This window comes from Pseudochrobactrum lubricantis (assembly GCF_041929865.1).
Lineage (GTDB): Bacteria > Pseudomonadota > Alphaproteobacteria > Rhizobiales > Rhizobiaceae > Pseudochrobactrum > Pseudochrobactrum saccharolyticum.
On sequence record NZ_JBHEEE010000002.1, the window covers coordinates 367,646 to 425,316 of the forward strand.

47 protein-coding genes and 3 tRNA genes (1 of these 50 cut by a window edge) are annotated in these 57,671 nt (G+C 50.7%); 39 read left to right on the forward strand and 11 right to left on the reverse strand.

What is annotated here, in order from left to right; genetic code table 11:
- Positions 1-313 precede the first annotated feature (313 nt).
- Positions 314-1,486 carry a YcbK family protein gene (locus JNC80_RS06195; protein WP_376709803.1) on the reverse strand — a complete coding sequence of 391 codons (1,173 nt, stop codon included), beginning with the start codon at positions 1,484-1,486 and terminating at the stop codon, positions 314-316.
- A gap of 401 nt (positions 1,487-1,887) precedes the next feature.
- On the opposite strand from JNC80_RS06195, the gene JNC80_RS06200 reads away from it, so the two are divergent.
- From JNC80_RS06200 to JNC80_RS06210, 3 genes are all read left to right on the forward strand, one after another.
- Positions 1,888-2,232: a hypothetical protein gene (locus JNC80_RS06200; protein ID WP_022710906.1), complete on the forward strand. Its 345-nt coding sequence runs from the start codon at positions 1,888-1,890 to the stop codon at positions 2,230-2,232.
- Between the two features lie 178 nt (positions 2,233-2,410).
- Positions 2,411-3,604: an LL-diaminopimelate aminotransferase gene (locus tag JNC80_RS06205; protein ID WP_022710907.1), complete on the forward strand. Its 1,194-nt coding sequence runs from the start codon at positions 2,411-2,413 to the stop codon at positions 3,602-3,604.
- A 105-nt stretch (positions 3,605-3,709) separates the two neighbouring features.
- Positions 3,710-5,029: a homoserine dehydrogenase gene (locus tag JNC80_RS06210; protein WP_075656298.1), complete on the forward strand. Its 1,320-nt coding sequence runs from the start codon at positions 3,710-3,712 to the stop codon at positions 5,027-5,029.
- A gap of 22 nt (positions 5,030-5,051) precedes the next feature.
- On the opposite strand, the gene JNC80_RS06215 is transcribed toward JNC80_RS06210, so the two are convergent.
- A complete protein-coding gene (locus JNC80_RS06215; protein WP_376709804.1) occupies positions 5,052-5,297 on the reverse strand; it encodes a hypothetical protein in 246 nt (81 codons plus the stop codon).
- Positions 5,298-5,487: 190 nt separating this feature from the next.
- On the opposite strand from JNC80_RS06215, the gene JNC80_RS06220 reads away from it, so the two are divergent.
- The 3 genes from JNC80_RS06220 (at position 5,488) to recJ (ending at position 10,457) form a co-directional block, all read left to right on the forward strand.
- A complete protein-coding gene (locus JNC80_RS06220; RefSeq protein ID WP_376709805.1) occupies positions 5,488-7,017 on the forward strand; it encodes an ABC-F family ATP-binding cassette domain-containing protein in 1,530 nt (509 codons plus the stop codon).
- 288 nt (positions 7,018-7,305) lie between these two features.
- A complete protein-coding gene (gene glpX, locus JNC80_RS06225) occupies positions 7,306-8,295 on the forward strand; it encodes a class II fructose-bisphosphatase (protein WP_022710910.1) in 990 nt (329 codons plus the stop codon).
- 359 nt (positions 8,296-8,654) lie between these two features.
- Positions 8,655-10,457: a single-stranded-DNA-specific exonuclease RecJ gene (gene recJ / locus JNC80_RS06230; protein WP_376709898.1), complete on the forward strand. Its 1,803-nt coding sequence runs from the start codon at positions 8,655-8,657 to the stop codon at positions 10,455-10,457.
- Positions 10,458-10,487: 30 nt separating this feature from the next.
- On the opposite strand, the gene JNC80_RS06235 is transcribed toward recJ, so the two are convergent.
- Positions 10,488-10,928 carry a VOC family protein gene (locus JNC80_RS06235; protein WP_376709806.1) on the reverse strand — a complete coding sequence of 147 codons (441 nt, stop codon included), beginning with the start codon at positions 10,926-10,928 and terminating at the stop codon, positions 10,488-10,490.
- Between the two features lie 229 nt (positions 10,929-11,157).
- Between JNC80_RS06235 and JNC80_RS06240 the strand changes: the two genes are divergently transcribed.
- From JNC80_RS06240 to zigA, 6 genes are all read left to right on the forward strand, one after another.
- A complete protein-coding gene (locus JNC80_RS06240) occupies positions 11,158-11,739 on the forward strand; it encodes a cold-shock protein (protein ID WP_022710913.1) in 582 nt (193 codons plus the stop codon).
- An 89-nt stretch (positions 11,740-11,828) separates the two neighbouring features.
- Positions 11,829-12,311 (forward strand): DUF192 domain-containing protein, encoded by a 483-nt coding sequence (locus JNC80_RS06245; RefSeq protein ID WP_376709807.1) that lies wholly within the window; start codon positions 11,829-11,831, stop codon positions 12,309-12,311.
- Between the two features lie 53 nt (positions 12,312-12,364).
- Positions 12,365-13,144 carry an alpha/beta fold hydrolase gene (locus JNC80_RS06250; RefSeq protein WP_376709808.1) on the forward strand — a complete coding sequence of 260 codons (780 nt, stop codon included), beginning with the start codon at positions 12,365-12,367 and terminating at the stop codon, positions 13,142-13,144.
- 256 nt (positions 13,145-13,400) lie between these two features.
- Positions 13,401-14,225, forward strand: a complete 825-nt coding sequence (gene cysE / locus JNC80_RS06255; protein ID WP_022710916.1) for a serine O-acetyltransferase — start codon at positions 13,401-13,403, stop codon at positions 14,223-14,225.
- A gap of 168 nt (positions 14,226-14,393) precedes the next feature.
- A complete protein-coding gene (locus tag JNC80_RS06260; protein ID WP_022710917.1) occupies positions 14,394-14,600 on the forward strand; it encodes a DUF3126 family protein in 207 nt (68 codons plus the stop codon).
- Positions 14,601-14,855: 255 nt separating this feature from the next.
- The gene (gene zigA / locus JNC80_RS06265) at positions 14,856-16,061 is read left to right on the forward strand and encodes a zinc metallochaperone GTPase ZigA (RefSeq protein WP_376709809.1); all 1,206 of its coding nucleotides are present in this window, start codon (positions 14,856-14,858) and stop codon (positions 16,059-16,061) included.
- Positions 16,062-16,130: 69 nt separating this feature from the next.
- Here zigA and JNC80_RS06270 read toward each other — a convergent pair whose 3' ends face one another.
- Positions 16,131-16,592 carry an Lrp/AsnC ligand binding domain-containing protein gene (locus tag JNC80_RS06270; RefSeq protein WP_075656316.1) on the reverse strand — a complete coding sequence of 154 codons (462 nt, stop codon included), beginning with the start codon at positions 16,590-16,592 and terminating at the stop codon, positions 16,131-16,133.
- A 125-nt stretch (positions 16,593-16,717) separates the two neighbouring features.
- Here JNC80_RS06270 and putA point away from each other — a divergent pair, with 125 nt between their 5' ends.
- Positions 16,718-19,876, forward strand: a complete 3,159-nt coding sequence (gene putA / locus JNC80_RS06275; RefSeq protein WP_376709810.1) for a bifunctional proline dehydrogenase/L-glutamate gamma-semialdehyde dehydrogenase PutA — start codon at positions 16,718-16,720, stop codon at positions 19,874-19,876.
- Positions 19,877-20,764: 888 nt separating this feature from the next.
- Positions 20,765-22,936 (forward strand): anthranilate synthase, encoded by a 2,172-nt coding sequence (locus JNC80_RS06280; protein WP_376709899.1) that lies wholly within the window; start codon positions 20,765-20,767, stop codon positions 22,934-22,936.
- A gap of 112 nt (positions 22,937-23,048) precedes the next feature.
- Here the strand turns inward: JNC80_RS06280 and JNC80_RS06285 are convergent, their stop codons facing one another.
- Positions 23,049-23,957, reverse strand: coding sequence for a cation diffusion facilitator family transporter (locus tag JNC80_RS06285; protein ID WP_116087624.1), 909 nt, complete (start codon positions 23,955-23,957; stop codon positions 23,049-23,051).
- 657 nt (positions 23,958-24,614) lie between these two features.
- Between JNC80_RS06285 and JNC80_RS06290 the strand changes: the two genes are divergently transcribed.
- The 3 genes from JNC80_RS06290 (at position 24,615) to JNC80_RS06300 (ending at position 28,480) form a co-directional block, all read left to right on the forward strand.
- Positions 24,615-25,523 carry a cation diffusion facilitator family transporter gene (locus JNC80_RS06290; RefSeq protein ID WP_028233639.1) on the forward strand — a complete coding sequence of 303 codons (909 nt, stop codon included), beginning with the start codon at positions 24,615-24,617 and terminating at the stop codon, positions 25,521-25,523.
- Positions 25,524-25,979: 456 nt separating this feature from the next.
- On the forward strand, positions 25,980-27,686 hold the full coding sequence (gene leuA / locus JNC80_RS06295; RefSeq protein WP_376709811.1) for a 2-isopropylmalate synthase: 1,707 nt from the start codon (positions 25,980-25,982) through the stop codon (positions 27,684-27,686).
- Between the two features lie 134 nt (positions 27,687-27,820).
- Entirely contained in the window at positions 27,821-28,480 is a 660-nt protein-coding gene (locus JNC80_RS06300; protein WP_376709812.1) for a hypothetical protein, read from the forward strand.
- Here JNC80_RS06300 and JNC80_RS06305 read toward each other — a convergent pair.
- Positions 28,443-29,420, reverse strand: coding sequence for a metallophosphoesterase family protein (locus JNC80_RS06305; protein WP_306401212.1), 978 nt, complete (start codon positions 29,418-29,420; stop codon positions 28,443-28,445). The genes JNC80_RS06300 and JNC80_RS06305 overlap by 38 nt on opposite strands.
- Positions 29,421-29,582: 162 nt before the next feature.
- On the opposite strand from JNC80_RS06305, the gene JNC80_RS06310 reads away from it, so the two are divergent.
- Entirely contained in the window at positions 29,583-30,038 is a 456-nt protein-coding gene (locus tag JNC80_RS06310) for an NUDIX domain-containing protein (protein WP_376709813.1), read from the forward strand.
- A gap of 29 nt (positions 30,039-30,067) precedes the next feature.
- Entirely contained in the window at positions 30,068-30,598 is a 531-nt protein-coding gene (locus JNC80_RS06315; RefSeq protein WP_075656330.1) for a gamma carbonic anhydrase family protein, read from the forward strand.
- A gap of 108 nt (positions 30,599-30,706) precedes the next feature.
- On the opposite strand, the gene JNC80_RS06320 is transcribed toward JNC80_RS06315, so the two are convergent.
- The 3 genes from JNC80_RS06320 to JNC80_RS06330 all read right to left on the reverse strand — a co-directional run bounded on the left by JNC80_RS06320 (position 30,707) and on the right by JNC80_RS06330 (position 33,748).
- Complete coding sequence (locus JNC80_RS06320; protein WP_075656443.1) at positions 30,707-31,300, reverse strand: transglutaminase-like cysteine peptidase; 594 nt, start codon at positions 31,298-31,300, stop codon at positions 30,707-30,709.
- A 664-nt stretch (positions 31,301-31,964) separates the two neighbouring features.
- Positions 31,965-32,594 carry a PilZ domain-containing protein gene (locus JNC80_RS06325; RefSeq protein WP_376709814.1) on the reverse strand — a complete coding sequence of 210 codons (630 nt, stop codon included), beginning with the start codon at positions 32,592-32,594 and terminating at the stop codon, positions 31,965-31,967.
- Positions 32,595-32,785: 191 nt separating this feature from the next.
- The gene (locus JNC80_RS06330; RefSeq protein ID WP_376709816.1) at positions 32,786-33,748 is read right to left on the reverse strand and encodes a PAS domain-containing protein; all 963 of its coding nucleotides are present in this window, start codon (positions 33,746-33,748) and stop codon (positions 32,786-32,788) included.
- Positions 33,749-34,410: 662 nt separating this feature from the next.
- Between JNC80_RS06330 and JNC80_RS06335 the strand changes: the two genes are divergently transcribed.
- Both JNC80_RS06335 and JNC80_RS06340 read left to right on the forward strand, forming a co-directional pair.
- Complete coding sequence (locus JNC80_RS06335; protein ID WP_376709817.1) at positions 34,411-35,148, forward strand: rhomboid family intramembrane serine protease; 738 nt, start codon at positions 34,411-34,413, stop codon at positions 35,146-35,148.
- A gap of 186 nt (positions 35,149-35,334) precedes the next feature.
- Entirely contained in the window at positions 35,335-35,769 is a 435-nt protein-coding gene (locus tag JNC80_RS06340; protein ID WP_022710935.1) for a CBS domain-containing protein, read from the forward strand.
- Positions 35,770-35,981: 212 nt separating this feature from the next.
- Here the strand turns inward: JNC80_RS06340 and rlmB are convergent, their stop codons facing one another.
- Positions 35,982-36,872 carry a 23S rRNA (guanosine(2251)-2'-O)-methyltransferase RlmB gene (rlmB, locus tag JNC80_RS06345; RefSeq protein WP_225684899.1) on the reverse strand — a complete coding sequence of 297 codons (891 nt, stop codon included), beginning with the start codon at positions 36,870-36,872 and terminating at the stop codon, positions 35,982-35,984.
- A 280-nt stretch (positions 36,873-37,152) separates the two neighbouring features.
- On the opposite strand from rlmB, the gene JNC80_RS06350 reads away from it, so the two are divergent.
- The 12 genes from JNC80_RS06350 (at position 37,153) to rpoC (ending at position 51,500) form a co-directional block, all read left to right on the forward strand.
- Positions 37,153-37,237 (forward strand) — tRNA-Tyr (locus JNC80_RS06350).
- A 25-nt stretch (positions 37,238-37,262) separates the two neighbouring features.
- Positions 37,263-37,336: transfer RNA gene (locus JNC80_RS06355), tRNA-Gly, on the forward strand.
- 216 nt (positions 37,337-37,552) lie between these two features.
- The gene (gene tuf, locus JNC80_RS06360) at positions 37,553-38,728 is read left to right on the forward strand and encodes an elongation factor Tu (RefSeq protein ID WP_022710937.1); all 1,176 of its coding nucleotides are present in this window, start codon (positions 37,553-37,555) and stop codon (positions 38,726-38,728) included.
- A 65-nt stretch (positions 38,729-38,793) separates the two neighbouring features.
- A tRNA-Trp gene (locus JNC80_RS06365) sits at positions 38,794-38,869 on the forward strand.
- Positions 38,870-39,212: 343 nt separating this feature from the next.
- A complete protein-coding gene (secE, locus tag JNC80_RS06370; RefSeq protein ID WP_022709972.1) occupies positions 39,213-39,413 on the forward strand; it encodes a preprotein translocase subunit SecE in 201 nt (66 codons plus the stop codon).
- 50 nt (positions 39,414-39,463) lie between these two features.
- Entirely contained in the window at positions 39,464-39,994 is a 531-nt protein-coding gene (gene nusG, locus JNC80_RS06375; protein ID WP_116087609.1) for a transcription termination/antitermination protein NusG, read from the forward strand.
- Between the two features lie 175 nt (positions 39,995-40,169).
- Complete coding sequence (gene rplK, locus JNC80_RS06380) at positions 40,170-40,598, forward strand: 50S ribosomal protein L11 (RefSeq protein WP_022709970.1); 429 nt, start codon at positions 40,170-40,172, stop codon at positions 40,596-40,598.
- Positions 40,599-40,602: 4 nt separating this feature from the next.
- Positions 40,603-41,301: a 50S ribosomal protein L1 gene (gene rplA / locus JNC80_RS06385; protein WP_075657644.1), complete on the forward strand. Its 699-nt coding sequence runs from the start codon at positions 40,603-40,605 to the stop codon at positions 41,299-41,301.
- A 374-nt stretch (positions 41,302-41,675) separates the two neighbouring features.
- A complete protein-coding gene (gene rplJ, locus JNC80_RS06390) occupies positions 41,676-42,194 on the forward strand; it encodes a 50S ribosomal protein L10 (protein WP_022709968.1) in 519 nt (172 codons plus the stop codon).
- A gap of 51 nt (positions 42,195-42,245) precedes the next feature.
- Entirely contained in the window at positions 42,246-42,617 is a 372-nt protein-coding gene (rplL, locus tag JNC80_RS06395) for a 50S ribosomal protein L7/L12 (protein WP_075657645.1), read from the forward strand.
- Between the two features lie 298 nt (positions 42,618-42,915).
- Entirely contained in the window at positions 42,916-47,052 is a 4,137-nt protein-coding gene (gene rpoB / locus JNC80_RS06400; RefSeq protein WP_022709966.1) for a DNA-directed RNA polymerase subunit beta, read from the forward strand.
- Between the two features lie 245 nt (positions 47,053-47,297).
- Entirely contained in the window at positions 47,298-51,500 is a 4,203-nt protein-coding gene (rpoC, locus tag JNC80_RS06405; RefSeq protein ID WP_376709818.1) for a DNA-directed RNA polymerase subunit beta', read from the forward strand.
- Positions 51,501-51,626: 126 nt separating this feature from the next.
- On the opposite strand, the gene JNC80_RS06410 is transcribed toward rpoC, so the two are convergent.
- On the reverse strand, positions 51,627-51,935 hold the full coding sequence (locus tag JNC80_RS06410; protein WP_022709964.1) for a hypothetical protein: 309 nt from the start codon (positions 51,933-51,935) through the stop codon (positions 51,627-51,629).
- Positions 51,936-52,437: 502 nt separating this feature from the next.
- Here JNC80_RS06410 and rpsL point away from each other — a divergent pair.
- The 6 genes from rpsL to rplC all read left to right on the forward strand — a co-directional run.
- Positions 52,438-52,809 (forward strand): 30S ribosomal protein S12, encoded by a 372-nt coding sequence (rpsL, locus tag JNC80_RS06415; protein WP_022709963.1) that lies wholly within the window; start codon positions 52,438-52,440, stop codon positions 52,807-52,809.
- A gap of 69 nt (positions 52,810-52,878) precedes the next feature.
- Positions 52,879-53,349 (forward strand): 30S ribosomal protein S7, encoded by a 471-nt coding sequence (gene rpsG, locus JNC80_RS06420; RefSeq protein WP_022709962.1) that lies wholly within the window; start codon positions 52,879-52,881, stop codon positions 53,347-53,349.
- Positions 53,350-53,379: 30 nt separating this feature from the next.
- Positions 53,380-55,464, forward strand: a complete 2,085-nt coding sequence (gene fusA / locus JNC80_RS06425) for an elongation factor G (protein ID WP_022709961.1) — start codon at positions 53,380-53,382, stop codon at positions 55,462-55,464.
- Positions 55,465-55,528: 64 nt separating this feature from the next.
- Positions 55,529-56,704 (forward strand): elongation factor Tu, encoded by a 1,176-nt coding sequence (tuf, locus tag JNC80_RS06430; protein WP_022710937.1) that lies wholly within the window; start codon positions 55,529-55,531, stop codon positions 56,702-56,704.
- An 81-nt stretch (positions 56,705-56,785) separates the two neighbouring features.
- Positions 56,786-57,094, forward strand: a complete 309-nt coding sequence (gene rpsJ, locus JNC80_RS06435) for a 30S ribosomal protein S10 (protein ID WP_002964363.1) — start codon at positions 56,786-56,788, stop codon at positions 57,092-57,094.
- Between the two features lie 26 nt (positions 57,095-57,120).
- Positions 57,121-57,671, forward strand: the 5' portion of a protein-coding gene (gene rplC / locus JNC80_RS06440; RefSeq protein WP_022710938.1) for a 50S ribosomal protein L3. 178 nt of this gene lie beyond the right edge of the window; only the first 551 of its 729 coding nucleotides appear in the window; the start codon lies at positions 57,121-57,123; its stop codon lies beyond the right edge, outside the window.

Genomic DNA, 57,671 nt, shown 5'->3' on the forward strand with positions numbered 1-57,671 from the left:
GCTGGTGAACCGGCTTATAGCGGCATGATATTTATCGTGCAAGTGGGTAAAATAAGAAATTTGCAAAAAATGCAGATTTTTTTCATTTGGCAGTGCTCTGCCTGTGAATAAAGCCACGGAAGCGCTGCTTTTGTCGTGTGGAATTAAGTGTTTAGCGCTGAATGACGGGAGCTGAGGCGTGTTTGGGTGCCATTTTGCCCTGCAAATAAATGCAAATCTGCCGCACAAATCACCAGAGCGGTTCAGAAAATGAAGACAGGCCGGAATCAGATAGCTGATCCGGCCTGTAAAATGATTTGTCTGACAGTATTTTTTAGCCGCGACGGCAGCGCCAGTTCCAGTCGCGCTCCGGACCGACATCGATATGTACCGATTCTGTATGGCAATAGGTGCCGACACCGCCGCGACTTGGCCATGTGCGTACCTGACGGGCGATCTCCCATTTGGAAACGCCTGGAATCTGCAGATCAGCCGCTGAACACGACATATGCAATGAGCGTTTCGCACCTCTGACCGAACGGTTGTGCGCCGGACTGCGGTAGCCGGAGGTGATGACAACCGGTTTGCGGTAGTGGCTTTCAAGGCGTTTAATCATTGAGACCAGCTGCGGTTTCAGGCAGGAAACCTGCACTTTATCATGCTGGGTGCGCAGGCCGTTCGGCGCAAGACGCGCCATGCCGCCAGCGGAGGCGAGTGTTACCGGCGCGCTGAAATCGTCTTCATCAAGATCAATATCGCTTTCGTCGAACACTTTATTACTGTGACGAATCTCTACGCCGCCATTCGCACGCACACCCGGCAGCGTATAATTATAGTCGCTTGCTCTTTTAGGAGTGGCAGAGGCTGTAACCGTAGCTTCCTGTTTTCCGGTGCCGCGCACACTGTTTTTTCCCGGTGAGAAAAGACGGGCTGCCGCGCCTGCGCTCTGGCTTGTTCTGTCAATTGCAGGAGTTTGTGCGGTATTTGCGCTTCCATCCGGCTTGGCAGTTTCGGCCTGAGCAGCATTATTCTGCGGCTTTGTCTGGCTTGTCGCCGGTGTTGCTGCTTCTGCCTGCGGAATCGCTGCTAAAGCAGCAGTAGGCTTGTTTCGTGTGCCGAAAAGTGCAGCCAGAGTGCTCGGTTGTTCGGCAGGGGCTGCGGTTTCCGGTGTCTGTACAATCTGATTGGTTGCGGCGGCGGCTGTATCAGCCAAGGCAACCTGTACCGGTTTTTCCGTTTGTGCTTCTGCTGTCTGTTTTGCGGCTTCTGCCGTTATAGCAGAGGCCGGAGCAGCTTTTGTCGCAGCGGTTGCTGTATTTGACGCCGGAGTATCAGAAGCGGAATCGCCGGATTTATTTTCGGCCAGAGTCGTATCATTGGCGACGCTTTCCAGCAGGGATGTGCCGGAAGATGTGGTGCAGCCACTGATGCTTAAAGCGAGAATGATAGCTGAGCCGCAGAAAAGCTGAGCGTTTTTTTCTCGTATACGTTTTATCGTATCGAACAAAGCAGACCCTTCATTATGCTGCGACTTGTCTGAGTGCATCTGCGGAAACTGAACTCAAATCAAAGGTTTCCTGTGCAACTGCTGGCACAAAGGGCTGTAAAGAGGCTCCGTTTGTGCAAAATTCTGGCTATTATTAATATATGCGGAATGACTGTTTTCGTCGCAAAAATTGTTAATTCTTTATTAATTGGGGCGCAAGTTATGCCCTGTAACAATTCTTTTCAAAACAATAACAATTGTTACATTTCGTGTTCGCGGGCAGACTTGGCAGTATGACGTAAATAAGAGTGTTTTTCACGGCGGAAATGAAAGCTTCCTGTTGCGAAATGCGTCTATACGTTTATTGTCCGGTTATTCGGCCAGAGTTACGACCAGAATTCGATATGCAGGGAATTTCCTCTATGAGCGCACAACAGACACATCACTTCGCAACGCTGCGTAATGCAATGTTTGCCGTGGCTGCTGTGGCGCTCGCGGGTTGCACAAGCGGGCCTTCTGCCGGTGTGCCGCAGGAAGGTGCGCTGCGTACCGGAGCTTATCCGAATTTCGGGATTATGCCGCGCGGTGAAACCAAGCAGCTGACCTTTGAGGAAAAAGACCGGATTACCGGTAGCCTCAGCAGCGCCAAGGCGCGTCAGGGAAGCGCACCCGCAACCGGATCGAGCCGAGCGGAAATCGAAGCCCGCAAACGCCAGTTGCAGGCGGAAACCGATGCCACATTAAAGGCAATCGAAGCCACTGAGTAACAGGCTGATCTGACGACAGGCGTTTTGATACGCCATAAATTTATTCGCATTTTAGAATTTACAGATCGGAGTGCTGTTTTGGCACTCTGGATTCGGGTCGTACTGATCCGGACTTTTAACAGCCGTGCAGTTTTACAAGATTATGCTGCATCGCATTTTAATTAAACGGAAGAGAGATATGTCGGAACAATTCCATAAAATCCGTCGCCTGCCACCTTATGTCTTCGAACAGGTTAACCGCCTGAAGGCGAGTGCGCGAGCGGCGGGTGCCGACATTATTGATCTTGGCATGGGCAATCCTGATCTGCCGACACCGCAGGGCATTATTGATAAGCTCTGTGAGGCTGTGCAGGACCCGCGCACCCATCGCTATTCCTCATCCAAAGGGATTCCTGGCTTACGTAAAGCGCAGGCCAATTATTATGCGCGTCGTTTTGGTGTGAAGCTCAATCCGGATACACAGGTTGTTGCCACGCTTGGTTCCAAAGAAGGCTTCGCCAATATGGCGCAGGCAATTACTGCGCCGGGTGATGTTATTCTGTGTCCGGATCCGACCTATCCGATCCATACTTTCGGCTTTGTCATGTCCGGCGGTGTCATCCGCTCCATCAGTGCAAAACCGGATGACAGTTTCCTCGTCTCGCTGGAGCGCGGTGTTAAGCACTCGATCCCGAGCCCGATTGCGCTGATTCTGAGTTTTCCGTCCAACCCGACTGCGCAAGTGGCGACACTCGACTTCTATAAGGAAGTGGTGGCCTTTGCCCGTAAGCATAATATTATCATCCTGTCAGATCTGGCCTATTCGGAAATCTATTTCGATGAAAACAACCCACCGCCATCGGTGTTGCAGGTTGAGGGTGCAATGGATGTGGCGGTTGAATTTACCTCTATGTCCAAAACATTCTCGATGGCCGGCTGGCGTATGGGGTTTGCGGTTGGCAATGAAAGGCTGATTGCGGCGCTCACACGGGTCAAATCCTATCTCGATTACGGTGCTTTCACGCCGGTTCAGGTGGCTGCAACGGCAGCGCTGAACGGCGACGGCAGCGATATTGAATATGTGCGTAATGTTTATAAGACACGCCGCGATGTTCTGGTCGAGAGTTTTGGCCGTGCAGGTTGGGAAATTCCGTCTCCTGAGGCGACAATGTTTGCGTGGGTTCCGATCCCTGAACGCTACCGTGCCATGGGCTCGCTCGATTTTTCCAAACTATTGATCGAAAAAGCTGATGTAGCTGTTGCGCCCGGCCTCGGTTTCGGTGAACATGGGGATGAATTTGTGCGCATTGCTTTGGTGGAGAACGAACATCGTATTCGTCAGGCCGCGCGTAATATCAAACGCTTTCTGGGGAATGCTGACGGAGCTGCCTGATAAAAAGGCGGCTTCAGGGGAATGTCCTGAGCCAAGCGAATAAAGTGAGGCGGGAGCATACAGTTCCCGCCCGTTGAATTAAGTATATATTGCTGAGGCACAATAATGAGTAATGCATTGCGGATCGGTGTCGCCGGACTTGGCACCGTAGGAGCATCGGTTTTGCGCATTCTGCGCGATAAAGCCGAAATGATGACAAGGCAATGCGGACGCGAAATTGTAGTGACTGCGGTCAGCGCACGTGACCGTACGCGTGACCGTGGTGTTGATCTCAGCAATATTGAATGGTTCGATGATCCGGTCGCACTGGCAAAATCAGATAATATTGATGTTTTTGTTGAGCTGGTTGGCGGCTCGGAAGGTACTGCACGTGCTGCTGTTGAGGCTGCACTCAATTCCGGTCGTCATGTGGTGACTGCCAATAAAGCCTTGCTGGCCTATCATGGTGTGGAACTGGCTAAAATCGCGGAAGCCAAAGGCGTGTTGCTGAATTTTGAAGCAGCGGTTGCAGGCGGTATTCCGGTGATTAAGGCGATGCGTGAATCGCTGACCGGTAATACTGTGTCGCGCGTTTACGGTATTATGAACGGCACCTGTAACTATATCCTGACCCGTATGGGTGAGGAGGGGATTTCCTTCACCGAATGTCTGAAAGATGCACAGCGTCTTGGTTATGCAGAAGCTGATCCGACCTTTGATATTGAAGGCAATGACACGGCGCATAAGCTGGCACTGCTGACCAGTATTGCCTTTGGCACGCAGATTGCGGCTGATGATATTTATCTGGAAGGTATCAGCAATATTTCGCTCGCGGATATCCGTGCAGCGGAAGAGCTTGGTTATAAAATCAAGCTGCTGGGCGTAGCGCAGAAAACAGAAACCGGTGTGGAGCAGCGTGTGCATCCGACATTGGTGCCAACCTCTTCTGTTATTGCGCAGGTGCATGGCGTGACCAATGCGGTGGCGATCGAAACCGACCTTCTCGGCGAATTGCTGCTCTCAGGTCCGGGTGCCGGCGGCAATGCCACGGCCTCTGCTGTGATTGGTGATATTGCTGATATCGGTAAGAGCCGTCCGGGTTTCCAGCACGGGCCGGTCTTCGGTACGCCTGCAAAAGATCTGAAGCCGACAGCGCGCGCGAAAATGCGTTCTCATGCCGGTGGTTATTTCATTCGTCTGAATGTGCATGATCGCGCCGGTGTGTTTGCAACCATTGCCAAGCGCATGGCGGAAAATGATATTTCGCTGGAATCTATCGTACAGCGCGGCACGGGTGCCAATGTCGAAGAGGCTGTGATTAAGACAGTTGTTCTCGTAACCCATGCAACCACGGAATCAGCGGTTAAGCAGGCTTTGAAGGCGATTACCGAAGATGGTGATCTCTTCGACAAGCCGCAGATGATCCGCATTGAGCGTGCGGGGTAGGGCATAATTCCTTAAACTTGGATCAGTTTAAGGTAAAATTATGCTCGCATTTTAAAGTGTTAGAGCGAGTTTTGTGTGCCAAGTCTGGCACACGGCGCTCTAATAAAGACAAGAGTTGATAAAAACCGCCGGAATTTCCGGCGGTTTTTTGTTGCGGATAGCTCTTGTCAGCAAAAAATCTATTTGATAAATTTCTGAACAGCTCAACGCAGTTTAGGAAAGGAGGGCCGTAAGATGTTTTCTCTGCGACATCAGCATCATCACACATTCGGCCCTGATTACGCCCTGTCTCATTAATTTGTGCAGGGCCGATTAAGACTGTCAAATCTGTCTTTATCAGCCTTTTCTGAAAGGTGCAGTTCTGCTTGGAGTATGCTGCATCTGATTTGAGCCATCCCGTTACCAGTTCGCATCTATGCGATGTTCTGTACGGCTATGGCAAATTCTGAGCTGATCTTATGTCCTACCTTAATCTTCAAAATCTTTCTCTTACTCTGTCCGTTGAACTGTTTCGCAATTTAAGCCTCGTTGTCGGTGAGGGGGAACGTCTTGGTGTGGTTGCCGCCAACGGTCGCGGTAAATCCAGTCTGATGCGTATTATCAGCGGTGATCTGGAGCCAACGGATGGTCTGGTGACCCGTGCCCGTGGTCTGAAAACCGGCGTGGTGCCGCAATATGTGCCGCAGGACTGGCTGGATATTTCCTTATATAATGTGGTGCTGAGCGGGCTGGATGAAGATGCGCAGCTGAATGAAAGCTGGCGCGTTGATATTATTCTCGACGATCTGAGTGTGCCGCAGGATATGCGTGACCGTGCAATGCGGCAGTTGAGCGGAGGCTGGCAGCGCCTTGCTTTGCTGGCGCGAACGCAGATTGCCGAGCCCGATCTGTTGCTGCTGGACGAGCCGACCAACCATCTGGATCTGGAAAAAATCCACCTGCTGGAAGGCTGGTTGAATGATCTGCCGCGTTCAACAGCGGTGCTTATGTGTAGCCATGACCGTGCTTTTCTCGATGCTGTGACCAAGCGTACATTGTTTTTGCGGCCTGAAAATTCGCAAATCTATGCTCTGCCTTATAGCCGTGCCCGTGTCGCATTGGATGAGGCTGATGCTGCCGATGCGCGCCAATATCAAAAAGATATGAAAACCGCACAGCAATTGCGCAAACAGGCGGCCAAACTCAATAATATTGGTATCAATTCGGGCAGTGACCTGCTGGTGATAAAAACCAAACAGCTGAAGGACCGTGCGGAGAAGCTGGAAGATGCTGCCAAGCCTGCGCATCTGGAGCGGTCTGCCGGTGTTATCAGGCTGGCAGGGCAGAGCAGTCATGCCCGTGCACTGGTGGTGATTGATAATCTTGATGTGGTCACACCGGATAATCGCATTCTCTATAAAACTGGCCGTTTATGGATCAATCCCGGTGACCGTATCGTGCTGCTGGGTGCCAATGGTACCGGCAAAACACGGTTGCTGACCATGGTACGGAATGTGATTACGGGTGTTGAGCCGGAAAGTTCGGCACTTAAAGCCACGCCGTCACTGGTGCTGGGCTATAGCGATCAGGCATTGTCGGAACTCAATGACAAGCATACGCCGCTGGAAACCATCATTCGTCGTTTTGATATAGGCGATCAGAAAGCGCGTTCGCTGCTGGCAGGGGCGGGTATGAATATTGATATGCAGGGGAAGGCGGTTGCACGACTTTCCGGCGGACAAAAAGCTCGGCTTGCCATGCTGGTATTACGGCTGACACATCCGAATTTCTATATTCTCGATGAACCGACCAACCATCTGGATATTGAGGGGCAGGAGGCGCTGGAAGCGGAGCTGCTGAACAGCGATGCCGCCTGTCTGCTGGTGTCGCATGACCGTAGTTTCGTGCGCAATACCGGCAATCGTTTCTGGCAGATTGTGAAGAATAAGCTGGTTGAAGTGGAGTCACCGGAAGCATTCTTTGAAGAAGCCGGACAGCTTGCGGGCTGAATAGTCTGATATATAACAAAAGATACCGGCAGTGTAATTTTATGAAAAATACACTGCCGGTATCACTCGTTTTCAAATGTGATGGTTTTTCAACCGAGTATAATCGATTTACTTTTTCTCCCCGCGCTTTATCCCTTGCAGGGAGAGCCCGACTTTGCCAAAAGATGGCGACCATGTCTGACAATCCCCTGTCATCATAATCGGCTACAGCAGTTTTGTATCCGTTGCGCAGCGATACTATTCCGGATTGCAGGCATATCTTTCGATAACGAATTTAGGACTGTTTAAATGGCCAATTCTGCAGATCAGACCCCGCAGGGTCTCGACCGTATTCTGACACTCGAGCTGGTTCGCGTGACCGAGCGCGCCGCTGTGGCTGCTGCCCGTCTGCGTGGCCGCGGTGATGAAAAAGCTGCGGATCAGGTTGCTGTTGACGCCATGCGTAAAGAGCTGAACCGTCTGCCGATCTCCGGTACTGTTGTTATCGGTGAGGGTGAACGCGACGAAGCGCCGATGCTTTATATCGGTGAAGAAGTTGGTACCCGCAACGGTCCTGAAGTCGACATCGCGCTCGACCCGCTGGAAGGTACCACCATCTGCGCCAAGAACCTGCCAAACTCGCTGGCTGTTGTTGCAATTGCTGAAAAAGGCAATCTGCTTTACGCGCCGGACGTTTACATGCAGAAAATCGCTGTTGGTCCGGGCTATCCGCGCGGCGTTGTAGATATTGACGCTTCTGCGACTGAAAACCTGAATGCGCTGGCAAAAGCCAAAGGCGTTAAAGTCAACGAAATCACCGCCTGCATTATGGATCGTCCGCGTCACGCACGCCTGATCGAAGAAGTCCGCGCAACCGGTGCTGCAATCCGTCTGATCGGTGACGGTGACGTTGCCGGTGTTATGCACACCACCAATCCGGATGAAACCGGCATTGATATCTATCTCGGCATTGGCGGCGCGCCTGAAGGCGTTCTGGCAGCAGCAGCTCTGCGCTGCATCGGCGGCCAGATGCAGGGTCGTCTGCAGTTCAATTCTGATGACCAGATCGCCCGCGCTCTGAAAATGGGCGTTACAGACCCGAACAAAGTTTACCTGATGGAAGAAATGGCCAAAGGCGACGTGCTGTTTGCAGCCACCGGTGTAACCGACGGCAACATGCTCTCCGGTGTTAAATTTGCCCGCGACTACATCCAGACCCACACCATCGTCATGCGTGCTCAGTCCCAGACTGTGCGTGAGATTAAGGCGCGGCACCAAGACCTCTCCAAGTTCGCTTAATAAAAACCATCAGGATTGGTCTGCAAATGGCGATTTCTGTGCTTCCGGTGCTCACGTACTATCAGTACGCTCCGCTCCGGTTCTCGAAATCACCATTTTCGCCGCAACCTGATGATTTTTAAACTCGGCGCTAGTTTGCCTGCTAAGACAATAGCCCAAAGAGTGGCACCACAATTAAATTCTGCTATAAGGCGACATTGAAAAATGTCGCCTTTATTGTTTCGATCAAGCTCTGAAATGACAAAGAGCGACATTTTCTTATTTATGCGCATAATCTTGTCCGAAAAGTCATACAACTTTTCGGGATTATGCTGATATCGCCTTTGTTGTTTGTAAAAACAGGAGTTGCCCGCGTGGATATGAATGAGCGTTTGTTTCTCGGAATACGTTCTTCTGCAACGGGCATGAAATGGGTTGATCGTTTAGGTCTGCGGGAAGCCAATACCGCACTGGCCATCGCCCAGAATTACGGCATTCCCGATCTGGTGTCCCGCGTTATGGCCGGTCGTGGCGTTGGCCTTGAAGCCGCCGAAGAATTTCTCAATCCGAGCATCCGCTCCCTGATGCCTGATCCGCTGACCCTGACGGATATGAAACAGGCTGCTGTGCGTATTGCCGATGCTATTCAGCGCCGTGAGAATGTTGCAATCTTTGGTGATTATGACGTCGATGGTGCCTGTTCATCTGCGCTGTTATCCCGCTTTCTCAATGCCTATGACATCAGGAATGTCATTTATATTCCGGATCGCATTTTTGAAGGCTACGGCCCGAACCCCGATGCCATGCGCGAGCTGGTTGCCAAAGGTGCATCGCTGATTGTGACCGTCGACTGCGGCACTAACAGTGCCGTGTCGATTACCGCTGCGAAAGATGCCGGTGCCGATGTTGTGGTTCTGGATCACCATCAGCTTGGTGGTGCCTTGCCGGAAGATGCCGCTGCGATTGTTAACCCGAACCGTGAGGATGATATTTCAGGGCAGGGGCATCTCTGTGCTGCCGGTGTTGTCTTTATGACTTTGGTGCAATTGGCACGGGAATTGCGTGAGCGCGGTATCAAAGCGGCAAATGGTACGCCGGATTTGCTTAGGTTTCTCGATCTGGTGGGCTTGGCCACGGTTTGCGATGTGGTGCCGCTGATCGGTGTGAACCGCGCTTTTGTTGTCAAAGGTTTGCTTGCTGCCCGTAATCAGAGCAATGCAGGTTTAGCGGCTTTGGCGCGGGTGTCGCGTATCGGTGAGCCGCTCAATAGTTTCCATTTCGGCTTTCTTATCGGCCCCCGCATTAATGCAGGCGGGCGTATCGGCAATGCTGCTTTGGGTAGCCGTTTGCTGACACTGGATGATCCAGTTGAAGCCAATACCATTGCGGAAGAGCTAGACAGGTTGAATGCCGAGCGTCAGGCGATGGAAGCGGTGATGTTGCAGCAGGCGGAAGCGGAAGCCTTTGCTGAGCTTTCCGGTAAATCGGGGCCTGCGGTTCTGGTCACTGCGAATGAAGACTGGCATCCGGGTATTGTTGGTCTGCTGGCCTCCCGCCTGAAAGATAAGGCGAAACGCCCGACTTTTGCCATTGCCTTTAACGGTAATGGTGTGGGCACAGGATCGGGGCGCTCGATCAGCGGTTTTGATCTTGGCAAGCTGGTGCGCAAAGCCGTTGAACAGGGCTTGCTGGTCAAAGGCGGTGGTCACGCTATGGCGGCTGGTATCACGGTGGAGAAATCCAAACTCGGTGCTTTGCGCGCATTTTTTGAAGAGCAGGCTGCCGAGCAGGTGGATGAATTGCGCGCTGAGCAAAGTCTGGCGATTGATGGTGCGGTTTCAGCCACCGGTGCCACGGTTGCGCTGTATAATGCCCTGGAAAAAGCAGGGCCTTATGGTGCCGGTCATGTGCAGCCGCTGCTGGCACTGCCAAACCATACAATCGCTGATGTGCGTGTTGTCGGGCGCGATCATGTGAAAGTTGCCCTGAAAGGACTGGACGGCAAACGTGTCGACGGTATTGCCTTCCGTGCTGCTGACAGTGATCTTGGGCGCTTCCTGTTCGATCAGGCCGGACACATGGTGCATGTTGCCGGCCATTTATCGCTCAATCACTGGAATGGCTCTGTTTCAACACAGATCCGCATTGTGGATGCCGCGAAAGTTGATCTCTCGCGCCAATAAGAGGCAGCTTAACAGCTTGCTGAGATTAGTTTACCAGCTGCCGGTATTTTCCATAGATGCCCATGGCTCCTGCGGTGCCAGTCTTTCGCCTTTTTGCAGAATTTCAATGGAAATACCGTCCGGTGATTTCACAAAAGCCATGCGGCCGTCGCGTGGCGGACGGTTAATGACAACGCCTTTGTCTTTCAGATTTTGGCAGACGTCATAAATATTATCGACCTCATAGGCGAGATGGCCGAAATTGCGTCCGCCGCTATAGGTTTCCGTATCCCAGTTATAGGTCAGTTCCAGCTCCGGCGCGCGGGAGCTTTCTGCATTCGCCTGATCTTTCGACGCGCTGAGGAAGATCAAAGTGAAACGTCCCTGTTCACTTTCCGTGCGGCGAGTTTCCACCAGTCCGAATTTTCCAACAAAAAAATCCAGTGACTCATCAATGTCACGAATACGGATCATGGTGTGCAAATAGCGCATGTTTGCCTCCTGTTTTACCCTGTTTGATCCTGTCTGTTTTAGCAGGTGTCATATTTAAAACAGGGCAGATTTGAAATAGTTCACCGCTGTTTTAGCATGCCTGCTCATAAAGTCTGTGATCGAAACAGGAATATTGAAAGTTTGCTCTTGCCGGATACGGTTAAGGAAGTGTTATCTTGAAGATGAGAATCAACCTGATTTGCCCGGCAGATGAAAGGAGGAGCGTGCCATGACTGACAAGTCTTTGTCCCATGAGTTTATGGATGGTACCAACTCCGCTGAGGATGCAACCGATATTGTCGAGATTTCCGGCGTCATTAAATGGTTCGACGTCGCGAAGGGCTATGGTTTTGTTGTTCCCGATCAGGACGGCTACGGTGATATTCTTGTTCATGTGACGACATTGCGCCGTGACGGTTTTCAGACCGCACAGGAAGGTGCGCGTGTTGTTTGCGAAATTCGCCGTGGTGAACGCGGCTGGCAATGTTTCCGCGTTTTGTCTCTCGACCTTTCCGATGTTGCGCATCCTTCAACTCTGCCGCCTGCACGCACCCATGTTGTGGTTACGCCGTCGAGCGGGCTGGAGCGGGCAATTGTCAAATGGTTCAACCGTACCAAAGGTTTTGGCTTTCTAAGCCGCGGTGAGGGGACGGAAGATATTTTTGTTCATATGGAAACGCTGCGTCGCTTCGGTATGATGGAACTGCGTCCGGGACAGGTGGTTCTGGTGCGGTTCGGTCATGGTGATAAAGGGCTGATGGCGGCAGAAATTCATCCGGATATCGGTTCGCCTTTTACTAATCCGCATTAAAACCGGTCTCTGACCGGTTTTTTTATATTTGCTATAATGGTCTGCACGTATATTTTCTCTCAAATATGTTTTGAAGTATGGTTTGCCCGATGAAACAGTGGTTTGCTTATTTGGTATTTGTGGCCGCGCTTTTGGGTGGCACTTTTGCGGTATCAGCGCAGGAAGAGCCGATGCGCGTTCCTTTGGATGCGCAGGCTTTGAAAATACAGACCGCATCGGGCGAGAAAAGTTTCGGGCTGGAAATTGCCGATACGGATCAGAAACGCAGTGCGGGACTGATGTATCGTAAGGATTTTCCGGCTGACCGTGCGATGATCTTTGTTTTCGGTGAAGAGCGTCCGGTGATGATGTGGATGGCCAATACGCCGCTGCCACTGGATATGTTGTTTGTCCGTAATGACGGATCAATCGCGCGGGTTGCTGAAAATACGGTGCCTTTTTCAAAAGATATTGTTGCTTCCGGCGAGCCTGTGGCTTTTGTCATTGAAGTGAATGCAGGCATTGCCGCTAAACTTGGCATCAAGGCTGGTGATACAGTCAAGCACCGGATAATATGCGGGCAATGTCAGTGAATTTGAGTCCTGTTGCGCTAAACAGGGCGGAAAATAAATCTCGGAAGTGAACTATGGTCGTGAATGTGAATGAAGTCCGTTATTTTGAGCATGACGGATTAAAGCTGGCTTATCGTGATGAAGGACAAGGTGAGCCGGTTTTATTGATCCATGGTTTTGCATCTTCCGGTATGGTCAACTGGCTCAATCCGGGCTGGATTAAAACACTGACCGATGCCGGTTACCGCGCGATTGCAATTGATAATCGCGGCCATGGCCGTTCTGACAAGCCGCATGACCGTGAACTCTACTACCCGTCATTAATGGCGGCTGATGCTATTGCCCTGCTGGATCATCTGAATATCGATAAAGCCCATGTTATGGGGTATTCCATGGGCGCGCGCATCAGTGCTTTTGCGGCGCTGGAACACCCAAAACGCGTGCATAGTCTGGTCTTTGGGGGCTTAGGCATTGGTATGGTCACCGGTGCCGGTGACTGGGATCCGATCTATGATGCGCTGTTGTCGGAAGATGTGGACAGTATCACCCATCCGCGCGGTCTGATGTTCCGTAAATTTGCAGATCAGACAAAGAGCGACCGTTTTGCGCTTGCAGCCTGTGTTATCACCTCCAAAGAGCTTATTCCCGCACAGGCAATGGCGATGATTAGCCAGCCTGCACTGGTTGCTGTCGGCACGAAGGATGATATTGCCGGTGATGCGCAGGATCTGGCCGATCTGATGCCGCATGCAACGGCAGTTGATATTCCTGACCGCGATCATATGCTGGCGGTCGGAGATAAGGTTTACAAGCAGGCTGTGCTGGAGTTTCTGAAGGCGCATCCGATTGGCTGAGTGCTGCCGGACAGGTTTTCTATGAAAATGTGACGATCCGCTCAGGTAATTTTACCGCAATAGCAGCAGAGGGATTTTCATCTCTTGTAATGCGGTTTAAACTCGCCCAGATAAATGCCGGAAGCAGCAATGTGAAGGACTGGCGAAAATAATCGGAAATATTTGTTTCCGGTAAGATTTTCTAGCCATTTCAAAGCATTTGGCGGCTTCCGGTGATTGAAGAATAAGTGAATGCTGTAAAGCCAGGAGTGATGCAATGGCCGCACATGGTTCTGTTCCGGTGAGCAAGGTCGTCGATCATATGGATCCGATCTGGTATTCCGTGCGTGCTGAGGCCGAAGCTGCAGCCGTGAAAGAGCCGTTGCTGGCGGCGTTTCTGTATTCCACAGTGCTTAATCAAGGCAGTCTGGAAGATGTGGTTATGCATCGCATTTCTGAGCGTCTCGGTCATGCCGATGTGGCTGCTGATCTGCTGCGCCAGACTTTTGTAACGATGAGCAAAGCCTCGCCGGAATGGTCGCAGACTTTGCGCATTGATTTGCAGGCGGTTTATGACCGTGATCCGGCGGCAAACCGTTTTCTTGATCCTCTGCTTTATATGAAGGGCTTCCATGCCATCCAGACCCACCGCTTAGCGCATTGGCTGTGGAAAGAGGGACGCAAGGATTTCGCCTATTATCTGCAGAGCCGTTCTTCATCGATTTTCCAGACCGATATTCATCCGGCGGCGAAATTCGGCAGCGGTATTTTTCTCGATCATGCGACCGGTGTGGTTATCGGTGAAACTGCGGTGGTCGGCGATGATGTGTCGATCCTGCATGAGGTAACACTGGGTGGTACCGGTAAGGCTGGGGGTGATCGTCATCCGAAAATCGGCCGTGGGGTGCTGATCGGCGCGGGGGCAAAAATTCTTGGCAATATCACGATCGGTGAATGCTCAAAAATTGCTGCCGGTTCCGTGGTGGTTAAAGCCGTGCCGGATAATGTGACGGTCGCCGGTGTTCCGGCGAAAGTGATTGGCAGTTGCGATTGTGCTGAGCCTTCGCGCGCGATGGATCAGCTGATTAATGCTGCTGAATAAAAGCACGCCCTGAAAAGTGTAAGCGGTTTTCGGGTAAGGCGTGCGTAAGAATAAATGCACGCCCCGAAAAGTGTGAGCGGTTTTAGGATAAAGCGACATGTTGCCCCTTTACATATCGGGCACAGGGGCGCATGAGACAGCCCCGTAAAATGAAACAGGAGAATCCGTTTGAAACCCGAAGAAATCAAGAAACTGGACGCCTATTTCAAGCGGACTTTTGATAATCAGAACCTGACTGTTAAGGCGCGTCCGCGTAAGGATGACTCCTGCGAAGTCTATATGGATGATGAGTTTCTGGGCATCATCTATAAGGATGAAGATGAGGGCGAACTGTCCTACAACTTCTCCATGGCCATTCTGGAAATGGATCTGTAATTTTAGCAGCCCTGTTTGCTGAAGTTAAAAATCTTTTGAATTACAAATATTTATGGCGGCTTATGCATGAAGAGATTCATTCGCATCAGCCGCCGTTTTTATATGTAAGCCTTCAATCTGTGTAATCAGGTCGCAATAGCGTAAAATCTCTTGTGATGCGTTATATTATAACATATCAATGTCGCCTTTCCGATAATGACGGGCTGTGCGCTGAAGCGCGCATGACCCGTAACATGGTGATATTCAGGAGATGAAATGGAACAACGTTTACCTGTCACGGTTTTGTCCGGATTTTTGGGCGCCGGAAAAACCACTTTGCTCAACCATATTTTGAACAATCGTGAAGAGGTGCGTGTTGCCCTGATCGTGAATGATATGAGTGAAGTGAATATTGATGCGGCTTTGCTGCGTGATTGTGGCGCCAATCTGTCCCGCACACAGGAGCAGTTGGTTGAGCTGACCAATGGCTGTATCTGCTGCACTTTGCGCGATGATCTGTTGCAGGAGGTGACGCAGCTCGCAAAACAGGGGCGGTTTGATTATCTGCTGATTGAATCGACCGGTATTTCCGAGCCTTTACCGGTAGCCTCGACTTTTGAATTTCGTGATGAGGAAGGTTTCAGCCTTTCTGATGTGGCGCGGTTGGACACGATGGTAACTGTTGTCGACAGCGCTAATCTGCTGCGCGATTATGCATCGCAGGATTTTCTGAGCGATCGTGGCGAGACAGCCGGTGAGAGCGATGAGCGCGGTATTGTGGATTTGCTGGTGGAGCAGATCGAGTTTGCCGATGTCGTGGTGCTGAATAAGATCAGCGAAGTTTCGCCCGCACAAAGACAAGATATTTATAAAATTATCCGCGCACTCAATCCGGACTGCGATGTGGTTGATGCTGATTTCGGCAAAGTGCCTTTGGCGAAGATCATGAATACCGGCCGCTTTAGTTTTGAAAAGGCCGAGCAACATCCGTTATGGTTTAAAGAGCTCTATGGTTTTAAAGATCATGTGCCGGAGACAGAGGAATATGGCATCCGCTCTTTTGTCTATCGTGAGCGCCGTCCGTTTGATCCGGCTAAACTCCATGACTTCATCCAGCAAAGCTGGGCGGGGCTGATCCGCTCGAAGGGTTTTTTCTGGCTGGCCACCCGCCCGCGCTATGTGGGTGAGCTAAGTCAGGCGGGGGCATTATTGCGTACAGGAAAACGTGGTCTGTGGTGGGCATCTATCCCGAAACAATACTGGCCGGAAGATGAGGGCTGGCAGCAATCTATGCAGCCTTATCTTGATCCGTTCTGGGGCGACCGGCGGCAGGAACTGGTTTTTATCGGTACAGCTGCGATGGATGAGGGGGCAATACGGGCTGCTCTGGATAATTGTCTGGTTGAAGCCGATAATTTTGTGCCTGATGAATGGGCGTCGCTTTACGATCCGTTCGAGCCATGGGATCAGCGCGCAGCATAATTTATTATTTTAAAACAATATTATACGCCTTTGCGTGAAGAAATAGATTCACGCAAAGGCATGACGCTTTTAAATCCCGATTGCCGAGGTTTCTTTAACCTCCTCCATCACCGGATAGGTATGGGTTTCACGCACGCCCGGCAGCGAGAGCAGGGAGTCTGCCAGAAAGCGGCGATATTGCTCCATGTCCGCTACACGCGCTTTCACCAGATAATCAAAACCACCGGCCACCATATGGCATTCCATCACCACCGGATTGTTTTTTGTGGCCTCGGCAAAGGTTTCAAAAACCTCCGGTGTCGTGCGATCGAGCTTGATCTCAACAAAGACAAGCATGGAGCGGTTGAGCATTTTTGGTGAGAGCTTTGCCGTGTAGCCCAGCACATAACCATCGCGGGTTAAACGCTTGACCCGCTCGGCCGTTGCGGTCTGTGACAGGCTGATTTTCTCGGCCAGTTCGGCATTGGTCAGCTTGCCGTCCTCCTGCAATGCACGGAGAATCTTTTTGTCCATAGCGTCAATTTGCTTCATTTTAGCTAAAATTCCGATTTTTGCAGTGATATCCACCGAATAAGGCGCTTTAATTAGTGAGATAAACTATATGAGATAAAATATACAGTTAAAAACCCGTCGCAAGACTCTACAGGAGCCTTTTTATGACACTGCCCAATACAGCCCTTTCAAACGCCCCTCAGGTTGTTTCTGAAAAGGCTCAGAATACAACCCTGCCACTGCCGCCTTTTACCGCGCCTTATGCACCGGATGACCATGAACTGGTCAGTGCATTGCTGGCCAGCGTAACATTCGATGATGCCGCCAACCGCCGCATTGATGCGCGGGCTTCGGAATTCATCACCAATATCCGCAAGCAGTCCAAAGGGATTGGCGGTGTTGAAGACTTCCTGCGCGAATACGGTCTTTCCACCCGTGAAGGTCTGGCGCTGATGGTTCTGGCTGAAGCTTTGCTTCGCGTGCCGGACAGTGCGACACAGGACAAGCTGATCGAAGATAAGCTGAAACAGGGCAACTGGTCTGAGCATCGTGCGCAGGGTGATACATGGTTTGTATCCGCTTCCGCATGGGGGCTGGGTCTGGCAGCTAAAGTTATCCGTCCGGGCGAGACACCGGAAGGCGTTCTGTCTTCGCTGGTTAAGCGTATGGGCTTGCCGACAGTTCGCACAGCCACCAAACAGGCAATGCGCTTTCTCGGTTCGCATTTCGTGCTGGGTGAAAATATTCACGATGCATTGAAGCGCGCCAAAGTCGCTGAGAAAAAAGGCTATCGCCATTCTTTCGATATGCTCGGCGAAGGTGCCCGTACGGCAGAAGATGCCAAGCGTTATTATAAATCCTATTCCGATGCGATTGATGAAATCGGCAAAGCTGCAGGCAATGGCAAGCTGCCGGATCGTATGGGTATTTCGGTCAAACTTTCGGCGCTGCATCCGCGTTATCTGGCAACCCATCATGCGCAGGTGATGCGTGAACTGGTGCCGGATGTGCTGGCGCTGGCTCAGAAAGCCAAATCCTATGATCTGAACTTCACCATTGATGCGGAAGAAGCAGACCGTCTGGAGCTGTCGTTAGATCTGATCGACCGCGTTTTCGCTGATCCGTCACTGGCTGGCTGGGATGGTTTTGGCCTGGCTATTCAGGCCTATCAGAAGCGCGCTCTGCCGGTTATCCAGCATATTGTTTCCCTGTGCGAAAAGACCGGCCAGCGCATGATGGTGCGTCTGGTGAAGGGTGCTTACTGGGATACAGAAGTGAAGCGTACGCAGGAGCGCGGTCTGGAAGACTATCCGGTCTTCACCCGCAAAGCTGCAACCGATGCGTCTTATATTGCTTGCGCCCGCTATATGCTGGATCAGCGTAAGCATATTTTCCCGCAATTTGCCGGACATAACGCCCTGACAGTGGCGATGATTCTGGAAATGGCCGGAAATGATAAGAGCGGTTTCGAGTTCCAGCGCCTGCATGGCATGGGTGAAAGCCTGTTCAAACAGGTGACAGAAGCCGGTGAAAAGATTGCCTGCCGCGTTTATGCGCCTGTTGGCGGCTATCGCGACCTGCTGGCTTATCTGGTGCGCCGCCTGTTGGAAAATGGTGCGAACTCGTCGTTTGTTTCCGTTGTGGGCGATGAAAATGTGCCGGTTGCAAGCCTGCTGAAGCGTCCGGTTGAAATTTTGAATGATGGCAGAGGCATGCGGAATGCAAATATTCCGTATCCCGTTGATATGTATGGGCAGCGTCGTAACTCTGCCGGACTTGAATTTGGTGACAGACTAGTATTGGGGACTTTTATGGACGGGATCGTTAAGGCGCGGGCGAATGTTGATGCAGTGCCATTATTTGCCGGTTTTGCTAAAAAAGGCTCAGGTCAGCCTGTATTGTCGCCGGTAGACGGTTCTCAGGTGGGCACAGTTGCTGAAGCAACTGCTGAAGATGCTGCAAAAGCTGTTGAAGTTGCACGCAAAGGCTTTGCCGGCTGGTCGCGCATGGGCGTTGAAGACCGCGCGACAGCGCTGGAACGCGCCGGTGATCTTCTGGAGAAGAACCGCGACCGTTTCATCGATCTTTTGTCGCGCGAAGCCGGTAAGACAATGGATGACGGTATTGCCGAAATCCGTGAAGCCGTTGATTTCTGCCGTTACTATGCTGCGGAAGCCCGTCGTCATTTTGCCAATGAAACCATTATGCCTGGCCCTACAGGTGAAGATAACCGTCTGCGTTATCGCGGTCGCGGTGTGTTCGTTTGTATCAGCCCGTGGAACTTCCCGCTGGCAATCTTCCTTGGTCAGGTGACCGCTGCGCTTGCTGCCGGTAATGCGGTTGTCGCCAAACCTGCGGAACAGACCCCGCTGATCGCCTATGAAGCAATCAAGCTGCTTCACGAAGCCGGTGTACCGCAGGATGCAGTGATTTATCTGCCGGGTGACGGTTCCGTTGGTGCTGCTCTGACCTCACATGCCCGCATTGACGGTGTGTGCTTCACCGGTTCGACCGATACTGCATGGGCAATCAACCGTACATTGGCGGCCAAGAAGGGCCCTATTGTACCGCTGATCGCTGAAACCGGTGGTCTGAACGCTATGATCGTTGATGCGACTGCTCTGCCAGAGCAGGTTGCGGATGATGTTGTTATGTCGGCATTCCGCTCTGCGGGCCAGCGTTGTTCGGCTCTGCGTATTGTTTATCTTCAGGAAGATGTTGCTGACGGCATGCTGAAGATGATCGAAGGTGCAGCGCGTGAAATGCATCTCGGCAATCCGGCTCTGGAAACCACAGATATCGGCCCGATCATTGATCGTGAACAGCAGACCATGCTGAACGACTATGTTGAGCAGATGAAGGGCAAAGCCAAAGTGACCAAGGTTGGCGTGACACCGGAAGGTGAATTGCAGGCCGGTCATTTCTTTGCACCGCATATTATCGAACTGAAAGATGCATCAGAACTGACACGCGAAGTGTTTGGTCCGGTTCTCCATGTTGTACGCTGGAAGGCATCTGAACTTGATAATGTTCTCGATCAGGTTGCCAATTCGGGCTTCGGTCTGACCTTTGGTCTCCATAGCCGTATTGAAGCGGTTGTGGCTCGTGCGGTTGAGCGTCTGGATGTGGGTAATATCTATATCAACCGTAATACAATCGGTGCGGTTGTCGGTACGCAGCCATTCGGCGGTTCCGGCCTGTCCGGCACCGGTCCTAAGGCTGGTGGCCCGAACTATCTGCTGCGCTTTGCGCTGGAGCAGGTTGTGTCAGTTAACACCGCAGCAGCCGGTGGTAACGCTTCGCTGATCGCGATGGGCGAATAATATAGCCAACGCGATTGCCCTCAATCAGGGCAATATGTTGCGTTTTATCGAAAAAGAATCGCCTGCCGCATAAAATGTGGCGGGCGATTTTTTATTTTCTGTTTTGCACAGAATTTCGTTGACGGAAAATACAACCTGAGGTAGTTTTTATCTTGTACTGAAAAGCATACTTCACTTAGTTATTTTAGATCTGAGCATAATATTTTTTTGAAATTAATTGCTTTTGAAAAGCGGGACGGGCAAATCTTCCCCATATGATCGCCTGCCTGACAGTTCGCATATCGGACATTTTAACCCGGATCTTTTTGCTGATCCGGGTTTTCTTTTTGGAAGATTTTGATTGATGGCTTGATATAAGCTTCTGTTATTGTGCTGTTATATGAAAATGTGTTCTTTACCGGATGGGGTGGTTCTCAGAGGTTTGATGTGGTGAAAAGGGCGTAAGTGTTTGAGCATTTGCACGCGGTGGCTCATTGTGCAGACTCATATTGTGTGTTGAATGGGCTTGATCGGCGTTTATTCGAATGAAATTTAAAATGCAATTTTAAGATGTATGTATTTGTTCTGCGCAATAATATCTTTTCCGCAAAATGATAAAACAGAAGAGCTTGCAAGGTCTGAAAAACAGAGCTAAAAATAGCGCATGACTAATTTTACTTTTGCATCTCTTATTTGGTGGTGGGCTCGCTTCTAGCGGCCAACGCAGACATTTGCATAAGTGTCATTCAGGTCGCTCAGGGTTCACCGGGCGGCCGTTTTTATTTTCTGCCCTGAAATCCTGAAACGCCTGAGTATCTACTTAAAATCAAAGCAGAGATGCTTTGTTGAAAAACAGGTGCGAAACCGGCCGTTTGGCAGTATAGGGATCGCAGCAACAGGAGCAGAGCGATTATGGCAAAAACTGCCGATCAGGATCAGCACGATCATATCACGCAGGGCGGCATTACTGTCGCACGCCGCCGTCATCTGGTGGATTATAAAACGGCTATCGACAAGCGCATTGATGCGCTGGATACAAGACGCGGCGCTGTCTTTTCATCCAATTATGAATATCCGGGTCGTTACACACGCTGGGATACAGCAATTATTGATCCGCCGCTGGTGATTACCTCCAAAGGCCGCTCTATGCGCATTGAAGCGCTGAATGCCCGTGGTGAAATTCTGCTTGGCGGTATCCGCTCTGTGATCGGCGCTTTGCAAGAAGTGACGATTAATGATGAAACAGAGCAAAAAATTCAGCTGACGATTGCTGAGCCCACACGCCAATATATGGAAGAAGAACGCTCGCGTATGCCGTCGGTATTCACCGTGCTGCGTGAGATCGTTTCTCTGTTCTATTCCGAGGAAGACAGCAATCTCGGTCTTTACGGTGCTTTCGGCTATGATCTGGCCTTCCAGTTCGAGCCAATTACTTACAAGCTGAAACGTCCTGAAGATCAGCGTGATCTGGTCCTGTTTCTGCCGGATGAAATTCTTGTCGTTGACCATTATTCTGCAAGAGCCTGGGTGGATTCTTACGATTTCACTGTCGGCAATAAGAAAACAGACGGCTTGCCGCGCGAAACACCGTCTGATGTATTCAAAGCAGCTGAAAAATTGCAGGCAAAAGGCGATCACCAGAAGGGCGAATATGCTGCTCTGGTTGAACGCGCCAAAGAAAGCTTCAAATGCGGTGATCTTTTTGAAGTGGTGCCAGGGCAGATTTTCTATGAAAAATGCGAAAATCAGCCTTCAGCCATTTCCCGCAAGCTGAAAAGCATTAACCCGTCACCATATTCTTTCTTCATCAATCTGGGTGAGCAGGAATATCTGATTGGTGCTTCACCGGAAATGTTTGTGCGGGTGAATGGTCGTCGCATCGAAACCTGCCCGATCTCCGGCACCATTAAACGCGGTGAAGATGCGATTTCAGATTCCGAGCAGATTCTGAAACTGCTCAATTCCAAAAAAGATGAATCTGAACTGACAATGTGTTCTGATGTGGATCGCAACGATAAAAGCCGTGTTTGCGAGCCGGAATCGGTGCGTGTAATCGGTCGTCGCCAGATCGAGATGTATTCCCGCCTGATCCATACGGTTGACCATATTGAAGGTCGTCTGCGCGATGGTATGGATGCATTTGACGGTTTCCTCAGTCATGCATGGGCAGTCACTGTGACCGGTGCACCGAAGCTCTGGGCAATGCGTTTCATTGAAGAAAATGAACGCAGCCCGCGTGCATGGTATGGCGGTGCGGTTGGCATGATGCATTTCAACGGCGATATGAATACCGGTCTGACACTGCGCACTATCCGCATTAAAGATGGTGTGGCGCAGGTACGGGCAGGGGCGACTTTGCTCTATGATTCAAACCCGCAGGAAGAAGAAGCCGAAACCGAGCTGAAAGCATCGGCAATGCTGACAGCAATCCGTGAGGCGCATATCAAGCCGGAATTGCAGGAGAAGGCGCAGTCTATGAAAGCAGGAACCGGAATTTCTGTTCTGCTGGTCGATCACGAAGATTCCTTCGTGCATACGCTTGCCAATTATTTCCGCCAGACCGGCGCCAATGTGGCGACTGTGCGTTCGCCGGTGAGTGACAAAATCTTTGACCGCTTTAAACCGGATCTGGTGGTACTGTCACCGGGGCCTGGTACGCCGAAAGATTTCGATTGCACGAATACAATCCGCAAAGCGCGTGACCGTGATCTGCCGGTCTTTGGTGTATGTCTGGGCTTGCAGGCGCTGACGGAAGCCTATGGCGGCTCGCTGAAACAGCTGGAAATTCCGATGCATGGCAAGCCGTCACGGATTAAAATCCTGAAAAACGGTGTGGTCTTTGATGGTCTAGGGCAGGAAGTCACAGTTGGTCGTTATCATTCGCTTTATGCGGATAAAGCGACATTACCAGCGGATTTCATCATCACTGCTGAGACAGATGACGGCGTTATCATGGGCTTTGAACATGCAAAAGAGCCGGTGGCTGCGGTACAGTTTCATCCGGAGTCAATCATGACACTCGGCGGTAATGCCGGTATGCAGATGATTGAAAATGTGGTGTCAAAGCTCGTAAAGAAATAACCGCAAGTGATGTTTAAAAGAAAAGCCGCAGGTGAAAATCTGCGGCTTTTCTTGTTTTTACGTATGTCGTTATCGGATAACCAGCGCCCGCTTTTCCGTGATATGCTTTAGTTTAAATCCACGCTTCGTCGCCGGTGAAACTCACAGTAATCCAGCGTTGTGGACCTGCACCGCCGATTTCCTCACCGATCTCTTCGCGGATTGCATCCAGCGTTGCGATCGATGTTATCGGGAAGTTAGCGGGCAGAACGATGTGAATTTCAATGAAACGTGCGCGGCCGATCTTGGCTGCATAGCTGGCATATTTTTTGAAGCCATGTTTGGCCTTCATTCTATCCATGATCTTGCGCACCCGCAGGTCCATGCGCTCCGGTGTGACCAGCAAAATCTCGCGAAATGCACCCAGAACTGTTTTGAGCGGCACAAAGATAAGACCTGCCGACAGAAACAGCAAAATGGCGGGGTCTGTATAGACCGTCCATGGCTCAAAGGCCGTGCCCTGTAACAGCCATGCCAGACTGAAGGCGATCAGAAGAGCCAGTGTAATCAAAGCGGTCATCAGCCAGCTTTGCGTATCAAGCGTGATAAAGTTCGATTTGAGCCGTTTATTGATCTTGTGCTGATAGGCCATCATGACAAAACAGATGATACAGACAATGACGGCGTAGAGAATTGCCCAGTCAAAATTCAGTTCTGTGCCGCCTTGCAGCAAGGTGCTGACAGCGTTGATGAAAGCATAGAGACAGAACAATATCAGCACGATGCCGTTAAAAGCGAGAACCAGCGGTTCAATGTGCCAGAAACCATGCTGGAAGCGGCGCGTTCCTTCGCTGGTCAGGAGCCGCGCGACAAAAAGGGCAAGTATCGACATGACAGCATCGGTTGAGGAGAACATGCCGTCAAAAATGACTGCGCTGGAACCGGAGAGTATGCCGAAGACTATTCCGAAGAGGCCGATAAAGATTGTGACAAATATTGATCTTCGTAAAATCAGTTGTTCAAAACGTGCGAGACGTTGCATTTTAAAGGGTCTGCCTTTGTAGAAAGAACAACCATCTGTGAAACCGAAGGGCACAAGTATTTATGCCGTGAAAACGGTTTAGCTGGCTGCTTTTTTGTTTTTAGCACTTTTTCTGCGCTGATCCGGACAGATATTGTCTTATTACTGCTGTGCGTAATTTCGGATCGGGATGTTAAGCTGCGCATTTATGCATAGGCACTCTATATATTATTATTATGAAAATTAAAAGAGATGCCGTTTTTGACTGTTTGGCACGTCAGTTTCGGATGGTTGTCTGATTCGAATTTCTGGTTTTTGCTGGCCGGTATTTGCAAATGATTTGCAGTTAAACCATATGTAAGTCTATGAATTTGCTTATTTATTAAAAGTACAGCGCTGAGTGAAAACCAGTTGCAACTGGACGGCAGAAATTAGCGAAAAATGTCAGTTACGGTACTTTAGAGATTTGGAATTGGCACATTTTGCGCTAAGGGTGATTACATCTCAGCGAGTGCTGAATTGAATTTATTTCGATGAGGGCGGCTTTGGATGACTGTTAAGCAGTCTCTGCATAAGCTGCCGAATTTTATAAACTGCAAAATTGTAAATCTCCGGCTGTCCCGTCGTTTTTCAACAAAACGGCGCAATATCATGTTCGGAGAGATAAAAGGTTTGGGTATGGATGCTAATCTGAGAATTCGGCGGCTGGCTACATGGACTATTCCGGTATCCATCGGCGTGATGGCGCTTAAATATCTGGCCTATCTGCTTACCGGTTCTGTTGCGCTTTATTCCGATGCGCTGGAATCGATTGTCAATGTCATCGCTGCTGTCGGTGCATGGTGGGCAATTACAGTCAGTATTATGCCGGCAGACGGTAATCATCCTTACGGGCATCATAAAGCAGAATATCTTTCTGCTGTGGTTGAAGGTGTACTGATTGTTGTTGCGGCACTGCTGATTGTGCGTGAGGCGTGGAGTGCTCTGGAAACGCCGCGCACGCTGGATGAACCATGGCTTGGGCTGGGTATCAACCTGATTGCAGGCGTGATTAATATGCTCTGGGCAGGGCTGCTGATCCGTGTGGGACGCGCTGCCAAATCACCGGCTTTGCTGGCTGACGGCAAACATATTATGACGGATGTGGTGACGTCCGCAGGCGTGCTGGTCGGTCTGGTTGCAGCAATTATCACCGGCTGGTCAATTCTTGATCCGATTTTGGCGATTGTTGTGGCGTTGAATATTCTCTGGCAGGGCTGGCATGTTATCAATGCCTCCGTGCAGGGACTGATGGATGTGGGTGTTGAGCCTGTTGAGGAAATGCAGATCCGCGATATTATTTCCACCAATGCGGAAGGCGCACTTGAAGTGCATGACCTTAAAACCCGCATTGCAGGACGTGTGACTTTTATCGAATTTCATCTGGTTGTCGCAGCCGATATGACAGTCGGTGAATCGCATATTATCTGCGACCGGATCGAAGATGCGCTGCATGAAAAAATTGATAATTCACGGGTTGTGATTCATGTTGAGCCTGAGGATGAGGCAAAGCTTCCGCCGGGAACTGCAGCCGTTCCTTTTGCATAATGGAAATTTAATGCATTGATTTTTCATAATAAAAACGCTGTCCTGTCATTGTGCGGGGCAGCGTTTTTATTTTTCTCTGAATATGCTTGTAATTTTATTTCGTTTGCGGGGAAGTCTCTTGCAACTTGTTATCAAGGCGTATAGCATTTGTCCCATGAACAACGCGCATCATCATACCAGCTCTTTTGTGAGCTTCGGAGCAGATCAGGGCTTTGCAGCCGCTGAGTCTTGCGCGCGTCCACTCTCGCTTCTACTTCTACTCGGCCTTAGCGGCGATCGCCGGGCTCGTTGATTGGAGCGTCCGGCGGTCGTACAGAGCCGTCAGACTCATGCTCCGGTCAAAGAATCCGTTTCGATTGTGCCCGATTTTTCTGCATTTTCATTCTATAATTGAGCAGACAGGGCGTGTTTAAGGCGGCTGTATATTGCAGTTGCTGTGGCTGATGAGACTTTAAAATGACCAATATTATTTCCGCTTCCAAATCCCCTCGCAAAGGCATGCCGATTGCGGCTGAAAAATACACGCCGTTCAGAACCACTGTTTTGCAGGATCGCCAGTGGCCTTCAAAAATGATCGAAAAGGCACCGATCTGGTGTTCGGTTGATCTGCGTGACGGCAATCAGGCGCTGATTGACCCGATGGGGCATGACCGCAAGGCACGTATGTTCCAGTTGCTGATGGATATGGGCTTTCCGGAAATTGAAATCGGCTTTCCGTCAGCTTCCCAGACTGATTTTGACTTCTGTCGCTGGGCGATTGAAGAAGGCAATGTGCCGGATGATGTGGATTTGCAGGTGCTGGTGCAGTGCCGTCCGGAATTGATTACCCGCACATTTGAGGCGCTGGAAGGCGCTAAGACCCCGATTATCCATTTTTACAATTCCACCAGTGAATTGCAGCGCCGCGTTGTGTTCGGCAAAGATGTTGCCGGTATCAAGCAGATTGCTACCGATGCCGCCAAGATGATTATGGATATGGCTGCCAAAGCGAGCGGTGGCTACCGTTTCCAGTATTCGCCGGAAAGCTTTACCGGTACCGAGCTGGAAGTGGCTTTGGAAATCTGTAATGCGGTGACTGAAATCGTTAAGCCGACTGCTGAAAACAAGCTGATCCTCAATCTGCCGTCCACGGTGGAAATGAACACGCCGAATGTCTATGCCGATCAGATCGAATGGATGTGTCGTAATCTGGATAATCGTGAAAATCTGATTATCTCTCTGCATCCGCATAATGACCGCGGCACAGGTATTGCCGCAACCGAACTGGGTCTGATGGCCGGTGCCGACCGCGTGGAAGGCACATTGTTCGGCAATGGCGAGCGCACCGGTAACGTGGATGTGGTGACACTGGCACTGAATATGTTCACGCAAGGTATTGATCCTGAACTGGATTGCTCGGACATCAACCGTATGAAGGAAGTGTACGAATATTCCAATCAGCTGGTTATTCCTGAGCGTCATCCATATGTCGGTGAGCTGGTTTATACGGCGTTTTCCGGCTCGCATCAGGATGCGATCAACAAGGGTATGAAAGCCAAGAAAGGCGCGAATACGCCGGTTTGGGAAGTGCCTTATCTGCCGATTGACCCGCAGGATGTCGGCCGTTCCTATGAAGCGATTATCCGTATCAATTCCCAGTCAGGTAAAGGCGGTATCGCTTATATTCTGCAGCAGGATTACGGTCTGAATATTCCGCGCAAGATGCAGGTGGAATTCCGAGAAATCATTCAGCAGATTACGGATGATGAAGGTAAAGAACTGCAGGCACCGCGCATTTATGAAGAGTTCAAGAAAGCCTATGTGAGCCAGCCTGACTCGCGTCTGGAATTTGTTGATCACCACACTTTTGCTGATCCAGACAATAAAGCTGTCCGTATTATGCAGGCCGAGATCATTGATAATGGTGTGACAAAAACCATTGAAGGACGCGGCACCGGCCCTGTGGACGGCTTTATTGATGCGCTGTCGAAACATATCGGCATTGATATTTCCGTTGCCGATTATTCGGAACATTCGTTGCAGCGCGGTTCGGATGCATCGGCGATCAGCTATGTGGAACTGTCACATCCGCAGGGTTCTGTGTTTGGTGTTGGTGTGAACCATAATATTGTGACGTCATCGCTTGCTGCGATTGTTTCTGCCGCAAACCGTCTGATTAAATAAGATCACTCTGAGTGATACTAAAAAGGCCTGAAACTATACGGTTTCAGGCCTTTTTGTTATAATGCCGGTCTAAAGTCATAAAATCGCCATGCATGAGATTGCCTGTAAAATGCAGCAAGATAAAAGGCGGCGGTATGAATAAAAGCGAAGATGATTTCACGATATATCCGTCTGCATCTGTGCCGGAGGCACATTTATCCGGCGAAGAACGGCTGAAGACTGCAATCCGGCAGGCGAAAACTGCGCAGGCCGACCGTCTCGACAGTATTACCGATATCAGAGAGACGGATATTGCCCGTCTGGAATTGCTGTTGCAGGATTTGCAGCCGGTTTTTGATGCGGTGCCGGCAGCAGATGAGCAGTGGGATTTCTGCCTGAATAAAGGTATGCAACCGCGTTTGTGGCTGGATGCCAGCGCCTTTGTAATGATTGCCCGCGACCGGCGCAGCTATCATTTTGTCCGTGATACCCGTCTGGGGCGGATTATTCTGGCTGATAATAAAGACATTAAGGTCATTTCAGAAGCTGTGACGCGCTATATTGCTTCGCGGATTCTTGAGCGCGAGCGGCTGATGGATGACTGGACTTCTGATGTCCCTGTTGCAGCGCAGCAGGCCGCTGTCGCTGAAAATTCCACAGAACAGAGGAGCAGCGCAGAAATTTCGGAAAATCCGGCGCTGAATAAACTATTATGGTTTGCAGGCGGTGCTTTGCTCGGCTGTCTGGTGCTGATTTTAGCGCTGCATTATTATGGCATCACTCTGCCGATGCTGCCGGAATTGTTGCCGCGCTGATTTGCGGTGCAGCTTTGCCAAGCATTAATGTGCGTTCGCCGATCAGCTGTACGTCAGTATTTTCACCGGTAAAACCATATTGCTGCCAATGGCATTGCCAGCTTTGCGGCTGATCGAGTGCTTCAATAGAAAACAGATTATAGCGCGCGGGTGGTTTCCGGCCTTCATGACCAATCGGATAGGGCGCCTGACTGGCCGATGGTACGCAGATCACCGGAACTGCGCCATTTGGAGACGCAATTTCATTATAGGTTGCCAGATGCGTATGACCGTGCAGCACCAGTTCGGCACCGGCTTCACGGATCACTTTCTGAAAACGGCCAATGCCGAACAGCCGCTTATAGGCCGGTGTTGCATTACGGATCGGCGGATGATGAATCAGGATAACGCGGCACAGACCTTGCTCGCCGGTTTCAATCAGCATTTTTTTCAGCCGCGCGGCCTGTGCAGGCAAAAAATCACCGCTGGCCATGAACGGACCGGTCGCACGCGCCGAGCTGACGCCAATGATCGCCACACCGTCACGCACACGCAAATAAGGAAATTGCGGTCGTTTTTCACGATTGTCGATGCCATCGCCGCGCATCCACGGCTCCCATTTGCAGCAGGATTTATCCAGCGCACCCGGAACATAGGCATCGTGATTGCCCGGCACGAAAGAAACGTCTTCCTGTGAGCCGAGCTGTTTAAGCCATTCAAAGCCATTATCAATTTCAAGATTAAGCGCGAGATTTACCAGATCACCGGTGACGGCAATATGATCCGGCTTGTGGCTTTGCAGATCTTTAATCAGCCCTTCCAGCACCCAGTCATGCATGGCGCCTTTGCGGTGACGCTTCCAGTTAATATAGCCGGTGATGCGTTTGGAGGCCAGTTCGCGCAAGCGAACCTGCGGCAGCGGCGACAGATGAATGTCTGAAATATGGGCAAGTCTGAACATTGGCGAAGATTTAGCTTTCAACTGCGCATAGTCAATGAAAAACATACATATAAGAGTTTGGCGTGTAAAAACGCATGCGGGCTAATCGCTTTGCCAGTTGACTGGATCGTAAGCCGTACTCTTTATATTTAGTATCTCCGACCATTGCAGAAAAGCCGATTTATGAATTTTAAAAGCTGGTTCTTTCATACGTATTTTTTGTTCCGCCGTCCTATGACGCTGGGGGTGAGGGCTGTCGTGCTCGGGGATGAGGGGAAGAGTGTGTTTCTGGTGCGCCATACCTATGTCAAAGGCTGGCATTTGCCGGGCGGCGGTGTGGAGCGTGGAGAAACATTCGGGCAGGCTTTGATTGAAGAGCTGCGTGAAGAAGCCTGTATTGAACTGACCGCTACACCGGAACTTTTCGCTTTGTATAAAAATACCAAAGCTTCCAACCGCGATCATGTGGCGCTGTATATATGCCGGTCTTTTAAACAGACCGGAACGCGCTCACCCGATTGGGAAATTGCCGAAGCCGGATTTTTTCCGCTCAGTGACTTGCCTGACGGCGTAACAGAGGCCACGATGCGTCGTCTGAAAGAGGTCACAACCCATGCGGAGCCGGATGCGTTGTGGTGATTTGAGCTTGAGAAAACGGAGATACCACCATGCCGGTTTATGTGTTGGACGGCCATAATCCACAATTCGACCATCGTGCCAGTAACTGGTTGGCGCCGGATGCGACGTTGATCGGCAAAGTGCGTGTCGGTGAAAATGCGGGGATCTGGTTCGGCGTTGTAGCCCGTGGCGATAATGAGCTGATTCATATCGGTAAGGATACGAATGTGCAGGAACATTGTGTTTTGCACACCGATATCGGTTTTCCGCTGACCATTGGTGAGGGCTGCACAATCGGCCATCGGGCAATGCTGCATGGCTGCACGATTGGCGAGAATAGTCTGGTCGGAATCGGCGCAATCATTCTTAATGGTGCAAAAATCGGCAAAAACTCACTTGTCGGCGCCGGTGCTCTGGTCACCGAGGGAAAAGAGTTTCCGGATAATTCGCTGATTGTCGGCTCACCGGCGCGGGTATTGCGGGAACTGACCACAGAGCAAATTGAGAAACTGCGTGATTCCGCACAAAATTACGTTGCCAATGGTAAGCGTTATCAGCGCGGTCTGGAAATCGCGCCTTAATTGCTCTACAGCATAATTTCTTAAGCTTGAATCAGTTTAAGGTAAAATTATGCTGTAAATATAAAGTGTTAGAGTGAGTTTTGTACGCTCAAGAGGGCGCACGGCGCTCTAATTTCCCAGCGCTGATGTTGCAATACCGCTCATCAGCATTTCCGGTGCGTGGCGGATATCGACCCACTGGCCGCTGTGACGGGCGGACTGACGCTTGAGATAGGTGTAGTCCGTCTGGCTCCAGTTTTTGACGCTGTCTTCAAGATTATCCAGAATGAAATCACCGCGGTCTGTGCGTACTGTCAGTACGGCATGGCCTTCGCCATTGCTCTGACGGACAACAGTAATCAGCAATGTATTCACCGGAAAACCGGCATTAATCAGCATGCGGCGCTTGAGCAGCACATAGTCTTCACAATCGCCATATTGTGTCGGGTAAGACCAGACTTCTTCCTTGCCCCAGATTTCCATATCGGTGCGTGGCAGAATTGCAGTGTTTACCTGTGCATTGACCTGAACGATCTTGTTCCACAGAGCCTGTGTGAGCTGCAACGGGGCTTCTGAGCGGCTGGTTTGGCTGCATTCTTTTTTATACTGTTTGCAGAAGTCATAATGACCGACCGGCTGGGTTGTGCGGCCTTCCGTCTGCATCCATGGCTGAGCAGCCTGACTTGTCGTCGTGCCGCCGAACACTGTTCCTAAAACTGTCATTGTAAGCAGCAGAGTTGCGGCAGCCAGCTTATTCTTTGCTGTTGTGCTGCGGGCACTCTTTTTATGTGCTGTCTTTTTATACATTGTGACGCTCCTTGTTGAGAGCACCATGGCAGCGAGACATTGACACTATCCAAAGGGATATGAATAAGACAAAGTAAACGCAGAAGTGAAAATTCGTAAACCTTAACTGCCTGTAAAATCAGTGTTTTAACGAAAATTAGGACTTACTATACGCAAAATTCACGCAGGTTTCGGTTGTGTGAAAGCTTGAGGTTAACAGAGCGTTGTGCAGTTAACAGCGGGTTGAAATCCGCCGGATGTCCACAGCCTCTGGTTAATATGCGGTGTAAGACGTGCCGTGTGCGATAAGCTTATATTTACCTAGCCGTTTTGTGCTTTTACGAATTTGTAAAAATGAATTTCAGCGTTTGATAACTATAAAATATGAATGCGTGGCTTTTTACACAGGCTTGCCCTGAGAATGGTGATGCCTTGCCCTTAATACACAACAGCAAAGATCACTCAGAATCATAGATACAAGGGAAAAGGGGGCTTTAGTGCCGGATCGTTTACGCGGGCCGGTTGATGAAATCTGCGCGCGTCAACACGTTCACCCGATGTCCGGATGAATATAATAGGGCAGAATTAAACAGGAGATGCTTTAGTCTCTTGGCAGATCGGTTTGCAGAACCAGAAACTCAATACCGATGCCATCTTCAAAATGGCGCATGACTTTCGCCTGACTGTTGCCAAGCGTTACAATGCTGCGCAATGGTGGTCGCAGATTGGTGGCGACGGCTGCGCCGGACAGTGACAGATCAAGAATTTTACAGGCATGTTCCGAACCGTCATCAAGGATCAGGATCGCTTCGGTACGCGCAGGTGTATGACGGGCATGACGTCTTTGCTCTGACTGCTGGCTGGTGTTTTTGCTCAGCCAGTTGATTTTTGCAGCCAGTTTATTTTTCTGATGCACAGTCTGGATCAGCTGCAGCGTGAAATCATCCCGCTGAACACTGATGACAGTGCCTTCGAGCCGTCCGATATTATCCACATAAGCAATAATATGATCATCCGCACGGATGATGATTTCATCATCGCTCAGAGTGAGGTCGGCATTATTGGTGGAGATACGCCATAATTTGCAGGCATATTCACTGCCGTCAGCGCGCATGAAGCGGCCGTCCAGAGGTGATTTCAGGGTCAGTCTTACGGCAGAATCCGGTTGCTCCGCAGTCTTTGCAGGCGATGTGAATGAGGCGTGCGAAGATGGAGGTGTTTCTGCCGACATATGATTCAAAGGTGCCTTTGAGCGATTCTAAAAATATGAAAGCCGGTGTTTCCCCTTCACCGGCGATAATACGATACGATAAAATTTAACAGTACGCTACTAAAAGCTTAATTTTGTAGCGTTTTTACTTCACCATTCTATGGGGATAACAAATTTTACATCAGTACTGCCGGTTATACTGACCTTACAAATCAGGATTTGTCTTTGCCGCCGGTTATCAGCTTGAGATGTGCTGCCTTGGGTGCCTGATAGGCAGATTCGGTTTCCGGTGCCGCTGTATGAATACTTTTAATGAGATCAGCAACCGTCAGAGGAGCAGGTGCGCCGGTTATTGCCGGTGCGGGGCGGGCAGAATGCGGAACAATTTGTTCCGTTGCCCGCGCAGCCGGCATCAAAGCTTCGATCTGGGGAAGTAAGGCTCTGGCAAAAGCCGTATCTGCTACACCGATACCGTCAATTCTGATGCTTTCATCAAGAAGAGGGGCAGTGCCCGCTGCTGCGGTTTTCGCAATCGGCATATTATCCGCATTCGGCAGAAGTTCGTGATGGCGATCGAGCAAGACCTGAAGAACAGATTTCATCCCTTTCGCCGCATTCAGATTGTCATCCTGAACCGGTAGCGCAGCATTATTGTCCGAGAGACCCATGCGGTTACTGATGAGCGGTTCACTGCCGAGCCAGAGCGGCTGATCCAGTGCAACCATGCTGCCGATCCATGCAAGGGAACCGTCTGCCTCATGCAGCGGTAATAATAATGTTTCGAAATGGCAGTTTTTTTCGTTCAGCGTCTGGCCGGTATGTTCCAGCCGCAGCGGGCGGTAATCCAGACCGGAGAGATGCAGCTGTTCAGCAAGCCATGAACGGACATCATCATGCCAGAGAGATAAAAAGCGGGTATTGCGCAATTCTCTGCCATAAATTGTGCAGAGGCGGGTACCGGCCAGCCGGAACTGCCATTGCTTTGCCTGCGGAATATCTGCGGTCTCAGGCTGCTCTGTCGCGCCGTTGGTATCAGCATCACTGCGCAGAATGAAGATATTCGGTAGCTTGCCACCCAGCGCACGCGGGCTGATGTCACGACGATCCGGCGCTGCGCGGGTTCCGCGCAACCTGTCCCAATATGTGAGCAGATCTGCCGTCCAATCATGTTTCATGATATGGCGCTGTCCTCGTATCTTCCTGCGACCGGATATTTCTGCTTTTGCAGCGGAATACCGGCTGTGTGTAACATGTTGAGCGCGCATGTCTTTCAGATTGAAACACTGCTTTCGCGAAACATATTTTAATTTTCAAAACCCGATAAAAACTCCCAGCCGGAGCTGAGATTGACGGGTTTTTGAATATGTTTGATGGCGATAATATGCGCACAGGAACGTAAACAAGCCATGATTGAGCGCCGAACATCCACGAACAATAAAATTTATGGTTAACGCTTTGCTTCGATTGCATTAATCAATTAAGTATGTTTAGATACTTTTACGCAAAAGTTGCAGGCGTTTTATTGGGAAGCTGCCAATTGCATCTTATGCTTGAACTCCAGAATTTATGTCCGGACGATATTGTCCGTTCGCCGCCTGTTTAACAGGCGGTTTTTTCTTATCTGGACAAGGTTTCAAGAATTTCACCGGAATGCTTCAGGCTTGCCTCACGCCTGCGTATAAATGTGGGATGTAAAATGCCGCGACAAAACCGCTTTCCACTTTTACCGGAAGTGCTCTATGTTCCTGTTTGAGCGATAAATTCCGCAGACAGACCTTGTCGCATTGTGTTCTGACAGCACTCTGCCGATAAATTTGTAAATCATGATGAGGATAATATGCAGCAGCCGGTCAATGAAACCCGGACAGAGGATGACCGCGGACAAGGCGGTTCTCAGCCGGTCTTTAATATGCCGCCGGTTGTTGTGGCATTAATCGGTCTCTGTGCCGCTGTATATATTGTGCAGTTCTATCTGCTGAGCGATCCGCAATATATCTGGTTCCTGCTGAATTTTGCTTTTATCCCGCAGCGCTTCAGTGCGTGGGGCGGCTTTACCGATATTACAGCATGGTTCACTGCGATCAGCTATTCCTTCATGCATGGCGGATTTGCGCATCTGGCGGTGAACAGCGTGTGGTTTGCCGCTTTTGGTTCGCCATTGGCCGGTCGTATCGGGACACGTAAATTTCTGTTGTTCTGGATACTTACATCCATTTTGGCGGCATTCACCCATTATGCGCTTTATCCGGACAGCAATATTCCGCTCGTCGGTGCTTCCGGTGCGATATCCGGCATGATGGGGGCTGCGGCACGTTTCGGTTTCCGCCGTGTTACTTATTATACAGGGACAGGACGGCAGGTACCTGCTTTCGGCGGGTCGCTATTGTCGGTGGCTGAAACCTTGCAAAACCGCACCGTTCTGACATTTGTCGGTTTCTGGCTGCTCATCAATGTGATTACAGGACTTTATGCAACGCCTGCCGGTGAATTGTCAGGCATTGCGTGGGAGGCACATATCGGCGGTTTTGTTGCAGGATTCTTCGGCATAGCTTTGTTGCTGCGCGGACGCTCCTGAAACTGCTTTGTTTTATCGCCTTCCGCGATTCTGTGTTAGACTGAATCAACGGTCACCAGTACGCATGCTGCTCTTCCGTTCTTGTAACATTATGCAGTATTTTGTGTGCCGGTCAGCCGCCTGATGCCATAATCCTCTCTGTTTTCAGGAGGAAAATGTGATGTGTTTCATTATCGGGAGGAAATAATGACTGTACGCGCAATTCTGGAGCAGAAGGGCAGTGATGTTTTCACTGTCAGGTCAGATGCGAATCTGGAAACAGCAGCAAAACAACTCTCAGAACACCGGATCGGTGCTTTGCTGGTTGATGACGGCAAGGGCCGATATACAGGGATTCTTTCCGAGCGGGATATTGTGCGCGCCTGCGCTAATCACGGAATACAGGCCTTGCAGCTGCCGGTTTCAAAAGCAATGACGACAAAAGTGCTGCATTGCAGCCCGCAGGACAATGTTCATTATGTCATGGAAATGATGACACGGCATCGTTTCCGCCATGTACCGGTGGTGAATGAAGCCGGTGATCTCGTCGGTATTATTTCGATCGGTGACGTTGTGAAGCGTCGTATTGAACAGGCTGAACAGGAAACGGCCGAGATGATTCAATATATCGCTACTGCCTGATTGCTAAATTTTACTAAAGCATGTCGCAGCTAAATGGCCTCATTTAGCGTTCGCGAACATGCGACAATTAAAAGAATCTAGAGCGAGTGCCATGAATGCTATTAATCGCGACACGCTCTAGAAAAGCCCTGCATTGAGTGATTCAGGAGAATGTCACGGTCAAAAGTGACACTCAGCGAATCCCCGATACAGGGCTTTGTTGTTCAAACTTGTTATTTGCTCAGGAAACGCTGGGCAGCATAAAGTGAAATTGCAGCGGCGTTCGAGACATTGAGCGATTTAATTGCGCCCGGCATATCAAGCCGTGCCAATGCGGTAACTGTTTCGCGGGTTTTCTGGCGAAGACCTTTACCTTCCGCGCCAAGCACGAGAGCAATCTTGTCGCCTTTGAGCGTGTGTTCCATTTCCTGAGGGCCTTCAGAATCAAGGCCGATAGTCATGTAACCCAGCTCATGCAGCTCCTGAATCGCTTCAGCAAGATTGCGCACTTCAATCTGGTCGATCATTTCCAGGGCGCCGGATGCTGATTTGGCCAGAACGCCTGATTCCTGCGGGCTGTGACGGGATGTTGTAATCAAAGCATCTGCGCCGAAAGCCACAGCCGAGCGCAAAATAGCGCCGACATTGTGCGGATCAGTAACCTGATCCAGAATCAAAAGCAGCCTGCCTTCTTTCAGATCCTGCAATTTACGCGGTTTAAGCGCTGCAGTTTCAATAAGAACACCCTGATGAACAGCGTCGGAGCCGGTCAGCGCATCAATATCGCGCGGCTCAACCATTTCAGGAGCGAGACGGGCAATAGTTGCTTCATCCAGTTCCAGACGGGCGAGGGCGTTTTTAGTGACCATCATACGGAAAATTTTGCGGCGCGGATTTTCCAGCGCGGCTTTTACCGTATGCAGGCCATAAAGACGGGTGATTCCGTCGCCCGCAGGCGTACCTTTTACAGGTTTACGCTTAGGGAACCGGTTATTTTGCGAATTTTGTTCGCTGCCGCCGGATTTTTGATCACGAAACTGGCGCCGAAGACGCGCATAATGCGAATCTTTTGGTGTGCCGGAGGAGGAGCCGGATGAGTCCGGTGACGATTTTTTATCTTTCATGAGCGCTCTATACCGATTTTCCTGTCTTCAAGGTAGCATCTTTCCTTATTCACAGGCAGGAAAGTTTCATGATGCGAAAAAACTACCCCTGAAAAGCCCTATATTGTGGATGATTGATAAGCCTGTGAAAATTTTGTGCATTTTTTTCAAAAAGAGCTGTTGACTTATCAGGGTGTTATCGGCATAACCCGCCTCGTTCACAGCGACAAACGAGCCAAGCGCTACGGGGTCACAGTGAACGGAATGCCTAGTCGCTCAACTCTGCTTGCAGTGAGTTTCTGGAGGAGTGCCCGAGTGGTTAAAGGGGGCGGACTGTAAATCCGCTGGCTTAGCCTACGTTGGTTCGAAACCAACCTCCTCCACCACTGCCAGAGCAGGAGTTTAGAGTGCGCGGGTATAGCTCAATGGTAGAGCAGCAGCCTTCCAAGCTGAATACGCGGGTTCGATTCCCGCTACCCGCTCCAGATTTATTTCAGGGCGGTTTGGCGTGAGTAACTTGGCGGGCTTTGAATAAAGCTTAAGCCGGAAGCGAGTTGATAGAGTTCCGATCCGGTAGCGGGGCGGGGCTTTAGTTCTACTATATAATATCCTTGACTGTCAGGTCGTAGGGTAAGTTATATGGCAATTAAAATTGTTGCAGCGCATTAAATTAAGCGTTGTGGTGAAAGAGAGCGACAGCGATGGCAAAGAGCAAATTTGAACGTACCAAACCGCACGTCAATATCGGCACAATCGGTCACGTTGACCATGGTAAGACCTCGTTGACAGCTGCAATCACCAAGTTCTTTGGTGACTTCCGCGCTTACGACCAGATCGATAACGCACCGGAAGAAAAAGCCCGCGGTATCACCATTTCGACCTCGCACGTTGAATATGAAACAGAAAACCGCCACTACGCACACGTAGACTGCCCAGGCCACGCTGACTATGTTAAGAACATGATCACCGGTGCTGCGCAGATGGACGGCGCGATCCTGGTTGTTAACGCTGCTGACGGCCCGATGCCGCAGACCCGTGAGCACATCCTGCTCGCTCGTCAGGTTGGTGTGCCTGCAATCGTTGTGTTCCTGAACAAAGTTGATCAGGTTGACGATGCTGAGCTGCTCGAACTCGTAGAAATGGAAGTTCGTGAACTTCTGTCGAAATACGACTTCCCAGGCGATGATATTCCAGTTGTTAAGGGTTCGGCTCTGGCAGCTCTGGAAGACAGCAACAAGACAATCGGTGAAGATGCAGTTCGTGAACTGATGGCCGCTGTTGATGCTTACATCCCAACTCCAGAACGTCCTGTTGACCAGCCGTTCCTGATGCCAATCGAAGACGTATTCTCAATCTCCGGCCGTGGTACAGTTGTTACCGGTCGTGTAGAACGCGGTATCGTTAAAGTTGGTGAAGAAGTTGAAATCGTTGGTATCAAAGCTACCGGCAAGACAACTGTTACCGGCGTTGAAATGTTCCGCAAGCTGCTCGATCAGGGTCAGGCTGGCGACAACATCGGTGCACTGGTTCGCGGTGTAGGTCGTGATGACGTTGAACGTGGTCAGGTTCTCTGCAAGCCAGGTTCGGTTAAGCCACACACCAAGTTCAAGGCAGAAGCTTATATTCTGACCAAAGACGAAGGTGGCCGTCATACACCATTCTTCACAAACTACCGTCCGCAGTTCTACTTCCGTACAACTGACGTAACCGGTATTGTGACCTTGCCAGAAGGCGTGGAAATGGTTATGCCGGGCGACAACGTAACTGTTGATGTTGCGCTGATCGTGCCAATCGCTATGGAAGAAAAACTCCGTTTCGCGATCCGTGAAGGTGGCCGCACCGTTGGTGCAGGTATCGTCGCTTCGATCATCGAATAATAGATTTCACAAGGCTGGTACGCCAGCCTTGTCCGCCGGTCTGATAGATTAGGGCGGAAGAGTTTAGGGGTATAGCTCAGTTGGTAGAGCGACGGTCTCCAAAACCGTAGGTCGCGGGTTCGAGCCCTGCTGCCCCTGCCATTTCAGAAAAGCGGTGCTGTATTGATTTACAGTGCCGCTTTTTTGTGCTTAATAGGTGCCGAGCTGGTCTTGTGTGTCAGCGCAGTCGTTTTATAAATAATATTAACCCGCCGCAGGGCAGGGGCGCCATGCACTTTCCGTGCATGATATGCGGGAATTTATTATATCTTAGCATATGGGCTTGTTTTTTTATGGAATCGGCTCTATGTAGGGCAATACGTAAACGGTGCGTGGGATTGAGTTTTCGTCCGACGTGCCGTAATCTTGTGAGTTCTTTCTGATTAATACATTCTTAACGGCTTGTTTTGATTGGGATTAATTTTTTTCAAGCGCAGAGTGGCAAATGGCGTCCAAAACAAATCCGATTACGTTTTTCCGTCAGGTTCGTGCTGAGACGGCTAAAGTAACGTGGCCAACCCGGCGTGAAACTGTTATTTCAACTGTCATGGTTGTTATTATGGCTTTTCTGGCGGCGCTGTTTTTCTTTTTTGCGGATCAGTTGATGGCTTATGGCGTTGAATTGCTTCTGAGTCTCGGTCGTTAATATAGGCTTGGTTGGCATTTGGCTGGTGTGAGCTATACGGGAGAAGCATAATGACTGCGCGTTGGTATATCGTACACGCATATTCGAATTTCGAAAAAAAGGTTGCTGAAGCAATCGAAGAAAAGGCGAAGCAAAAAGGTCTGTTTCATCTTTTTGAAAAAATTCTGGTGCCTACAGAAAAGATCGTGGAAGTGCGCCGCGGCCGTAAGGTTGACGCAGAGCGCAAATTCTTTCCGGGCTATGTTCTGGTTCGTGCCAATCTGACAGATGATGTCTATCATCTGATTAAGAATACCCCGCGCGTAACCGGCTTCCTCGGTACAGAGTCGAAGCCTGTTCCGATCAGTGACCGTGAAGTTCAGCAGATTCTTTCTCAGGTGGAAGAAGGTGTTGAGCGTCCACGTGCTTCTGTATCGTTTGAAGTGGGTGAATCTGTTCGTGTTTCGGATGGTCCTTTCGCTTCCTTCAACGGTATCGTGCAGGAAGTTGATGATGATCGTTCGCGTCTGAAGGTTGAAGTGTCGATCTTTGGTCGCGCAACACCTGTAGATCTCGATTTTGGTCAGGTTGAAAAACTCTGATCATTTCAGCCTAAGGGCTGAGTTGTCACCAAGGTGACAAATTGGGTGGAAGGGGCGCAGGCTTAGCCGCTCTGTTAACCGGACCACCCGCTGCAACGCTGCATATGCAGTGGTGATAGAGTGCCGTAAAGGCATTTAACATTGCCCTGAGGGGCAAGAAAAAAGGCAGATAGTAATGGCTAAAAAAGTTGCAGGCCAGCTGAAGCTTCAGGTAGCTGCTGGCGCCGCAAATCCATCGCCGCCAATCGGTCCGGCTCTGGGTCAGCGCGGTATTAACATCATGGAATTCTGTAAGGCATTTAACGCTGCCACGCAGGAAATGGAAAAAGGTTCGCCTGTTCCGGTCGTGATTACCTATTATCAGGATAAGTCCTTCACATTCGTGATGAAGACTCCTCCTGTAACCTACTTCCTCAAGAAGGCTGCTAATCTGAAGTCCGGTTCCAAAGAGCCTGGCAAGATTTCTGCCGGCACGGTTTCCCGTGATAAAGTGCGCGAAATTGCTGAAGCCAAAATGAAAGACCTGAATGCGTCTGACGTTGAAGCTGCAATGCGCATGGTTGAAGGTTCTGCCCGTTCGATGGGTCTGAAGGTGGAAGGCTGATACGATGGCGAAAATTTCAAAGCGTGTCGCTAAAATCCGTGAAGGCGTAGAGCCTATGAAACTTTACGACCTGAGCACTGCTCTTGGTCTCGTAAAGGAACGTGCTGTTGCGAAATTCGACGAAACTATCGAAGTTTCGATGAATCTCGGCGTAGATCCACGTCATGCTGACCAGATGGTTCGCGGCGTTGTTAATCTGCCAAACGGTACAGGCCGTACTGTTCGCGTTGCTGTATTTGCCCGTGGTGACAAAGCTGAAGAAGCTAAGAAAGCCGGTGCGGATATCGTTGGTGCGGAAGACCTGTTCGAAACCATCAATGCCGGCAATATCGATTTCGATCGCTGCATTGCCACTCCTGACATGATGCCACTCGTTGGTCGTCTGGGTAAGGTTCTCGGCCCGCGCGGCATGATGCCAAACCCTAAAGTCGGTACTGTGACTGTTGATGTTGCCGGTGCTGTTAAGGCTTCCAAGGGCGGCGCAGTTGAATTCCGCGTTGAAAAAGCCGGTATCATTCATGCAGGTATTGGTAAGGCTTCTTTCGAAGTTAAGGCTCTGGAAGAAAACATCCGCGCTTTCGCAGATGCAGTTCTGAAAGCCAAGCCAGCCGGTGCAAAAGGTGAATACCTGAAGCGCGTTGCGGTTTCTTCGACCATGGGCGTTGGCGTCAAGGTTGAACCTTCGAGCGTTAAAATCGCCTGATTTGCTTTTACGGAATAAATCTGTAAAAGCCTGATTCAAATGTTGCCCGAGTAATTGCGACATTCGAATTGAAACAAGTTTCCGGGGCCTCTGGGCCCGGATCACCGGAAGTAAAATTCCGGTATCCTGTCCGAGATTGCAGGTGGTTCGCCTTAATTTTATGAGCCTGCATGAGACGTGGAATGACCTTATTTTTTGCAGCTTTGCTGTGTTTTAAGGTTTGAACCGTAGTTGCCTTGACCGGATCTGCTCTCGGGCGGTGAAGGGGAAGGGGACAGGAACCTCGTAAGTTGGATAGCACTTCTTACACGCTATCCGGCAAAGGCAACCCGGTAAGAATACTCCTGTGTATTCTTATCAACTGGAGAGAGACAGTGGAAAAAGCGGAAAAGCGCGAATTTGTCACTTGGCTGAACGGCACTTTCAAAGAGTCCGGTTCGGTCGTCGTGGCCCACTATAGCGGTCTCACAGTTGCACAGATGAGCGATCTTCGCGAAAAAGTCCGTGCAGCAGGCGGCGCCGTTAAAGTCGCGAAGAACCGTCTTGCCAAAATCGCTCTTCAGGGCACGGAGTCCGAAGGCATTGCAAATCTGTTCACCGGACAGACTGTAATTGCTTATGCAATCGATCCGATTGCAGCTCCGAAAGTAGCGGTAGAATTCGCTAAGACCAATGACAAGCTTGTCATTCTTGGTGGTTCTATGGGTGCGACTACTCTCGATGCAGAAGGCGTGAAAGCTCTTGCTTCCCTGCCGTCGCTCGACGAACTGCGCGCCAAGCTGGTTGGTATGGTTCAGACACCAGCCACCCGTCTCGCTGTGCTCACAAGCGCGCCAGCAGGTCAAATTGCTCGCGTTATCGGCGCACATGCCCGGAAGAACGAGGCGGCGTAAGGCCGTTCTCGCTGTTATAACAGTTCAAACCTTAATCAAAGGAATATACAAATGGCTGATCTCGCAAAGATCGTTGAAGACCTGTCCGCACTGACCGTTCTGGAAGCTGCAGAACTGTCCAAGCTTCTTGAAGAAAAGTGGGGCGTATCTGCTGCTGCTCCTGTAGCAGTTGCTGCTGCTGCCGGTGCTGCTGCACCAGCCGCTGAAGAAAAGACCGAATTTGACGTTATCCTCGCTGATGGCGGCGCAAACAAGATCAACGTGATCAAAGAAGTTCGCGCGATCACCGGTCTGGGCCTGAAAGAAGCTAAGGACCTCGTAGAAGGTGCTCCTAAGGCTGTTAAAGAAGGCGCGTCGAAAGACGAAGCTGAAAAAATCAAAGCTCAGCTCGAAGCAGCTGGCGCTAAGGTTGAACTCAAGTAATTTGAGTGATCCGGCGGGCTTAACGGCCCGCCGTTTTCCGCTTATGAGCGGACGTTTTTTGTAAGCGCCTGATTTTAGGTGACAAACAAAAATGGATAGCATAATGAACTGTATATGTCTTTCATGATACGTGGCAGATTTTATAGTTCAAACGGTTACAAACCCTTTTCCTGACAGAAGAGCAGCTGTCAGGAAACGGGTTTTGACCCGTTCATAGGACCGTCGTAAGACGGCAAGCAACAGGCCCTGGTATTCCCACGGGCTCAGAACGCCGTAAGGCACAGAACGAGGAGCGACGATGGCTCAGACCCACTCTTTTAACGGTCGTAAGCGCGTACGCAAATTTTTCGGCAAGATTCCAGAAGTCGCCCAGATGCCGAACCTCATTGAGGTTCAGAAGGCATCCTATGACCAGTTCCTTATGGTCGATGAACCTAAGGGTGGACGTCCTGACGAAGGTTTGCAGGCTGTTTTTAAGTCGGTGTTTCCGATCTCGGATTTTTCCGGGGCCTCTATGCTCGAATTCGTCAAATACGAATTCGACGCGCCAAAGTTCGATGTGGATGAGTGCCGCCAGCGTGATCTGACCTATTCAGCACCGCTGAAAGTGACACTGCGTCTTATCGTTTTTGATATTGACGAAGATACAGGCGCAAAGTCCATTAAAGACATCAAGGAACAGGATGTCTATATGGGCGATATGCCGCTCATGACCGACAATGGTACCTTTATCGTCAATGGTACGGAGCGTGTTATCGTTTCGCAGATGCACCGTTCGCCTGGTGTGTTCTTTGACCATGATAAGGGTAAAACCCATTCTTCGGGCAAGCTCTTGTTCGCTGCGCGCGTGATCCCGTATCGCGGTTCCTGGCTCGATATCGAATTCGATGCCAAGGATATCGTATACGCACGTATCGACCGTCGCCGTAAGATCCCTACCACATCGCTATTGATGGCGCTGGGTATGGACGGTGAAGAAATTCTTTCGACCTTCTATAACGCTGTCCCTTATACACGTGACGGCGAAAACTGGCGTATTCCGTATTCGGCTGACCGCTTCAAAGGTATGAAAATCATCGGCGATATGCTCGATGCTGATACCGGTGAAGTTGTTGCTGAAAGCGGCCGTAAGCTGACTGCGCGCGCTGCCAAGCAGATCGCGGAGAAGGGCGTTAAGGCGATCCGTGCGACGGATGATGATCTGCTCGGTTCCTATCTGGCAGAGGATATCGTCAACTATGCAACCGGTGAGATTTATCTCGAAGCCGGTGATGAAATTGACGAAAAGACTCTGAAGATTCTGCTCGAAACCGGTGGCAACGAGATCAATATTCTTGATATCGACCATGTGAATGTGGGTGCTTACATCCGCAATACGCTGGCTGCTGACAAGAACCAGTCCCGTCAGGATGCGCTGTTCGACATCTATCGCGTGATGCGTCCGGGTGAGCCTCCGACAATGGATTCCGCAGAAGCGATGTTTGAATCGCTGCTGTTTGATTCAGAACGTTACGATCTGTCGGCTGTTGGTCGTGTTAAGATGAATATGCGTCTTGACCTCGATGCAGCGGACACTGTTCGTGTTCTGCGCAAAGACGACATCCTGGCTGTTATCAAGACGCTCGTTGAGCTGCGTGACGGCAAGGGCGAAATCGACGATATCGACAATCTCGGCAACCGTCGTGTGCGTTCCGTTGGCGAGCTGATGGAAAATCAGTACCGCGTCGGTCTGCTGCGTATGGAACGTGCGATCAAGGAACGTATGTCCTCGATCGAAATCGATACAGTCATGCCGCAGGATCTGATTAATGCGAAGCCGGCTGCTGCCGCTGTTCGCGAATTCTTCGGTTCCTCGCAGCTGTCGCAGTTTATGGATCAGACCAACCCGCTGTCTGAAATCACTCATAAACGTCGTCTGTCGGCTCTCGGACCTGGCGGTCTGACCCGTGAACGCGCAGGCTTTGAAGTCCGCGACGTTCATCCGACCCATTACGGCCGTATCTGCCCGATTGAAACACCGGAAGGTCCGAATATCGGTCTGATCAACTCGCTCGCAACTTTTGCGCGCGTCAACAAATATGGTTTCATTGAAAGCCCTTACCGTAAAATTATCGACGGTAAGATCACCAATGAAGTCGTTTATCTTTCCGCTATGGAAGAAGCCAAGCACTATGTTGCTCAGGCCAATGCTGAAGTGGGCGAAAATGGTGAATTCGTTGAAGAATTCGTAATTTCGCGTCATGCCGGTGAAGTTCTGATGGCGCCGCGTGAAAACGTGGATCTGATGGACGTTTCGCCGAAGCAGCTGGTTTCTGTTGCTGCCGCGCTTATTCCGTTCCTGGAAAACGACGACGCCAACCGCGCTCTGATGGGCTCGAACATGCAGCGTCAGGCCGTGCCTCTGGTACGTGCGGAAGCGCCGTTTGTCGGTACCGGTATGGAGCCGATTGTTGCCCGTGACTCCGGTGCTGCTATTGGTGCACGCCGCGGCGGTATTGTTGATCAGGTGGATGCGACACGTATCGTTATCCGTGCAACTGAAGACCTCGATCCTTCGAAGTCCGGCGTTGACATTTACCGTCTGATGAAGTTCCAGCGCTCCAACCAGAGCACCTGCATCAATCAGCGTCCGCTTGTGCGCGTTGGTGACCGTGTAGGGAAGGGCGACATCATTGCTGATGGTCCGTCGACCGATCTGGGTGATCTGGCTCTTGGCCGTAACGTGCTCGTCGCGTTCATGCCTTGGAACGGCTACAACTACGAAGACTCCATCCTGCTTTCTGAAAAGATTGTTTCGGATGACGTGTTCACTTCGATTCATATCGAAGAATTCGAAGTTGCTGCCCGTGATACCAAGCTCGGACCTGAGGAAATCACACGTGATATTCCGAACGTTTCGGAAGAAGCACTGAAGAACCTCGACGAAGCCGGTATTGTCTACATCGGTGCCGAAGTTCATCCTGGCGATATTCTCGTCGGTAAGATCACACCAAAGGGTGAAAGCCCGATGACGCCGGAAGAAAAGCTTCTGCGCGCTATCTTTGGTGAAAAGGCTTCTGACGTCCGTGACACCTCAATGCGTATGCCTCCGGGAACATACGGTACTGTTGTGGAAGTTCGTGTTTTCAACCGCCACGGCGTTGAAAAAGATGAACGCGCAATGGCGATTGAGCGTGAAGAAATCGAACGTCTGGCAAAAGACCGCGACGACGAACAGTCTATCCTTGACCGTAACACCTATGGTCGTCTGGCAGATATGCTGGAAGGTAAGATTACTGCTGCGGGTCCTAAGGGCTTCAAGAAGGGCGTTGCGGTTAACCGCGATATCCTGACTGAATATCCGCGTTCCCAGTGGTGGCAGTTTGCCGTTGAAGACGAAAAGAGCCAGAGCGAACTCGAAGCTCTGCGCAACCAGTATGACGCATCCAAGAAGCTGCTTGAAACACGCTTCATGGATAAGGTCGAAAAGGTTCAGCGCGGCGACGAAATGGCTCCGGGCGTCATGAAGATGGTTAAGGTCTTTGTTGCTGTTAAGCGCAAGATCCAGCCAGGCGACAAGATGGCCGGCCGTCACGGTAACAAGGGTGTGGTTTCCCGCATTCTGCCAGTAGAAGATATGCCGTTCCTAGAAGATGGTACCCATGCGGACATCGTGCTTAACCCTCTGGGTGTGCCGTCCCGTATGAATGTGGGCCAGATTCTGGAAACACATCTGGGCTGGGCATGTGCCGGTATGGGTAAGAAGATCGGGCAACTGATCGAGGTCTATAAAGAGACCGCAAATATCCAGCCGCTGCGCGACACTCTGGAACATATCTATCCGGACAATGACCGTAACGAACCGGTTCGCTCTTATGATGACGACAGTGTCCTCATGCTTGCAGATCAGGTGAAGCGCGGTGTGTCGATTGCAACACCGGTCTTTGACGGTGCTGTTGAAGCAGACATCAATGCGATGCTTGCCGATGCAGGTTTGGCAACTTCCGGTCAGTCGACGCTCTATGACGGCCGTACAGGCGAACCTTTTGATCGTCAGGTGACAATGGGCTATATTTATATGCTCAAACTGCACCACCTGGTTGATGATAAGATCCACGCCCGTTCGATCGGACCTTACTCGCTCGTCACACAGCAGCCGCTGGGTGGTAAGGCGCAGTTCGGTGGTCAGCGCTTCGGTGAAATGGAAGTCTGGGCGCTTGAAGCCTATGGTGCAGCTTACACGCTGCAGGAAATGCTCACCATCAAGTCTGATGACGTGGCAGGACGTACCAAGGTTTATGAAGCGATTGTTCGTGGTGACGATACATTCGAAGCGGGTATTCCGGAGAGCTTCAACGTTCTCGTGAAGGAAATGCGTTCGCTTGGTCTGAATGTCGAACTCGACGATACACGCGACCTGGTAGCGCCGACAGAGCTGCCTGACGCAGCAGAGTAAAAACAAAGGCGTGACGCGGTTTTCCGCGCCACGCCATTATTGCCATTATTCGGCAGTATGTTTTGAAAGAATGACGGTTTCAGGCGCTGTGTCTGGCCGTTGCGCAGATTAGGGCAATTGCCCGTCAGAGAGTATCAGGGCGCTAAAGCCTGTGCCGGATACTGCTCTGCATTTAGATTCAAACGCATGATGCTGTCGCGAAGTAGGCCAACTTTTGTGAAGCATGATGCCCTAAGGAGAACGGCATGAACCAAGAGGTCATGAATCTTTTCAATCCTCAGGCTCCGGTGCAGACATTCGATTCCATCCGGATTTCGATTGCCAGCCCTGAGAAGATTCTGTCCTGGTCATACGGCGAGATCAAAAAGCCAGAAACGATCAACTACCGTACGTTCAAACCTGAACGCGATGGTCTGTTCTGTGCCCGTATCTTCGGCCCGATCAAGGACTATGAGTGCCTGTGCGGCAAGTACAAGCGCATGAAATACAAGGGCATTATCTGTGAGAAGTGCGGCGTTGAAGTAACGCTGTCACGCGTGCGCCGTGAGCGCATGGGCCATATCGAACTGGCTGCTCCTGTTGCCCATATCTGGTTCCTGAAGTCGCTTCCTTCGCGTATCGGCACATTGCTTGATATGACGCTGAAGGATATCGAACGCGTTCTGTATTTCGAAAACTACATCGTAACAGAACCCGGCCTGACTTCCCTGAAAGAGCATCAGCTGCTTTCGGAAGAAGAATATATGATCGCTGTTGATGAATTCGGTGAAGACCAGTTCACAGCGCTGATCGGTGCGGAAGCGATCTATGATCTTCTGGCGACAATGGAACTCGAAAAGATTGCTGTGCAGCTGCGCACCGATCTGGCCGAAACCACTTCGGAACTGAAGACCAAGAAGCTGATGAAGCGTCTCAAAATCGTTGAGAACTTCATGGAATCCGGTAACCGTCCTGAGTGGATGATCATGAAGATCGTTCCGGTGATCCCGCCGGATCTGCGCCCGTTAGTGCCGCTGGATGGCGGTCGCTTTGCGACTTCCGATCTGAACGACCTTTACCGTCGCGTGATCAACCGTAACAACCGTCTGAAGCGCCTGATGGAGCTTCGTGCGCCTGGCATCATTATCCGTAACGAAAAGCGTATGCTGCAGGAAGCTGTTGACGCGCTGTTCGATAACGGCCGTCGCGGTCGTACCATTACCGGTGCGAATAAGCGTCCGCTGAAGTCACTTTCGGATATGCTGAAAGGTAAGCAGGGTCGTTTCCGTCAGAACCTTCTCGGTAAGCGCGTCGACTATTCCGGTCGTTCGGTTATCGTGACCGGTCCTGAGCTGAAACTGCACCAGTGCGGTCTGCCGAAGAAAATGGCTCTGGAACTGTTCAAGCCGTTTATCTACGCACGTCTTGACGCCAAGGGCTTCTCCTCGACTGTTAAGCAGGCGAAGAAGCTGGTTGAAAAAGAACGTCCGGAAGTTTGGGATATCCTTGATGAGGTTATCCGCGAGCATCCGGTTCTGCTTAACCGCGCGCCGACGCTGCACCGTCTTGGTATTCAGGCTTTCGAACCAACGCTGATCGAAGGTAAGGCAATTCAGCTGCACCCGCTCGTTTGTACTGCGTTTAACGCGGACTTCGACGGTGACCAGATGGCTGTTCACGTGCCGCTGTCGCTTGAAGCACAGCTCGAAGCACGCGTTCTGATGATGTCGACCAACAACATTCTGCATCCGGCAAACGGTCTTCCGATCATCGTGCCGTCGCAGGATATGGTTCTCGGCCTCTATTACCTGTCGATCGTTGCTGAAAACGAACCTGGTCAGGGCATGGTCTTCGCCGATATGGGTGAATTGCAGCATGCGCTGGAAACCAAAACCGTTACACTGCACACCAAGATCAAAGGCCGTTTCAAATCTGTTGATGCGGAAGGCAAGCCTGTATCGAAACTCTTTGACACAACACCGGGTCGTCTGATCCTCGGTGAATTGCTGCCGAAGAACGCCAATGTTCCTTTCGATATCTGCAATCAGGAAATGACCAAGAAGAACATCTCCAAGATGATCGATCTGGTTTACCGTCATTGCGGCCAGAAAGAGACAGTGATTTTCTGTGACCGCGTGATGCAGCTCGGCTTTGCCCATGCCTGCCGTGCCGGTATTTCCTTCGGTAAGGATGACATGGTCATTCCTGATGCCAAGGCGAAAATCGTTGCCGATACAGAAGCTTTGGCCAAGGAATATGAACAGCAGTACAATGACGGTCTGATCACTCAGGGCGAAAAGTACAACAAGGTTGTTGATGCCTGGGGTAAAGCGACTGACAAGATCGCCGACGAAATGATGGCCCGCATTAAGGCTGTTGAATTCGATCCGGAAACCGGTCGTCAGAAGCAGATGAACTCCATCTATATGATGTCGCACTCCGGTGCCCGTGGTTCGCCTTCGCAGATGCGTCAGCTCGGCGGTATGCGCGGTCTGATGGCCAAGCCTTCGGGCGAGATTATCGAAACACCGATTATCTCGAACTTTAAAGAAGGTCTGACCGTGAACGAGTACTTCAACTCGACACACGGTGCGCGTAAGGGTCTGGCCGATACGGCTCTGAAAACCGCTAACTCCGGTTATCTGACACGCCGTCTCGTTGACGTTGCGCAGGATGCGATCATTTCTGAACCGGATTGCGGTGCAACCGTTGGTCTGACAATGAACCCGATCGTTGATGCGGGTCAGATCGTGGCGTCGCTCGGCATGCGTATTCTGGGCCGTGTTGCTCTGGACGACATCAATCATCCGGTTACGGGTGAGCTGATTGTTGCTTCCGGCGACATGATCGAAGAGCGTCATGTGGAAGTGATCGAAAAAGCCGGTATCCAGACCGTTCGTATCCGTTCGGCTCTGACCTGTCTCACCCGCTCCGGCGTGTGCGGCAAGTGCTATGGTCGTGACCTTGCACGCGGTACTCCGGTGAACAAAGGTGAAGCTGTCGGTGTTATCGCTGCGCAGTCGATCGGTGAGCCTGGTACCCAGCTGACCATGCGTACGTTCCACCTTGGTGGTACAGCGCAGGTTGTGGACAGCTCCTATCTGGAAGCTTCCTATGAAGGTACTGTTGCACTGCGTAACCGCAATGTGGTTCGCAATTCCGACGGTCATCTGGTGGTTATGGGTCGTAACATGGCCGTTCTCATCATGGATGCATCCGGCAAGGAACGTGCAAGCCATCGTGTAACCTATGGTTCGCGCCTGTTCGTCGATGACGGTGATGCAGTGAAACGCGGTCAGCGTCTGGCCGAGTGGGATCCGTATACCCGTCCGATCATCACCGAAGTTGAAGGTGTGATTGAGTTTGAAGATATGGTTGACGGTCTGTCGGTTGCTGAAAACACCGATGAATCCACCGGTATCACCAAGCGCGTTGTTATTGACTGGCGTTCGACCCCGCGCGGTTCGGATCTGAAGCCTGCTCTTGTTGTTAAAGACAAGAACGGCAAAGTTGCGAAACTGTCGAAGGGTGGTGAAGCCCGCTTCCAGCTCTCCGTTGAGACCATTCTCTCGGTTGAGCCAGGTGCAACGGTTCGCGTCGGTGACGTGATTGCCCGTCTGCCTATGGAAAGCGCGAAGACCAAGGATATTACCGGTGGTCTGCCACGCGTGGCTGAACTGTTCGAAGCTCGTCGTCCGAAGGATCATGCGATCATCGCTGAAGTTGATGGTACAATCCGTTTCGGCCGCGATTACAAGAACAAGCGCCGCATCATTATTGAACCGAATGACCATAATCTGGAGCCGGTTGAATATCTGATCCCTAAAGGCAAGCCTTTCCATCTTCAGGATGGCGATGCGATCGAAAAGGGTGACTATATTCTTGACGGTAATCCTGCGCCGCATGACATTCTGGCGATCAAGGGCGTGGAAGCACTTGCTTCTTACCTCGTGAACGAAATTCAGGAAGTCTACCGTCTGCAGGGTGTGACGATCAACGATAAGCATATCGAAGTGATCGTTCGTCAGATGCTGCAGAAGGTTGAGATCACGGAATCCGGTGACAGCACCTATATTCCGGGCGATCATGTTGACCGTATTGAACTTGACGAAATTAATGATCGTCTGGTTGAAGACGGCAAGAAGCCTGCTGAAGGTCTGCCGGTTCTGCTCGGTATTACGAAGGCATCGTTGCAGACACCTTCCTTCATCTCGGCTGCTTCCTTCCAGGAAACAACCCGCGTTCTGACCGAAGCGGCAGTTGCCGGTAAGATGGATACGCTGCAGGGTCTGAAGGAAAACGTGATTGTTGGTCGTCTGATCCCTGCCGGTACCGGCGGTATGATGAGCCAGATCCGTCGTATTGCGACAGCCCGCGATGATCTGATTATCGATGAGCGCCGCAAAACTTCCGGTGCGGATGCTGCAAATGCAATGCTGGTCGATATGACCAATAATGCAGCGGAATAATCCGACATTATAAGAAATGAAAAAGGCCACCTTCGGGTGGCCTTTTTTGTATGGGAGCAGGAGAAACTGTTCATAAAAAAAGCGCCGCATGAAGCGGCGCTTTATCATAAGTAAGATGAGATACGATTATTCTTCGTCTTCATCATCTTCATGAGAGCCGTCAAACTCGATCATCGCAACCTGACCGGAGAGGGCGGTATTGTAACCGCTCAGATATGGTTCTTCTTCCGGCTGCTCGGTCAATGTACCGATTTCGGTAATTTCGGCTTCAGCAAAACCTTCATTGGCAAGGATTTCCAAAGTTGCCTGAATGACATCTTCTTCCGGTTCCGATTTCAACAGGATGTGGACATTGACGGGATCGCTCTCGCCGTCCTTCCATGCATCTGCAATAATGAGAAACACTTCATTCGAATCGGGATTTGTGTCTGACACGGGGCATTCCTTAATTTCCGGTTAAACTTGCCCTGTATCAGGGCCTGAAACGGCTGAATCAGACTGTCTGCATAAAAGATAATCATCCAAAAGGACAGTCGGATAAGGATTCTGCCGGTATTTTATGTGATTTGCATAACAAGTGATGCAATTTCAGACAAAATTACCCGCTTTTGAGGGATGAAATTCCGATTTGTCTGTCATAAATCAGAAAACTCCGCTGCCGGTCTTGACGAAACGCGCCTTTAAGCGTATCAGCACACCATCTGAGCCGATGTGAGGCTGGCTGTTCCGGAGTGACATACTCTGGAGTTTGTCTCAAACAGGGTTCGTTTTACGATCTAAAATGCAAATTGCCGTTCGCATGAAGGTAACTTCCTCTGCTTTTGTTCGGGCATGCCAGCGCTAGCGTTGGCACAATGTCCGATTTTGTGCATATGCATAACGGTGAAACGGCCCATTTGGGCAAAAGATACGAGTTTATTTAGTAGAGGAAGGTTCAATGCCTACCGTAAACCAGCTGATCCGCAAACCTCGCCAGGCGCAGGTTAAGCGTAATAAGGTTCCTGCTCTGCAGGCAAACCCACAGAAGCGCGGCGTATGTACCCGCGTTTATACAACAACCCCGAAAAAGCCGAACTCGGCGCTGCGTAAAGTAGCAAAGATTCGTCTGACCAACGGCTTTGAAGTTATTGGTTATATTCCGGGTGAAGGTCACAACCTTCAGGAACATTCGGTAGTTATGATCCGCGGCGGCCGCGTCAAGGATTTGCCGGGTGTGCGTTACCACATCATCCGTGGTGTGCTCGATACCCAGGGTGTTAAAAACCGTAAGCAGCGTCGTTCGCTGTATGGTGCTAAGCGTCCTAAATAATAATTTTCCGGGGATACCGGCCACCTGATCCTCAGGTGAGTTGAGCCCGATGTAATTAAAGAGACAAATATGTCCCGTCGTCACAGTGCTGAAAAGCGTGAAATCAATCCGGATCCAAAGTTTGGTGATCTGGTTGTGACCAAATTCATGAACGCAATCATGCTTCATGGTAAGAAATCTGTTGCAGAGTCCATCGTTTACGGTGCTCTGGATTCTGTTGAAGCGAAAGCTAAGCAGGATGGTCTGGTGATGTTCCATCAGGCGCTCGACAATGTTGCGCCGCATGTGGAAGTGCGCTCCCGCCGAGTTGGTGGTGCGACTTATCAGGTTCCTGTTGATGTTCGCCCTGACCGTCGTCAGGCGCTGGCAATCCGCTGGCTGATCAATGCCGCTCGCAACCGCAACGAAACAACGATGATTGATCGTCTGTCCGGCGAATTGCTTGATGCTGCAAACAACCGTGGTTCGGCTGTTAAGAAGCGTGAAGATACGCACCGTATGGCTGAAGCTAACCGCGCATTCTCGCATTACCGCTGGTAATCGTCGAACTCTATTCAAAGAGCAAATATTATGGCCCGCGAATATAAAATCGAAGACTACCGTAATTTCGGTATTATGGCGCACATCGATGCCGGTAAAACGACAACGACTGAGCGTATCCTGTTCTACACAGGTAAGAACCATAAAATCGGTGAAACGCACGACGGCGCCTCCACAATGGACTGGATGGAGCAGGAGCAGGAACGTGGTATCACGATTACTTCTGCTGCGACCACCACATTCTGGGAAGGCCGTGATGGCAAGAAGCGTCGCTTCAACATCATCGATACTCCTGGTCACGTTGACTTCACGATTGAAGTTGAGCGTTCCCTGCGCGTTCTCGACGGTGCGATCGCACTTCTCGATGCTAACGCCGGTGTAGAGCCGCAGACTGAAACTGTATGGCGTCAGGCTGAAAAATACCACGTACCACGTATGGTTCTTGTCAATAAAATGGACAAGATCGGTGCGGATTTCTATCGCTGCGTAGAAATGATCAAAACCCGTCTGGGTGCGACTGCTCTCGTTATTCAGCTGCCAATCGGTGCTGAAAACGAATTCGGCGGTGTGATCGATCTCGTTGAGATGAAGGCCCTGACATGGGATGGCTCAATCGGCGCTCCGACGCAGGTTGGTGAAATTCCTGCTGACCTTCAGGCAAAAGCAGAAGAATATCGCGAAAAGCTGATCGAAACTGCTGTTGAAATCGATGAAGCTGCAATGGAAGCTTATCTGGAAGGCACTCTGCCAACCAATGATGAGCTGCGTGCACTGATCCGTAAGGGTACAATTGCTGTTCAGTTCCATCCGGTGCTTTGCAGCACCGCGTTCAAGAACAAGGGCATTCAGCCTGTTCTGGATGCAGTTGTTGACTATCTGCCAGCTCCTAACGAAGTGCCTGCGATTAAAGGTATCGACGTAAAGACTGAAACAGAAACAACCCGTGAATCTTCAGATGAAGCTCCGCTTTCTCTGCTCGCATTCAAGATCATGAACGATCCGTTCGTTGGTTCTCTGACCTTCGCACGTATTTACTCGGGTAAGCTGACCAAGGGTGTTTCTCTCGAAAACACTGTTAAGGGCAAGCGCGAACGTATCGGCCGTATGCTGCAGATGCACTCGAACTCCCGTGAAGATATCGAAGAAGCATTTGCCGGTGACATCGTTGCTCTGGCTGGCCTCAAGGAAACCACAACCGGTGACACGCTCTGCGATCCGCTGAAGCCTGTTATTCTGGAACGTATGGAATTCCCTGATCCGGTTATCGAAATCGCGATTGAACCAAAGACCAAAGCTGACCAGGAAAAGATGGGTATCGCCCTGAACCGTCTGGCTGCTGAAGATCCTTCATTCCGCGTTAAGTCGGACGAAGAATCCGGTCAGACCATTATTGCCGGTATGGGTGAACTTCACCTCGACATTCTGGTTGACCGTATGCGTCGTGAGTTCAAGGTTGAAGCTAACATTGGTCAGCCGCAGGTTGCCTATCGTGAAAGCATCACCCGTAAAGCTGAAATCGACTATACACATAAGAAACAGTCCGGTGGTTCCGGTCAGTTCGCTCGTGTTAAGATCGTATTTGAGCCGCATGAAGGTGATGACTTCATCTTCGATTCCAAGATCGTTGGTGGTGCTGTTCCTAAGGAATACATCCCGGGCGTTCAGAAGGGTATCGAAAGCGTTATGGGTGCAGGTCCTCTGGCAGGCTTCCCGATGCTCGGTGTTAAGGCGACCCTTATCGATGGTGCATACCACGATGTTGACTCGTCTGTTCTGGCCTTCGAAATCGCTGCCCGTGCAGCATTCCGTGAAGGTGCACAGAAAGCTGGTGCTCAGTTGCTCGAACCGATCATGAAGGTCGAAGTCGTGACTCCTGAGGATTACGTTGGTGACGTTATTGGCGATCTGAATTCCCGTCGTGGTCAGATTTCCGGTACTGAAGCCCGTGGTATTGCTACTGTAGTTAACGCAAATGTTCCGCTGGCCAGCATGTTTGGTTACGTGAACAACCTGCGCTCGATGTCACAGGGCCGCGCCCAGTACACCATGCAGTTCGACCATTATGAGCCGGTTCCTGCAGCAGTAGCCGCAGAAATCCAGAAGAAGTTTGCGTAAGCCTTTTGGCTTACGCTCGTTAAAATAAGAATGCCTGAGCAGGCTAAATTTATGGAGAGCTCAGATGGCAAAGAGCAAATTTGAACGTACTAAACCACACGTCAACATCGGCACCATCGGTCACGTTGACCATGGTAAGACCTCGTTGACAGCTGCAATCACCAAATTCTTTGGTGACTTCCGCGCTTACGACCAGATCGATAACGCACCGGAAGAAAAAGCCCGCGGTATCACCATTTCGACCTCGCACGTTGAATATGAAACAGAAAACCGCCACTACGCACACGTAGACTGCCCAGGCCACGCTGACTATGTTAAGAACATGATCACCGGTGCTGCGCAGATGGACGGCGCGATCCTGGTTGTTAACGCTGCTGACGGCCCGATGCCACAGACCCGTGAGCACATCCTGCTCGCTCGTCAGGTTGGTGTGCCTGCAATCGTTGTGTTCCTGAACAAAGTTGATCAGGTTGACGATGCTGAGCTGCTCGAACTCGTAGAAATGGAAGTTCGTGAACTTCTGTCGAAATACGACTTCCCAGGCGATGATATTCCAGTTGTTAAGGGTTCGGCTCTGGCAGCTCTGGAAGACAGCAACAAGACAATCGGTGAAGATGCAGTTCGTGAACTGATGGCCGCTGTTGATGCTTACATCCCAACTCCAGAACGTCCTGTTGACCAGCCGTTCCTGATGCCAATCGAAGACGTATTCTCGATCTCCGGCCGTGGTACAGTTGTTACCGGTCGTGTAGAACGCGGTATCGTTAAAGTTGGTGAAGAAGTTGAAATCGTTGGTATCAAAGCTACCGGCAAGACAACTGTTACCGGCGTTGAAATGTTCCGCAAGCTGCTCGATCAGGGCCAGGCTGGCGACAACATCGGTGCACTGGTTCGCGGTGTAGGTCGTGATGACGTTGAACGTGGTCAGGTTCTCTGCAAGCCAGGTTCGGTTAAGCCACACACCAAGTTCAAGGCAGAAGCTTATATTCTGACCAAAGACGAAGGTGGCCGTCATACACCATTCTTCACAAACTACCGTCCGCAGTTCTACTTCCGTACAACTGACGTAACCGGTATTGTGACCTTGCCAGAAGGCGTGGAAATGGTTATGCCGGGCGACAACGTAACTGTTGATGTTGCGCTGATCGTGCCAATCGCTATGGAAGAAAAACTCCGTTTCGCGATCCGTGAAGGTGGCCGCACCGTTGGTGCAGGTATCGTCGCTTCGATCATCGAATAATAGATTTGTGCAGGGCGTTTGGTTTGGTGGTTTAAAATCATCTTCAAAGCCAAACGTCCCGCGTAATAAGGAACAAATCAAATGAACGGTCAAAATATCCGCATTCGCCTTAAGGCGTTTGACCATCGGATCCTTGACGCTTCGACCCGCGAAATCGTGTCGACTGCCAAGCGTACCGGTGCCAATGTGCGCGGACCGATCCCTCTGCCAACACGGATCGAAAAGTTCACAGTTAACCGGTCGCCGCACATCGATAAGAAGAGCCGCGAGCAGTTCGAGATGCGCACTCATAAGCGTCTTCTCGATATCGTTGACCCAACCCCACAGACTGTAGATGCGCTGATGAAGCTGGATCTGTCGGCTGGTGTTGATGTCGAGATCAAGCTGTAAGGCTTGAGGACGGAAGGAACGAACCGATGCGTTCAGGTGTTATTGCACAAAAGCTGGGCATGACCCGCGTTTATACAGACGCTGGCGAGCATGTACCGGTGACAGTACTCCGCATGGAGAACTGCCACGTTGTAGCTCAGCGCACAGTAGAAAAAAACGGCTACACAGCCGTACAGCTTGGCGTAGGATTGGCCAAGGTGAAGAACACGACCAAGGCTCTGCGCGGTCACTTCGCGAAGGCTGAAGTTGAACCGAAAGCGAAAGTAGCTGAATTCCGCGTTTCAGAAGACAATCTTCTGGATGTAGGCGCAGAAATCACTGCTGAGCATTTTGTAGCCGGTCAGAAAGTTGACGTTACAGGTACAACAATCGGTAAAGGTTTTGCCGGTGTTATGAAGCGTCACAACTTCGGCGGCGGCCGCGCAACTCATGGTAACTCGGTATCCCACCGTGCCCATGGTTCGACCGGTCAGCGTCAGGATCCAGGTAAAGTATTTAAAGGCAAGAAAATGGCCGGTCACATGGGTCAGACCCGTGTAACCACGCAGAATATTGAAGTCGTTTCTACCGACCTCGA

What these genes read in the sequence shown, in the direction of transcription:
- rpoB (WP_022709966.1), top strand. Translation starts at nt 42,916, where the DNA reads ATGGCTCAGACCCACTCTTTTAACGGTCGTAAGCGCGTACGCAAATTT.
- JNC80_RS06310 (WP_376709813.1), top strand. Translation starts at nt 29,583, where the DNA reads ATGAATTTTAAAAGCTGGTTCTTTCATACGTATTTTTTGTTCCGCCGT.
- JNC80_RS06290 (WP_028233639.1), top strand. Translation starts at nt 24,615, where the DNA reads ATGGATGCTAATCTGAGAATTCGGCGGCTGGCTACATGGACTATTCCG.
- putA (WP_376709810.1), top strand. Translation starts at nt 16,718, where the DNA reads ATGACACTGCCCAATACAGCCCTTTCAAACGCCCCTCAGGTTGTTTCT.
- JNC80_RS06215 (WP_376709804.1), bottom strand. Translation starts at nt 5,297, where the DNA reads ATGTGTGATGATGCTGATGTCGCAGAGAAAACATCTTACGGCCCTCCT.
- nusG (WP_116087609.1), top strand. Translation starts at nt 39,464, where the DNA reads ATGACTGCGCGTTGGTATATCGTACACGCATATTCGAATTTCGAAAAA.
- rpsJ (WP_002964363.1), top strand. Translation starts at nt 56,786, where the DNA reads ATGAACGGTCAAAATATCCGCATTCGCCTTAAGGCGTTTGACCATCGG.
- rpsG (WP_022709962.1), top strand. Translation starts at nt 52,879, where the DNA reads ATGTCCCGTCGTCACAGTGCTGAAAAGCGTGAAATCAATCCGGATCCA.
- JNC80_RS06335 (WP_376709817.1), top strand. Translation starts at nt 34,411, where the DNA reads ATGCAGCAGCCGGTCAATGAAACCCGGACAGAGGATGACCGCGGACAA.
- JNC80_RS06330 (WP_376709816.1), bottom strand. Translation starts at nt 33,748, where the DNA reads ATGAAACATGATTGGACGGCAGATCTGCTCACATATTGGGACAGGTTG.
- JNC80_RS06315 (WP_075656330.1), top strand. Translation starts at nt 30,068, where the DNA reads ATGCCGGTTTATGTGTTGGACGGCCATAATCCACAATTCGACCATCGT.
- leuA (WP_376709811.1), top strand. Translation starts at nt 25,980, where the DNA reads ATGACCAATATTATTTCCGCTTCCAAATCCCCTCGCAAAGGCATGCCG.
- rplK (WP_022709970.1), top strand. Translation starts at nt 40,170, where the DNA reads ATGGCTAAAAAAGTTGCAGGCCAGCTGAAGCTTCAGGTAGCTGCTGGC.
- JNC80_RS06200 (WP_022710906.1), top strand. Translation starts at nt 1,888, where the DNA reads ATGAGCGCACAACAGACACATCACTTCGCAACGCTGCGTAATGCAATG.
- JNC80_RS06205 (WP_022710907.1), top strand. Translation starts at nt 2,411, where the DNA reads ATGTCGGAACAATTCCATAAAATCCGTCGCCTGCCACCTTATGTCTTC.
- JNC80_RS06220 (WP_376709805.1), top strand. Translation starts at nt 5,488, where the DNA reads ATGTCCTACCTTAATCTTCAAAATCTTTCTCTTACTCTGTCCGTTGAA.
- tuf (WP_022710937.1), top strand. Translation starts at nt 37,553, where the DNA reads ATGGCAAAGAGCAAATTTGAACGTACCAAACCGCACGTCAATATCGGC.
- JNC80_RS06320 (WP_075656443.1), bottom strand. Translation starts at nt 31,300, where the DNA reads ATGACAGTTTTAGGAACAGTGTTCGGCGGCACGACGACAAGTCAGGCT.
- zigA (WP_376709809.1), top strand. Translation starts at nt 14,856, where the DNA reads ATGGAACAACGTTTACCTGTCACGGTTTTGTCCGGATTTTTGGGCGCC.
- JNC80_RS06285 (WP_116087624.1), bottom strand. Translation starts at nt 23,957, where the DNA reads ATGCAACGTCTCGCACGTTTTGAACAACTGATTTTACGAAGATCAATA.
- rpoC (WP_376709818.1), top strand. Translation starts at nt 47,298, where the DNA reads ATGAACCAAGAGGTCATGAATCTTTTCAATCCTCAGGCTCCGGTGCAG.
- JNC80_RS06250 (WP_376709808.1), top strand. Translation starts at nt 12,365, where the DNA reads ATGGTCGTGAATGTGAATGAAGTCCGTTATTTTGAGCATGACGGATTA.
- JNC80_RS06270 (WP_075656316.1), bottom strand. Translation starts at nt 16,592, where the DNA reads ATGAAGCAAATTGACGCTATGGACAAAAAGATTCTCCGTGCATTGCAG.
- JNC80_RS06240 (WP_022710913.1), top strand. Translation starts at nt 11,158, where the DNA reads ATGACTGACAAGTCTTTGTCCCATGAGTTTATGGATGGTACCAACTCC.
- fusA (WP_022709961.1), top strand. Translation starts at nt 53,380, where the DNA reads ATGGCCCGCGAATATAAAATCGAAGACTACCGTAATTTCGGTATTATG.
- tuf (WP_022710937.1), top strand. Translation starts at nt 55,529, where the DNA reads ATGGCAAAGAGCAAATTTGAACGTACTAAACCACACGTCAACATCGGC.
- rplA (WP_075657644.1), top strand. Translation starts at nt 40,603, where the DNA reads ATGGCGAAAATTTCAAAGCGTGTCGCTAAAATCCGTGAAGGCGTAGAG.
- JNC80_RS06305 (WP_306401212.1), bottom strand. Translation starts at nt 29,420, where the DNA reads ATGTTCAGACTTGCCCATATTTCAGACATTCATCTGTCGCCGCTGCCG.
- rpsL (WP_022709963.1), top strand. Translation starts at nt 52,438, where the DNA reads ATGCCTACCGTAAACCAGCTGATCCGCAAACCTCGCCAGGCGCAGGTT.
- glpX (WP_022710910.1), top strand. Translation starts at nt 7,306, where the DNA reads ATGGCCAATTCTGCAGATCAGACCCCGCAGGGTCTCGACCGTATTCTG.
- secE (WP_022709972.1), top strand. Translation starts at nt 39,213, where the DNA reads ATGGCGTCCAAAACAAATCCGATTACGTTTTTCCGTCAGGTTCGTGCT.
- cysE (WP_022710916.1), top strand. Translation starts at nt 13,401, where the DNA reads ATGGCCGCACATGGTTCTGTTCCGGTGAGCAAGGTCGTCGATCATATG.
- JNC80_RS06325 (WP_376709814.1), bottom strand. Translation starts at nt 32,594, where the DNA reads ATGTCGGCAGAAACACCTCCATCTTCGCACGCCTCATTCACATCGCCT.
- recJ (WP_376709898.1), top strand. Translation starts at nt 8,655, where the DNA reads ATGAATGAGCGTTTGTTTCTCGGAATACGTTCTTCTGCAACGGGCATG.
- JNC80_RS06245 (WP_376709807.1), top strand. Translation starts at nt 11,829, where the DNA reads ATGAAACAGTGGTTTGCTTATTTGGTATTTGTGGCCGCGCTTTTGGGT.
- JNC80_RS06300 (WP_376709812.1), top strand. Translation starts at nt 27,821, where the DNA reads ATGAATAAAAGCGAAGATGATTTCACGATATATCCGTCTGCATCTGTG.
- JNC80_RS06340 (WP_022710935.1), top strand. Translation starts at nt 35,335, where the DNA reads ATGACTGTACGCGCAATTCTGGAGCAGAAGGGCAGTGATGTTTTCACT.
- rlmB (WP_225684899.1), bottom strand. Translation starts at nt 36,872, where the DNA reads ATGAAAGATAAAAAATCGTCACCGGACTCATCCGGCTCCTCCTCCGGC.
- JNC80_RS06235 (WP_376709806.1), bottom strand. Translation starts at nt 10,928, where the DNA reads ATGCGCTATTTGCACACCATGATCCGTATTCGTGACATTGATGAGTCA.
- JNC80_RS06210 (WP_075656298.1), top strand. Translation starts at nt 3,710, where the DNA reads ATGAGTAATGCATTGCGGATCGGTGTCGCCGGACTTGGCACCGTAGGA.
- rplL (WP_075657645.1), top strand. Translation starts at nt 42,246, where the DNA reads ATGGCTGATCTCGCAAAGATCGTTGAAGACCTGTCCGCACTGACCGTT.